37 protein-coding genes, 4 tRNA genes and 1 rRNA gene (1 of these 42 running past the window's edge) are annotated in these 57,671 nt (G+C 37.1%); 14 read left to right on the top strand and 28 right to left on the bottom strand.

Features of this window, described 5'->3' with window-relative positions; genetic code table 11:
• Positions 1–8,462, top strand: partial view of a T9SS type A sorting domain-containing protein gene (locus LVD51_RS14900; protein ID WP_236972191.1) — the 3' portion only. It extends 2,944 nt beyond the left edge of the window; only the last 8,462 of its 11,406 coding nucleotides appear in the window; its start codon lies beyond the left edge, outside the window; it ends in the stop codon at positions 8,460–8,462.
• A gap of 590 nt (positions 8,463–9,052) precedes the next feature.
• Positions 9,053–9,835, top strand: a complete 783-nt coding sequence (locus LVD51_RS14895) for a rhamnogalacturonan acetylesterase (RefSeq protein ID WP_236972190.1) — start codon at positions 9,053–9,055, stop codon at positions 9,833–9,835.
• A 106-nt stretch (positions 9,836–9,941) separates the two neighbouring features.
• Here LVD51_RS14895 and LVD51_RS14890 read toward each other — a convergent pair whose 3' ends face one another.
• Complete coding sequence (locus tag LVD51_RS14890) at positions 9,942–10,580, bottom strand: response regulator (protein ID WP_236972189.1); 639 nt, start codon at positions 10,578–10,580, stop codon at positions 9,942–9,944.
• Between the two features lie 1,621 nt (positions 10,581–12,201).
• Between LVD51_RS14890 and LVD51_RS14885 the strand changes: the two genes are divergently transcribed.
• On the top strand, positions 12,202–15,336 hold the full coding sequence (locus LVD51_RS14885; RefSeq protein WP_236972188.1) for a sensor histidine kinase: 3,135 nt from the start codon (positions 12,202–12,204) through the stop codon (positions 15,334–15,336).
• 108 nt (positions 15,337–15,444) lie between these two features.
• On the opposite strand, the gene LVD51_RS14880 is transcribed toward LVD51_RS14885, so the two are convergent.
• The 6 genes from LVD51_RS14880 to LVD51_RS14855 all read right to left on the bottom strand — a co-directional run bounded on the left by LVD51_RS14880 (position 15,445) and on the right by LVD51_RS14855 (position 21,069).
• Positions 15,445–16,359, bottom strand: coding sequence for a zinc metalloprotease (locus LVD51_RS14880; protein WP_236972187.1), 915 nt, complete (start codon positions 16,357–16,359; stop codon positions 15,445–15,447).
• A 77-nt stretch (positions 16,360–16,436) separates the two neighbouring features.
• The gene (locus LVD51_RS14875; RefSeq protein WP_236972186.1) at positions 16,437–16,919 is read right to left on the bottom strand and encodes a hypothetical protein; all 483 of its coding nucleotides are present in this window, start codon (positions 16,917–16,919) and stop codon (positions 16,437–16,439) included.
• Positions 16,916–18,193 (bottom strand): hypothetical protein, encoded by a 1,278-nt coding sequence (locus LVD51_RS14870; RefSeq protein WP_236972185.1) that lies wholly within the window; start codon positions 18,191–18,193, stop codon positions 16,916–16,918. The genes LVD51_RS14875 and LVD51_RS14870 overlap by 4 nt, the downstream gene beginning before the upstream one ends.
• A 439-nt stretch (positions 18,194–18,632) precedes the next feature.
• Positions 18,633–18,706 (bottom strand) — tRNA-Asn (locus tag LVD51_RS14865).
• Positions 18,707–18,791: 85 nt separating this feature from the next.
• Positions 18,792–19,349, bottom strand: a complete 558-nt coding sequence (locus LVD51_RS14860) for a gluconate 2-dehydrogenase subunit 3 family protein (RefSeq protein WP_236972184.1) — start codon at positions 19,347–19,349, stop codon at positions 18,792–18,794.
• A gap of 10 nt (positions 19,350–19,359) precedes the next feature.
• On the bottom strand, positions 19,360–21,069 hold the full coding sequence (locus LVD51_RS14855) for a GMC oxidoreductase (RefSeq protein WP_236972183.1): 1,710 nt from the start codon (positions 21,067–21,069) through the stop codon (positions 19,360–19,362).
• Positions 21,070–21,266: 197 nt separating this feature from the next.
• Between LVD51_RS14855 and LVD51_RS14850 the strand changes: the two genes are divergently transcribed.
• A complete protein-coding gene (locus LVD51_RS14850; protein ID WP_236972182.1) occupies positions 21,267–21,989 on the top strand; it encodes a head GIN domain-containing protein in 723 nt (240 codons plus the stop codon).
• On the opposite strand, the gene uvrC is transcribed toward LVD51_RS14850, so the two are convergent.
• Positions 21,986–23,800, bottom strand: a complete 1,815-nt coding sequence (uvrC, locus tag LVD51_RS14845) for an excinuclease ABC subunit UvrC (RefSeq protein ID WP_236972181.1) — start codon at positions 23,798–23,800, stop codon at positions 21,986–21,988. The genes LVD51_RS14850 and uvrC overlap by 4 nt on opposite strands.
• Positions 23,787–24,167, bottom strand: coding sequence for a methylglyoxal synthase (locus LVD51_RS14840; protein WP_236972180.1), 381 nt, complete (start codon positions 24,165–24,167; stop codon positions 23,787–23,789). Before LVD51_RS14840 ends, uvrC begins: the two co-directional genes overlap by 14 nt.
• A 194-nt stretch (positions 24,168–24,361) precedes the next feature.
• On the opposite strand from LVD51_RS14840, the gene LVD51_RS14835 reads away from it, so the two are divergent.
• Positions 24,362–25,567, top strand: coding sequence for a phosphoglycerate kinase (locus LVD51_RS14835; RefSeq protein ID WP_236972179.1), 1,206 nt, complete (start codon positions 24,362–24,364; stop codon positions 25,565–25,567).
• Positions 25,568–25,733: 166 nt separating this feature from the next.
• On the opposite strand, the gene porV is transcribed toward LVD51_RS14835, so the two are convergent.
• The 3 genes from porV to LVD51_RS14820 form a co-directional block, all read right to left on the bottom strand.
• Complete coding sequence (gene porV, locus LVD51_RS14830) at positions 25,734–26,930, bottom strand: type IX secretion system outer membrane channel protein PorV (protein WP_236972178.1); 1,197 nt, start codon at positions 26,928–26,930, stop codon at positions 25,734–25,736.
• 62 nt (positions 26,931–26,992) lie between these two features.
• The gene (gene porU, locus LVD51_RS14825) at positions 26,993–30,775 is read right to left on the bottom strand and encodes a type IX secretion system sortase PorU (RefSeq protein WP_236972177.1); all 3,783 of its coding nucleotides are present in this window, start codon (positions 30,773–30,775) and stop codon (positions 26,993–26,995) included.
• Positions 30,772–32,790, bottom strand: a complete 2,019-nt coding sequence (locus LVD51_RS14820; protein ID WP_236972176.1) for a YfhO family protein — start codon at positions 32,788–32,790, stop codon at positions 30,772–30,774. The genes porU and LVD51_RS14820 overlap by 4 nt, the downstream gene beginning before the upstream one ends.
• 344 nt (positions 32,791–33,134) lie before the next feature.
• Here LVD51_RS14820 and LVD51_RS14815 point away from each other — a divergent pair, with 344 nt between their 5' ends.
• Together LVD51_RS14815 and LVD51_RS14810 are read left to right on the top strand one after the other, a co-directional pair.
• A complete protein-coding gene (locus LVD51_RS14815; RefSeq protein WP_236972175.1) occupies positions 33,135–34,634 on the top strand; it encodes an SUMF1/EgtB/PvdO family nonheme iron enzyme in 1,500 nt (499 codons plus the stop codon).
• An 80-nt stretch (positions 34,635–34,714) separates the two neighbouring features.
• Entirely contained in the window at positions 34,715–36,025 is a 1,311-nt protein-coding gene (locus tag LVD51_RS14810) for a UDP-N-acetylmuramoyl-tripeptide--D-alanyl-D-alanine ligase (RefSeq protein WP_236972174.1), read from the top strand.
• On the opposite strand, the gene LVD51_RS14805 is transcribed toward LVD51_RS14810, so the two are convergent.
• Positions 36,014–36,712 (bottom strand): hypothetical protein, encoded by a 699-nt coding sequence (locus LVD51_RS14805; protein WP_236972173.1) that lies wholly within the window; start codon positions 36,710–36,712, stop codon positions 36,014–36,016. The genes LVD51_RS14810 and LVD51_RS14805 overlap by 12 nt on opposite strands.
• 426 nt (positions 36,713–37,138) lie before the next feature.
• Here LVD51_RS14805 and LVD51_RS14800 point away from each other — a divergent pair, with 426 nt between their 5' ends.
• A complete protein-coding gene (locus tag LVD51_RS14800; protein ID WP_236972172.1) occupies positions 37,139–38,917 on the top strand; it encodes an OmpA family protein in 1,779 nt (592 codons plus the stop codon).
• Between the two features lie 593 nt (positions 38,918–39,510).
• Here LVD51_RS14800 and LVD51_RS14795 read toward each other — a convergent pair.
• Positions 39,511–41,181, bottom strand: a complete 1,671-nt coding sequence (locus tag LVD51_RS14795; protein ID WP_394803178.1) for a sodium:solute symporter — start codon at positions 41,179–41,181, stop codon at positions 39,511–39,513.
• Between the two features lie 20 nt (positions 41,182–41,201).
• Positions 41,202–43,688 carry a PIG-L family deacetylase gene (locus tag LVD51_RS14790; RefSeq protein WP_236972170.1) on the bottom strand — a complete coding sequence of 829 codons (2,487 nt, stop codon included), beginning with the start codon at positions 43,686–43,688 and terminating at the stop codon, positions 41,202–41,204.
• Positions 43,689–43,922: 234 nt separating this feature from the next.
• On the opposite strand from LVD51_RS14790, the gene LVD51_RS14785 reads away from it, so the two are divergent.
• On the top strand, positions 43,923–45,221 hold the full coding sequence (locus LVD51_RS14785) for an aspartate kinase (RefSeq protein WP_236972169.1): 1,299 nt from the start codon (positions 43,923–43,925) through the stop codon (positions 45,219–45,221).
• A 37-nt stretch (positions 45,222–45,258) separates the two neighbouring features.
• On the opposite strand, the gene LVD51_RS14780 is transcribed toward LVD51_RS14785, so the two are convergent.
• Together LVD51_RS14780 and LVD51_RS14775 are read right to left on the bottom strand one after the other, a co-directional pair.
• Positions 45,259–45,669 carry a methionine-R-sulfoxide reductase gene (locus LVD51_RS14780; RefSeq protein ID WP_236972168.1) on the bottom strand — a complete coding sequence of 137 codons (411 nt, stop codon included), beginning with the start codon at positions 45,667–45,669 and terminating at the stop codon, positions 45,259–45,261.
• 4 nt (positions 45,670–45,673) lie between these two features.
• Positions 45,674–45,883: a putative signal transducing protein gene (locus tag LVD51_RS14775; protein WP_236972167.1), complete on the bottom strand. Its 210-nt coding sequence runs from the start codon at positions 45,881–45,883 to the stop codon at positions 45,674–45,676.
• 167 nt (positions 45,884–46,050) lie between these two features.
• On the opposite strand from LVD51_RS14775, the gene LVD51_RS14770 reads away from it, so the two are divergent.
• Positions 46,051–47,634: an FMN-binding glutamate synthase family protein gene (locus LVD51_RS14770; protein ID WP_236972166.1), complete on the top strand. Its 1,584-nt coding sequence runs from the start codon at positions 46,051–46,053 to the stop codon at positions 47,632–47,634.
• Positions 47,635–47,757: 123 nt separating this feature from the next.
• Here the strand turns inward: LVD51_RS14770 and LVD51_RS14765 are convergent, their stop codons facing one another.
• From LVD51_RS14765 to LVD51_RS14730, 8 genes are all read right to left on the bottom strand, one after another.
• Positions 47,758–48,087, bottom strand: a complete 330-nt coding sequence (locus tag LVD51_RS14765) for a YegP family protein (protein ID WP_236972165.1) — start codon at positions 48,085–48,087, stop codon at positions 47,758–47,760.
• Positions 48,088–48,099: 12 nt separating this feature from the next.
• Entirely contained in the window at positions 48,100–48,780 is a 681-nt protein-coding gene (gene cmk / locus LVD51_RS14760; protein WP_236972164.1) for a (d)CMP kinase, read from the bottom strand.
• An 85-nt stretch (positions 48,781–48,865) separates the two neighbouring features.
• Entirely contained in the window at positions 48,866–49,087 is a 222-nt protein-coding gene (locus tag LVD51_RS14755; RefSeq protein WP_236972163.1) for a DUF2795 domain-containing protein, read from the bottom strand.
• An 85-nt stretch (positions 49,088–49,172) separates the two neighbouring features.
• A complete protein-coding gene (gene queA, locus LVD51_RS14750; protein ID WP_236972162.1) occupies positions 49,173–50,237 on the bottom strand; it encodes a tRNA preQ1(34) S-adenosylmethionine ribosyltransferase-isomerase QueA in 1,065 nt (354 codons plus the stop codon).
• A gap of 95 nt (positions 50,238–50,332) precedes the next feature.
• Positions 50,333–50,677 carry a 50S ribosomal protein L20 gene (gene rplT, locus LVD51_RS14745; protein ID WP_236972161.1) on the bottom strand — a complete coding sequence of 115 codons (345 nt, stop codon included), beginning with the start codon at positions 50,675–50,677 and terminating at the stop codon, positions 50,333–50,335.
• Positions 50,678–50,758: 81 nt separating this feature from the next.
• Complete coding sequence (gene rpmI, locus LVD51_RS14740) at positions 50,759–50,956, bottom strand: 50S ribosomal protein L35 (RefSeq protein WP_236972160.1); 198 nt, start codon at positions 50,954–50,956, stop codon at positions 50,759–50,761.
• Between the two features lie 80 nt (positions 50,957–51,036).
• A complete protein-coding gene (gene infC, locus LVD51_RS14735; RefSeq protein WP_236972159.1) occupies positions 51,037–51,630 on the bottom strand; it encodes a translation initiation factor IF-3 in 594 nt (197 codons plus the stop codon).
• Between the two features lie 109 nt (positions 51,631–51,739).
• A complete protein-coding gene (locus tag LVD51_RS14730) occupies positions 51,740–54,265 on the bottom strand; it encodes an ATP-dependent Clp protease ATP-binding subunit (RefSeq protein WP_236972158.1) in 2,526 nt (841 codons plus the stop codon).
• 263 nt (positions 54,266–54,528) lie between these two features.
• Between LVD51_RS14730 and LVD51_RS14725 the strand changes: the two genes are divergently transcribed.
• The 4 genes from LVD51_RS14725 (at position 54,529) to rpsU (ending at position 56,281) form a co-directional block, all read left to right on the top strand.
• The gene (locus tag LVD51_RS14725) at positions 54,529–54,906 is read left to right on the top strand and encodes an STAS domain-containing protein (protein ID WP_236972157.1); all 378 of its coding nucleotides are present in this window, start codon (positions 54,529–54,531) and stop codon (positions 54,904–54,906) included.
• Positions 54,903–55,844, top strand: coding sequence for a ribonuclease Z (locus LVD51_RS14720; RefSeq protein WP_236972156.1), 942 nt, complete (start codon positions 54,903–54,905; stop codon positions 55,842–55,844). The genes LVD51_RS14725 and LVD51_RS14720 overlap by 4 nt, the downstream gene beginning before the upstream one ends.
• A 136-nt stretch (positions 55,845–55,980) precedes the next feature.
• Positions 55,981–56,053 (top strand) — tRNA-Lys (locus LVD51_RS14715).
• Between the two features lie 36 nt (positions 56,054–56,089).
• Positions 56,090–56,281, top strand: coding sequence for a 30S ribosomal protein S21 (rpsU, locus tag LVD51_RS14710; protein ID WP_236972155.1), 192 nt, complete (start codon positions 56,090–56,092; stop codon positions 56,279–56,281).
• Positions 56,282–57,215: 934 nt separating this feature from the next.
• On the opposite strand, the gene LVD51_RS14705 is transcribed toward rpsU, so the two are convergent.
• The 3 genes from LVD51_RS14705 to LVD51_RS14695 all read right to left on the bottom strand — a co-directional run.
• Positions 57,216–57,289: transfer RNA gene (locus LVD51_RS14705), tRNA-Ala, on the bottom strand.
• Positions 57,290–57,308: 19 nt separating this feature from the next.
• Positions 57,309–57,382: transfer RNA gene (locus tag LVD51_RS14700), tRNA-Ile, on the bottom strand.
• A 219-nt stretch (positions 57,383–57,601) separates the two neighbouring features.
• Positions 57,602–57,671: ribosomal RNA gene (locus LVD51_RS14695) — 16S ribosomal RNA — on the bottom strand; the annotation flags it as partial.

The following is a 57,671-nucleotide window of genomic DNA, read 5'->3' as shown; positions in this document are numbered from 1 at the left end:
ATTTTGTCGTAATGAAGGAAGATTTGGCAACCGATAATAATTCAGATCTAGGCAACATTGATTTTACTCAATCTCCTGTTATCGCTAAAGTAGTGAATGAACAGACTTGTTATACTCTTTCGGTCAGACCTAGAGGTGGAACCTTGGGTTACACTTGGTTAGAAATACCTAGTGTTGCCAATTTAGAAATTTTGTCAGTTTCAGAAAATGGAATGGAATTGCCTTTTGTTGACGGCATATATCAATTGGGCAGTCATACAGGTAATAATACTAGGAATTATGAAATATGTGTAAAAACTAACACATGTGATAATACAGAATTTGATGTGATTTTTGGATGGGACTGTTTGGGTTATCCATCTGGGCAAGATTATGAAGCGAGCTGTACTTATGAGCCTTTGACATTTGGCGTAGAGGTAGATGATTCGGAGGCGATGTTGGATTTAATAGAACAGCCCGGTTTGGATCCACAATCCAGTACTTATCCTAAGCTTTGTGATCAACTAATATATAGTCTAGTGGTTAACTCCTCCAGGGCGGGTTCGGTTTTTGATCCTCAATTAAATGTTACAATACCTGATGGATTTGAGATTGATTCATTTGAATTGTTTTATCCTAATGATGGTAGTTTTGCCAATCCATATGCCATTCCTGTAGGTGATTTAACCAACGTGGGCAATGTGTGGACGGTGAATTTGTTCGATCATCCAGAACTGGTACACGACAGTATCCCCGGTGTGGCTACCAATCAAGGGGCAGCTGGGCGACAAATGTATATAAGATTATACGGGCGAACCAATTGTGATTTTGAATCTGGCTCGGAATTGTTTTTTACTCTTAAAGGGAACCGTCCATGTGGTGATCCAGTAAAGGGTGATGGCTTTGTAGTAGCCAGTGATCGATTGAGAATCGATGGTTTGTATCCTTATGCTGCAGAACCGGAAATTACACTGAGGTCCGAAGGTAGTTTGTCCTGTAATATTGCCGAAGAATTACTCATAGAGTTTGTTGTAGAAGGAGGGGATTTTATCGAATTCGATTCGACGAGGATCTTTTTACCTGCAGAAGTGGCCTTGGCCGATTTTAATGTCAACTGCTATAGCCCTAATCCAGACAATTGTCCAACGATTGAAAGAGTAATCCCTGATCCCGATGTTCCTGGAGGAAGTATAGTATATTTAGGTTATCCCAATATTGCTGCTGGTGGAGATACGATTCGTTACAGTCTCAATATCTTAGCTCAAGGTATGGTAGAATGTGGACAAATTGTGACCGTAGGAGTCGAGGTTCAAAACATAGTAGTGGTAGATGGAATTGCCTGTGGTCAAGATGTTTGTGATCAGCCATTGACTGGGATTACAGGAGCAGAAACGGTAGAATTGGAAATTGTTAATCCAGATTTATCCTTTGCTTCATTTGAGGCCTTTTCTGTAGATGGGACACCTTATGTGTCACTCTATGGTTCCATACTGGTATCAGAGGGGGATTTACTGGCTACAGATGAATTTAATATAGATATATATTGTGCAGACAATATGATGGATTCCATGGGAATGCCTGTTCATACCATTCAGGTAACTGGACCAGCCATGGTAGGAGAAACTATAGATTTCGAAGCTTCATTTTTGAATAATTGTGATCTAAACAACGGTTTGGTGGCTATTGTGAGACCTGTCAACTTATGTATTTGTGCCAATGCCAAATTACACAGTGAAGTTGAAATCGAATATAGAACTTTTGATTTGGCTTTGAATAAAACTTTTCAGAATCAAGGGGGTATATCCTATGGAGATACAGTTTCCTTTGATATTACAATTTTCAATCAAGGTGATGTAGATGCCCTTACCTACGAAGTCGTTGATTCCATTCCTCCGGGATTGGCCTATGTAGCAGACAATGACGCAGAAGGCTGGGTGTTTGATGGAGTGGATAAAGCATATATGGTAATTGCGAATCCATTGTTGGAAAATACGGATACTACCATATCTATATTGTTGAAAGTTTTAAATGTCGATGGTGAAAATGCCTATGATAATTATGCTGAAATAAGTGACGATAGCAATGAATTTGAACTGGAGGATACGGATTCTCAGCCTGATTCTACGATTTCCAATGATTATGGAGCAATCCCAGATGGCAATACTGATGATGAGGTAGATGGCGATGGCAAAGATCCCAATACTCCAAATGGAGACGATGATGTCGCTTTTGACGAAGATGATCACGATGTGGCACGATTACACGTAGTGGATTTTGCATTGATTAAGGTTATCGACACATTGGCCAGTGATTATCCATGGCAGTTTGGCAGTTTAATAGCCTTTGATATTATTGTGGAAAATCAAGGAATTGTCACCAGTGATAGTATAAGAGTAAAAGATTATGTACCTGCTGGATTTGGTTTTAATCCTGGGTTACAACAAAATATAGACGAAGGATGGACGGCCGATACTACGGCGCTCTTGACCAAGTCGTTGGATTACGGAGATAAAGATACAGTAACTATATATTTGACTTTACAACCAGTAGACGATCCATCCATGACGAGTTGGATAAATTATGCCGAAATTGTCAATGCATATGATGTAAATCAAGTTGATATTGCCGGTGATGACTACGATAGTAGTCCTGGCAGTGATTCAGAAGAAGAGCGATTGGTTCACCCAGGTGAGGATGGCGACAACGATTTTGATAGTGAGGGTAGAGATGATGTAGGTAGTGAAGATGATCACGATCCTGCAGGTGTTATGTTTTTGGATTTGGCATTGTTTAAACAAGTAGATTCCACCGAAACGGTATTCCCAGTGAAATATGGCGATTTGATTAAATTTGAGATTAGCGTAATCAATCAAGATGGTGTGATGGTAGATAGTGTTCAAGTAAAAGACTATATTCCAGAAGGATATTCATTTGATTTCAGTATAGCAGAAAATCAAAATTACGGTTGGAAGTCAGATACCACAGCCGTTATTCAAGGTCCAATTAATGTAGGTGATACGATAACCACAGCCATTTATTTGACCCTATTGCCTAATACAGCACCTACTGATAGAACTTGGGTTAATTATGCAGAAATTGATGCTGCATGGTCTGAGGGAATGGATATTGCCGATATGGATATTGATAGTCAACCTGGATCCAATTCTGAAGAAGAAGGAGAAGTATATCCTGGTTTGCCTGGTGATGATGATACACAGAGTACTACTCCTGATGGAATAGGAAGTGAAGACGACCACGATCCCGCCATGGTGGAAGTGTTTGACCTAGCATTGAAGAAAACCACAGAAGAAGAGGTGGCTTACCCTGGACTAGAGGCATTGTTCAGTATAACCATATACAATCAAGGAGGCATTCCTGCTACCAACATAGAGATCACTGATTATGTGAGAACTGGCTATGAGTTTGATATGAGTCTGAATCAAGGTTGGTCTGGGTCAGGAACTATGATTACTTATACCATTGGTGATACATTGTATCCCAATGAATCTATCGTGGTGCCACTCGTATTGAGAGTTACTGAAGATTTGGATCCCGATCATTTGATCAATGTAGCTGAGATTAGCGGAGCTCAAGATACTTCTCTTATGGATAGAGAGGATATAGATGGTGTATTTGATCAAGATCCCGATAATGATAGAGGAGGAGAGTTGGATAGTCCTGCCGATGATTACGTAGATGGTGATGGTACAGGTAGTGTCGGTGATGGAAATCCACAGACCGATGAAGATAATGCCGATCCCGCTAAGATCTTACCTTGTCCTCCAGTGAATTGTCATGGTTCAATAGGTCTTGGGTTTGGAAATGAGTGTGAAATCCTTATCACTCCAGAAATGTTGTTAACTAACAATTTGCTGGCTAGCTTGAGACCGGATCTATATAAAGTAGAATTGTTCTATGGCAGTGGATTCTTAATTCCTAATAATATACTCCGACCAGAGCATGTAGGCTTTGAGATTACAGCGAAAATCACCTTCTTATTGCAAGCTTGTGGAGGGGGGAGTTGTGAAACCAAAATTAAATTAACCAAACCCAACAGTTGTTTGATTAGTAATACCTTGGATACTACAGTTTACTGTATTGATCCATTCTTGCAACTCGATCCTTGGAGTGCAGCCTATCCTAAGCCTGATGCGAGTAGACCTTGTAGTAGCGGAAAAGCCACATTAGAATTGGGACCTGACTGGATAGATAGTGATTTTGATTGTGATAATGATACAGCGGAAATTATCTATAGAGAATGGTTTGCAAGGACACCTGACGGTGAATTTTGTTCAGCTTATGACACCATAGTGGTTATGCGTTTACCTAAATTATTGGAAACTTCATTTGTCTCTCATGCCAAGGAAACTGTGTATTGTTCGGTTAATTCTGTGGTGTCAGATCAGAGTACGCAGAAGAGATTCGCTGCATGGAAACAGCCCATGGGTATACATGATTATGAGCTTCCCTACGCCAAGTTGAAAGGATTGGTGTATGAACTTCCACTGCAATTAATAGAAAGAAATTTAAATAGAGCCATTGCATTAAATTTAGAAAATGCCTATTTGGATTGTGAATTAATTCGCAAAGCTAATGGCAGTGTAGTGACCATTAGAGATGTAGTTTCTGGTATATATATGGCCGATCTGTTGAATTCTTCGAGTTCCAATAGAACCTTATATGGAGTCATACATTCCATCAAAGAACATATATTATTCCCTTCTCAAATCGGTGGATATGTATTCTATCCGTATATAGTGTTGGAATTGGGAGATCGGGTATTATCTGCAGAAGGTCAGTACGAAGTAGTGGAAAATGACTGGTTCTACAATGGCAATGGCAATCAGCCTTATTGGTTTGCCGCTGGGTGGCCAGATGTTTACAGCAGTTCTTCATTGACCCAATTCTGCGATGGGTTCAATACAGAATCATCTGATTGTATTTCTGTGGTATTGCCACGGTTAACTGAGGACGGATATGATATGACGGCCTGCGACACCCTATGCTTAAGTGAGGGAGTTCATTGCGGTATTTCAATTAAAAAAGAACAGAGTGAGTGGACTGGAAATTGTCCGCAAAGTTCTGAAGTGAATTATACCGTTACACAAACCTGTTGGGCTTCAAGTGAGGCGGCTGAATTGGCTATGGCCAATTGTGCTCAAGCAGACAGTGAAATTGTCAGTCAGTATGAGGAGAGTAAAGGACGATTGAGAATATATTTAAGTCAGTATACTGAATTACACGACACGATTGGGCCAATATTTAACTTTGAATATCCCATAGGACAACTTTTTGAATCATGTAGATCCAGCGAGTTGAGTGGTGAATATTGGTTGTTAGACGATATAGTAGATGCGATTGAGGCAGGTGTTCAATATGATTTGGCACGGGAAGCAGAATACTGTCAGGCTACCATATATAGCTCTGATGCAACCGATTGTGGCGCTAAAATATACTTTCCTGATGTAGAGATTATCGACAATTGTTCAGGGGTTTCTCAAGTCAAAGCTTCCGTTAATGTTGGTGGATCTATGAGAGCGGTGTCTATGGAATTGACGGCAACAGAAATAAAAGTGTTAGATAATGGAGATACTTGTAAGGTTTATACTTACTCTCATCTTCAAAATCCAATTTATTTGCCTTTTAATGGCTGTGATGGAGAAGCTTATGAAATATTCTACGAAGCTGCCGATCATTGTTGGAATTTAAGTACTTGGAGTAAGTTTGTCAAAATAAGAGATGTGTCTGCTCCTACCATTGTAATGGACGATGAGTTAGAAGTGGTATTGCAAAATAAGATTGCTTGGGTTTCAGCATCATCTATCGATGAGGGAAGTTGGGACAATTGCAATGTAGAGTTGACATTGGCAAGAAGATCGGACTGGTGGTCTGATAATAGCTTTGTCAAAGCATGTGCCGAGTTGAATGGTGGAAATCCATATTCAAATTGGGTAGAAATTTTGAATGATTTGGGTTTTGCCAACAACCAATTATTGGCGGCTAGCGCAGGGTTCGGTCAAGATGAAAATGAAGTAAATAACGATTACGATGTTACTGCTCTATTGTCTATCTTTAATAATGATAGCGAAGTGGCTGCTCACTACTTCAAAGAGATTGTATGGATGTGGGAAGATGGATTACAGTGTGGATCCAAGGTAGTACATGGTTGGTTATTTGATTTGGCGATTAAGATTGCCGAATCATGTGATGCAAGAGATGAACACCACAATAAATTAAATAAAGAAGATTTACAATATCTATTTGACTACCTATTTAGTCGACCAGGATATGGTAAAGAATTGTCGTACTTAGGAGGTGGATGGTCACAGAAGGTTCCTTATTTATGTACCGACGTATGTGAAGCCGTTGAAACAGAGTTTATGGCTATGGATGTTTGTTGTAATTGGGCCAAAGGATGGTTGGATGTTAATGTAAAGGACAATGGATCCAATCGAGTAGTTCAGTCATTGGAAGATGTTACGATATCTAGTGCCGCTTATAAATCATTGTATTTCGATGCTTTTCAGGCTGCAGCCGATGCGTCTAATGAAGAGGCATTAGGTGTTGTGGATTCAATTTTTGGTAGTTACATTATCGTCCAACAAGACAAGAATGGACTCTATTACAACTTAGATGGCTCGGCATTCTCTGATAATGATATTTATTTTAATTACAATAGTATTAATTGTAGTGAGACCACTAAGGATACTTTAGTAAGTGAAATAGGTCACGATGGTTTGTTGGATTGGAAGACTTTGACCACGACGAATATTTCTTTAGATACTATCGATGGGAAAGCGAGAAATGGACTTATTGTGGTCAACTGTAGTGCAGAGGTTAGACAAGATCTATGGATAGATGTAAACGAATGTGGACAAGGCCAGATAACGAGACGATTCTTTATAGTGAACGGTTGTGACGAAGGATCTGAAGAATTGGCCTTAGAGCAAGTTATCAATATTCAGTCTACTTGTGGAATAAGATTGAGTATGTTTAATCTCCCACAAGACGCTGGCAGTATGGACAATCCACTTTGCTTTGTAGATGATTTGACTACAGTGAATTTCCCTGACAGTTTGGGTGAATTAACCTTGAAGTCTGGTTTGGCGGAACAATTATTCAATTCCATTGCTATAGGCAAGCAAGTGAAATCTTTTGATATTGTGGGTCAGACAGATATTAAGAAGTTTGAAATAGAATGGAAGATCGCTGACTGGTGTGCACAGCCCAAAGTAGAATTAACCTATGTCCAAACCATAATTGCCCGTGTAGGGGATGCCTGTATCCCAGTAGATACTAGTCTGGCTATAGTGAGTGGACGGATTGCGACTCAATTGAATAGCGCGATATCCGATGTGCTTTTAACGGGTAAAGTTAATGGTGTAGATCAATTGTCAACGATTAATTCGAATAGCGGTAATTATCAATTTGAATTGAAATCAGGAGAGAATCTAGTATTAATTCCTCAAAAAAATACTGATTTTTCAGAAGGAATTACTACACAAGACCTTATATTTATCCAAGATTTTATAATGAATCCCGAGACATCTATTGATGATTATATAAAAATGGCTGCTGATGTTAATAATAATGGAGTGATTGAGGTCACCGATATGTTGGAATTGAGAAAACTTGTTTTAAATCCCAATGCGATTTTGAAGAACAATAGCAGTTGGCGGTTTATAAATCCACTTTCAGGTCTGGAATTATTTAAAGATCAACTTTCCTCTGGATCTTCAGTAGTGGATTTTGTAGGAATTAAAGTAGGTGATGTCGATTTATCTAGTGATCCGAAGTCAACCAGTCGAAGTAAAGACGGAGGATTGGAATTGGTATTGACAGATCAGACATTGCTTCCTGGAGATATATATACTATTGAAGTCACTTCTTCAAACTTTGAATCGATTAAAGGATTGCAATATACATTGCAATACGATGATGTCAATGTCGAAGTTTTGGATGTTCAACCCGGGAGATTGTCAATTGATGAATCAAATTATTATAACTATTTGCCAGGATTAATGACCTTTAGCTGGAATGCAGGTCAAGATGTGAATATTCCATCCAATCAGGTTTTATATTCATTGGTGATACAAGCCAAGAATCAAGTTGAGTTGAAAGATGTGATAGCCATAGGAGGATCGGTGACTGAGAAGGAAGCATATAATGGTACAGGACAAGTAAAAGATGTTAATCTGACTTTCCACCGAAATATGGGACAATATCAATTGTATCAGAATTTCCCTAATCCATTTGATGGCGAAACAGTCATTGGATTTGAATTGCCAACATCTTCCAAAGCAGTAATCAACGTTTATGATGTAACTGGAAAGTTGCTTAAAACTCAAGAAGGTGATTATGTTAAGGGATACAATGAAATGAGATTTAAAATGAATGATATCAATAGTTCTGGAATTTTATATTACCAGTTGATATCTGGAGAATACAGAGCGACAAAACAAATGATCAAGATAGATCAGTAAAGAAAAAAGGGGCCTTAAAAAGCCCCTTACAATTAAGTTTATATGTTTTTTTGGTAGACAGTGGGGATGATAATGTTCGTCCTCACTGTTGTTTTTAAAACATATGTTATAAAGTTACAAAAATATTTATCCAAAACAAGTGACTTACATTTGTTTGGAAGGGGGTACTTGAATTAAAGAAATTATTACAGGTTTATATTTTAAATAAATCTGTAATAATTAGTCATTTGTCAGAGATTGAAGAGATATTAAAATATAATGTTAAAGTTTCTCTTATTTTTTTTATTAAAGAAAATCGGACTGGATTGAGTTTAATTAATAGTAGTCTTTCGTATAAAAATAGTTGAAGTAGTTGCTAAAAAAGATCGATATACTTCTGTTATAAACTGGTGTTTTTTTATTGGATAGTTGAAAATTTTGAAATCAGAGTAAATGGCAAAAAAAAGTTTATTGTTTTATTCCCATTTTCTTTTATCAAAAATAACCTGCAATTATGAAGTTTTATCTGGATCTATGTTTGATTTAAAAATATAGGGTGTTTTAAGTTTTTTTATCGGTAAAATTTTACATTTATATAAAATTTGACTCATATGAAATTGGTAAATGAATTGGCGTTTGTATTATTACTTATATCTGTTGTCAGTTGTGGTAGTTCTAAAATTAACGTCTTCTCAATTGGGGATTCTACTATGGCCCAATATGATGTAGAGAAGTTATCTAAAAAATATGGTGGTGACAATTATCCACTTAGAGGTTGGGGGATGGCCTTGCCGTATTTTCTAAAGGATAATGTAAACTATGTCAATGGAGGGAAAAGTGGATATAGTTCAAAGAGTTATCGTTCTAGAGGAAGTTGGGATGAAATTAAAAGTCAAATTAAAAAGGGAGATTTCGTCATCATTCAGTTTGGACACAATGATCAAAAGATTAATGATGCCAAAAGATATACTGAAGCCAATACTGAATTTAAAGATAATTTACGCAATTATATTCATGAAGTACAAGCTCTCAAAGCTCATCCCATATTAGCCACTTCTATAGCTCGTAGAGTGTTTAACGAAGAAGGAGAATTGAAAGATAGTCATGGCGATTACGTTAAAGTGACTCGCCAGCTTGCCGATGAAGAAGGTATCCCATTGATCGATCTCAATCAACAAACCACTGATTATATAAATAAGATTGGTGTCGACCAGTCTACTTCAATGTTTTTACATTTAGATGAGAATGAATTTTCCGGTTTGCCAGATGGGCTTATTGACAATACTCATTTGTCTATTGAGGGAGCTGAATTGGTTGCGAAAATGGCAGTAATTGAAATAGTCGACTCTCCTTCCAAATTGAGATACTTTATCGATAAATCAAAGTTGAAGTAATGAATTCATTTGGTATTAATCGTCCTGAGGTGAATGATGAATGTTGTGACCCTAGAGAATAAATCTGATCATTGTTTAAATTGTTCTCCCAAGCCCATTTAGTAGGCTACTTTTCGGACAGACTGTTGACCTTGTGTATTAATTCAACTACGTTATTGACCCCTAACTTCTTATATATTCTATTTTTATAAGTACTTACGGTTGAAGACTGAAGATTTAAATTGTTTGAAATTTCCGATGTTGATAATCCCTGAATAATTAAGTTTACAATGTCAGTTTCCCGAGGAGATAATGCTTTTAGAGGATTGGTCACTATCTCCTTATTGGATTCATTCATGGAAGTAAGTAGATCTTGTTGGATATAATCACTTACATATATTTGGTTGTTTAGCACTTTTACAACTGCCTTTTTGAAATCACTTTCTGGAGAGGATTTTGAAACAAATCCATGAGCTCCATATCGCAGACATTGTTGTGCATAGACATTTTCATTTAGACTGGAAAATACAAGGATTTTAATATCTGGATAACGCATCTTGATGACTTCTATCATTTTTGCGTTATTGCCACCTGGTACATTTAGATCTAATATAATTAACCCAATCTTATGGTTGGACAGCTTGGCTATGGCTTCTGGATAAGTTGCAGCAAAAAATATTTCGTGACGAATGTTTAATTCATTAAACATAATTCGTATGCCTACTTGTAGTATGTGATGGTCTTCGACTACTAAAATTTCGGTCATAATAGATACTTCTTTAAATTTAATCTAACAATAAACTTACTGAATTCTTTCTAATCGTGTAGTATTATTTCTACATAATGTTAGTAAAGTTTCTACAATACAAAACGAAAAATCCAACTATTTTTGCATTGAATGGTGATTAGATGGTTTATTGCTTTATTTTTGTGATATTTACATTTTTATACTAACAAAAATAGATAATACACAGCTTAAAAATAAGATTTTAAAACTACATATTACTATAAATTTAAATAAAATTGGTAGTTGACCTTTGTTAACTATCTAGAACGATAAGTTTCTTATGGGATGGTGGAATCTTCAACGGAAGGTGTCCACCATCAATTTTTATCCCCTCTTTGTTATGGTTTTATCGTGATTGTCATTGATTTATATGTATTTATGTTATTTGATTAATTCATAATAATAGTGGGATTTTCCTCCTGAAAGTTCTTATTTGATGATAAGATTTCTATTTCCCGTTATATCAACTTTTTAATCGGAAACTGAAAAGTATTTGATGTTAAAAAAAAATGATTGAATTTACAAGATGTATCCGTTGGTAATGTCTTGAATAGTAGTGTTTTGTAGCATTGTTCTGTGATGCTTATAAAGATAAGACTCTACAAAGTAAGAAGCAGTGTAAGAAAAATAATTATAGACTTTATTATACATCTTCATCTAATCCTATTTTCCTATGAAATTTTCATATAATATTTATTGATTTTATTTTTACTAATCCTTATTGATTGTGTAAATGTGTTGAAATATAATGTATTTATTGAATTGGTGTTTATTGATGTAATATTGGTTTTGAGTTTACTGTTTTTGTGTAATTATCTGCGATGTAAGTGGGTATTGATAGATAGTGGTTTCTTTTTGTTGTGATTAATTTGAATTGTAATGTGATTTTTGTATTTCAATATATGTAGTTGATTATATTTTTAAAAATATCTTAAAATTATAATCTGTCGCTTACAGATAGTGTATATATAAAGAAAATTGTTGGTTGGTATTTTAGGAATAAATTATTTTTTTAATAGATAATTCAACTGGCTTTTCTACATGATAGTATGATAGTTTATGATAATGAAGATATTCCAATTTAAAATGAAATATAAATGTTGATTTTTTCTTAGGTTTTCACTGGAAATGTAATATTGAAATATTTTGGTTTTGCATCGACTCCAAATTCTCGATGCGTATAAAGATTTTAATTTCATAACCTGCCAAATCAGTGGTGATCTTTTATTATATAAATTGTGGTAGTCCAATGTTATGATCCCTGCGTTTTAATTTTTACACATGGACTGGAACTGATTTGTGAAATCCTTATTTTTTTATACATGGTCGAAAGTTATTTCTGCTTGGAAGTTAAATAGTGAATTAATTTTAACCCTGTATTTCATATTAAAGAGATGAAATGATTCAAAAGCCGAGGATAGCGATCTAATAGTGAAAGATTCATTTTTTAAAAATTGTATTAAAACCGTCTTTGTTATTTTATTAACTTTGGTAATTGTAATAATGTTTCTTTTCCTTAATAATCGAGGGTCATTATAACTTTTATTAATATTTTGTCTTGTTAGACTTATTTTTATGAAAAGATTGAAAAAAAAACTAAATGTGTAGAAATACATCAAGGATAGGGGGATTTTGGTGTATAAGTTCATTGTTTCACTGGCTTGTACCTGTCTTATTCCTTTTTGTAACTGCTGATGTTTATAGTCAATATAATAATTTTATACCAGAAGATGGATATACTCTTCAGCTATTTGATAGTGAATCAGGTCTGCCTCAGAATAGTGTAAAGGATATTATTCAAGATTCACTAGGATATTATTGGTTGCTTTCTGAAGCGGGGATAGTCCGATTTGATGGTCATCAATTTGTGGTTTACGATCAGGATAATTTGGGATTAAAAACCAATCGGTTTATAAAATTTATTGAGTATGAATCCACCGGAAATATTTATGCTGTTTCTGATCAATGGGACTATGTCAATATTTATACTCTAAAAGTCGAAGATTCGGATAATTATAAGAATGAAAAGTTAGAGTATTATTCAAACTTCGTCGACACGACATTGTATTCTGATTTTAGGCTGGCTTATGGAGCTCCTAGAGATATCGATATTGGATATGATGACGCTTTTTTTGCTGTTCGGGTTTCTGATAAGAGGTTTTATTTGTGTTACCAACACAAGGTTGAGTATTACGACAATGAGAAGTTGAGTTTTTCCATAGAAGTAAAAGATCTAAAGTACGAAGGAGTGTTTTTGTTAAACGAAAAACTGTACTATAGAGATGAGGAAAATAAATTTTGGGCCGTCGAAAAATCAGGTTTAAGACAAATATTTTTTGATCATCCCATATTGAGCAATTTGTCGAATACCGATGAATTAAAGGTTATATGGAGTATTCATCAAAAGTCGGTGTTAATTACTTTAGATAATCGATTGTATAAATTGTCTAGTCGAATTAAAAATCGCTTTGTGGCTCAGACTGTTATGGATATGGAGAAAAAGGGATTTACTGCCATATATTCTTTTTTTGAAAGTGCGGATCAGAACTTTATATTTTTAGGTAGTCTTACCAAAGGACTCTTGGTTTTAAGAAAAAAACAATTTAAGGTTGTTAGAGTGAAGAGCAATCGGCTCTTTGTGAATAGTTTTTATAGTTTAATTCCTTCCCGCCCCAATTCATTGTTAACACCCAAAGGTCAAGAGTTTACTTGGGAGACTGTTGATGATGTATTATATAGGGATATAGCAGATGTAAATTTTCGACATTATGTCATTCAGCGGGATGCTTATGGATATATTTGGACTTGTGTAAACAATATTTTGTACAAGTTAGACAGTAATTATAAGGAAGTAAAACACTGGGTGTTAAACAATCGAGTAAATCTCATCTCTTCTATATACAATGGACGAATCTGGATATCAGGAGAAGTAATTGGCATCTACTATATAGATGTATACGACGACAATGCTAAGCCTACCTTGTATGCCGATATTGATAGGGCTTCTGTTTTTGAGAAAATTGATGAGTCTACCATGTATGTCGGAAGTTTGAGTGGATTGTATAAAGTTAATTTAAATAATGCTAGTGTTGAAGAAGTAGTCGGTATGGAAGGCAAAAATATCCGGTCTTTGTATTATTCCGATAATCGGTACCTATGGGTATCAACCTATCAATCAGGGATATTTTTGGTGGATGGTGATGTAGTATATGATCTTCCCAATGATATTTCCAATAATTTATCCGCCTCCCATTGTATCTATGAAGATGAAAAGGGATTTTTTTGGATTACCACCAATAAAGGCATGTTCAAGATGTTGAAATCGGATTTGAAAGCTTATGCTAAGGGGGAAGTTGATCACGTATTTTATTATTATTTTGATAAAGACGATGGCTTTGCTACCAATGAATTTAATGGTGGCTGCTATCCATGTGTCAATAAGCTTGCCAATGGACAAGTTGTCTTTCCGTCATTGGATGGTTTGGTTAATTTTAATCCAGAATCGATAAATGAAGCTTTGCCCAATAATATCTTGAAAATCGATGCTGTAAGTATTGAGGGAGAAAGTCGACAGATAGCAGATACCTTAATACTGGGAAGCAATGAAAGTCAGATTGAATTGCAATTGAGTACAGCTTATTTAGGAAATACTGAAAATCTTCAGATTTATTATTCATTGGTAAAAAAAGGAGGTCAACCAGTATGGACTTTGTTCAATCCGCAAACTGGACTGGTCGCCAATGCTGTCGACGATGGGGAATATCGGTTGTATATTAAAAAAATGAATGGCTATGGTGTTGATAATTTTTTTCTAACCAAATTGATTTTAATTAAAGTCCCACATTTTTACAATACCATTTATTTTTACCTCCTATTGTCCTTTGGAATATTGATCTTTTTCTATACTTATCTTCAGTTTACCACCTTGCGCATTCAAAATCGAAATAGTAATCTTGAGTTAGAGGTTCAAAAAAGAACAAAGACATTACAGGTCGCATTGACGAAATTAAATCAATCCCAAAATGCTTTAAAAAATCAAATTCGCGTGCAGGAGTATCTTTTGGGTGCTATGAGTCACGATGTCGTTACTCCATTAAAGTATTTGATTATGATGACTCAAAAAATTCAAAACCCTATTTACAAGAAGGATGAGAATTTAATGGATGAAATTGCAGATGCTATGGAGAAATCCCTAATGCAGATCAATAAATTGATGAATGATTTGTTGGAATTTTCTAAAATAGACATTAAAAAGGAAGAGTTGCCTATCTTAAAATGCAATATTCCTGTGATCAATGATGAAATCTTAGAGGGATTTGCTATTGTAATCCAAGAAAAAGCGGTTCGTGTTAATCATGAAATTAAGACCATTGCCTCGGTTAGAAGTAATCCTCATTTGTTAAAAATAATTTTGACCAATGTTATTGATAATGCTATTAAGAATTCTATTGATAGTGAAATGAATATTCGATATGAGGAGGATGATATGCGAGTTTGGATAATGGTTGAAGACGAGGGGGATGGTGTGCCCGATGAAATTGTGGAATGGCTCAATACTCCTTCAGAAAAATTAATAGAATCCCAGCGGCGATCATTTAGTTCCTTTAGCGGTTTGGGATTGTTTATTGTGAAAGAATTGGCAGCATTAATAAACGTGAAAGTTTGGATTAAAAAAAGACCAAAGGGAACACAGTTTAATATCGAAATACCCAAAATAAAGACCATAAAGAAATAACTCATACCATTTGTTGAGTCCTAGCCTTACTTACTCACCATCCATATTTTTGTAATCTATCTTGAGAAATCATTGAAGTAAGGAATACATATGTGGGATTATCTGTGGTTAAATGGCCTTGCGTTGATAATAGTTTAGATGTCGATGCATCTGAGTATGCACTGAGTTTTTGTCGACCATATGGGACAAGATTTGATCTAGATTTTGAATTCTTCGTTGATCAGTGACTGCGATTAAGTTATCGTCATAAGGATAAGCTTTTTCCATCATTTTTTGATCCATTTCAGACAATTGGTTATTCTCAGGTGTGTAACAGGTTGAGTTTTCTTTTTTTATAAACATCCATGCTGGAAAGCTGTAATGCATGATTGATTTGGCATCATGAGCAGAATAAGTGAGGCCTCCGGACTGCAACTGTCTGAGATTGTGATCTACTTTGCTCTTTGGCCAATAATTCGGAGGACCGGCTAAATATTCGTAAACCAACTCCCAGTCGAAATCGCAAATCGTAGCAGGACTTTGATGTTCGTGATGAAAACCGAGAGCATGGCCAAATTCGTGCAATACTATGCCCTGCCAATTATGTGGTAGGCCAATATCAAAGTCATTTAAATTTAAGGTGATGTCGCCTGGACTGACAATGTTGACGTCGGTACTGTCTGTACCTACCAATGACCAATATCCACTGTATTCAAATCCAATCCGAATATGGCTCTCATCTCCAGGCTGCCAGAGTCGATAAGAATTATTAGCCTCGTTATAACCGAAGTCGAAACTAATATTGCCATATTGGGTCCATATAGAAGCAGTCTGAGCGATTTGATGATGTAGGGATGGATCGCCACCTTTAAAACTTACGGTAAGTTGACCAACTCGCCACAATTTGAGATCTTCAAAGACGAGTTCATGAATCTGGCCGTTGATAGAAGAGGGAATGTTCTTTCTCTGCATCCTTTCGCGTTGTTCTATTTTGGCCTGAATAATATCGGGGTAAGATTCGAGTATAAGTGGTATATTCTTCATGTGTTACCGTTTTTTATATTTATAGAGTTTAATTTTTTCAATGCGATTTAAAGGGTATTCTCGTTTTTGAAATTCAGTTAATTGCTGACCCCAAAATAGGATACCACAATGGCCATCAACATGCCAAAGAAGGTCGTAGCCATATGAGTGATATTGGGGAGGGTACTGTCCTGTAAAATTATCCAGACTAATATGGAAGCAATGCCGAAAACTATATAGGTAAGGGCATAATAAAAACCTAAGCGTTCTTTGGTAGGGTCTTCGAAATTCGAAGATATCATATTGCCTAACTGGGTGAGCTTAACCGTCTTTCTGTGATTGGAATCTACTGCAGTGGGTATGCCGAAGCCCGACGCCACGATGCCGCCTACCATGCCTGTGAGGCCATTGTTGAAATACATCAGTACTTCATTGATTTGGTTTAAGTAATCTTGAGGCAGTTCCTTTTTACCGTAACCAATACTGAAGGCCATATAGAATACATAGATAGAACAGAGTAAATATCCCAGTAAAGCGACATTGGCCAAGATGACAATAATGGTTTTTTGATTTTTTTTCATAGTTTTTTGATTTGAATGAGGTTGTAACTTATTCCTAAAAAGTACCCGGTTTTTCCTTTTTGAATAAGGGGAATTGAAGATTCATCCATCGACAAATAAGGCCCCTGACTGTCTTTTTTCACACTGGCAGAAAGTTGGTCCAATTGTGCAAAAGAAAAGCCTCCACTAATGACCAATTGCTTCTGACGCCCGAGGATAATGCTTCCTCCCAGCAAGTATTGCAGTCCTTCATCGAAAGCTGTGAGTGCAGTGCCTAGACAAATCCCAAATTTTAGTTTTGGGGCAATATGGTAGGAGAGGTGAGCCAATGCTCCAAAGGCAATATTGATATTTGGTACTGTTTCCTCCTTTATGTCTTGATTTAAGCTGTCTCTATCTTCAAGGTAGTAGTGGTTTTGATATAGGTTGCTGTGAAATAAACCAATGGAAAAGTCTAAATCGATATCTCCATAGGTGTATACATTTAAATTGTGATGACTTATGGTATCATTGATATAGCTATCGTATAGAGTGAGTGATATTTTGGATTCATCTTCTGTTGCCACATAGACAGGGCTGGTCAAGCCCTGTCTCAGCTGTTGCGATGCTTTGAGGTGATGGTAAATCGAAGTTATGGGCAGAGATTGAACATGGGCATTGATCGTCCGTATTTTTGCATATTTTTGTAGCAATATTTCAATTGGATCATCGGACGATTTCCATTTTGTAATTTGACTTTTTTCATGGGTTTCTGCAATTAATAGATATTCCTTTGCAGCTTGAAAATAATTGGGTATATCGTCAATAGAAGTGATAGGCATTTTTCTTAGATATGCTGTTATGGTTTCATCGGCCCATGTAGGATCACTTTTCCACTTAGTTTTTTGATATATTTTATGGTCGAGTTCCATGAGTTCGGCAAATTGATTGGCATAAATATCAATTGAGGTAGGATACAGACTCGTTTTATCTACAATAGTTAGGTGATCGGAAAAAACTTCACTGCTTGATTTGGGGAAGATAAATTTTAACTGACTAGGCGTGGAGGATAAGTATTGAAAATGTTCAATTTCACTTTTGAGTTCAAGGTAGCTGTTGTTGATATTGGGAATCGCTATGATATAAGCCTTATTTTTCTTAAAATATATTGTGTTGGAAGGGATGATTAATCTCTCATTTTTGATGTCAAAATTAAGGATAAATCGAGTCGTGTCTATTTTCGGGACTAAAGTTTTCTGACCGATAGCCGATAAAGATATAATAGTGGTCAGGATGAAGGTGATGCAATATTTCATGATAGTCATTTAAATATGATTTTAAATGGGGATATATGAATGTACTCAATGCAAAGTAGGCTTGCGACTCTTGGGATTTATGGTAGTATGATAGTTAGAATATACTATCGTCGTTCTAATATAATGAAAATAATGAATTTTATATCATTAAGTTTCAATTATTTATGATGAATGTATGTATAATTAGGTGTCTAGTGAAATAGTGTTAATATAAAATTGTAAAATAATTTGAGTGGATATGTGGATTACACCTTGATCCATTGAGAAGACAACGAAAATACAATGGTTTAAAAGAAAGCGACTGGATAATGAGATAGATGAATTATAAGTAATTCGTTTTATATCCTAGGTTTTGTAGACCGTATTGCTGCTGCGGCGAAAGGAAGGATATGGGGCAAAAAAAAAGAGTCGTGAAATGAATCACAACTCTTTTTGAAAGCGCCTCAGGTAGGGCTCGAACCTACGACCTACGGATTAACAGTCCGCCGCTCTAACCAGCTGAGCTACTGAGGCAACATTGCTGTCGGAAATCTATTTCCTTATTAGCGAATGCAAATTTACTATTTTACTTCAAATGTCCAAACATTTTTTTAAAAAATTATGTCGACCATGCATTTCCAACCTCTTTTACTGGGATATCTCCGATATAAACCCCTGGTACTGGGTCGTAATTGAGTACTTGCTCACCGATTATCTCCGAGGAAAAATAACCAGAAAAAGTCAATTCCTTTAATTCCATAAAAAAGGATTTACCGGATTCGTTTTTTGCCATCGCAACTAATTCATCCATTATGGTATTTTGGTCCTCTTCTGAAAGGTCGTAATAAGGTTTGCCAAAACTCTCTTGACTCATGGAATTTACCTTTTCCAATTGCGACTTAAAATTCATCTGTTTCTTTTCTTTCCAAAAGTTGCCGATGAGGTCATCAATAAATTCCGGTACTCCTACTTCTATAGCTCCAGGAGTGTCGGTTTTAGGTAGAATAGTCTCCGTTAAACTACTCAGGGTTTTGGATTCGTCCTCAGTAAAAAATTGGGGAACCCAGTTTAATTTTTTTTCCGCCTTACATCCTGCCATTAAGCCAGCTATTGTGCCAGCGGATAAGGCTGCCCCCATTATGACAGATGTTCTTTTGATTGCTGTTCTTCTATTCATGATTTTTGGCTTAAAGGTTTTGACGATTTAATTCTTTTACGGCATAGTCACAAGCTCTTGCAGTCAAGGCCATATAGGTAATCGATGGATTTTGACAACCACTAGATGTCATCGCTGCTCCATCTGTCACAAACACATTGGGTACGTCGTGTATTTGATTGTGCTTGTTGAGGATACTGGTCTTGGGGTCTCTACCCATTCTGGCAGTTCCCATTTCGTGTATTCCCAAACCAGGATATGACATCCTATCGTTGAGTTTAACATCCTTTAAACCTGCTCTTTCCAACATCTCTACCGCTTGCTCCCTCATATCTTTTCTCATATTGAGTTCGTTTTCTTTCCATTCGGCATCAAATCTCAACAATGGAATACCCCATTTATCTTTTTCGTTGGGATCTTGGTAAACTCTGTTTTCCTCATAGGGTAAACATTCTCCAAAGGCCATCATTCCATAAGTCCATGGTCCTCCTGGCTTAAAGAGATCTTCTTTGCCTTGTCGACCATAGGTCATTTCTTTTACATTGAGTTGCCATTCCGCACCTCTTCCACCTCCACCTTGGAATCCATAACCTCTTACAAAGTCTTTCATCTTCGATTTTTGGTCGATATTTCTAAATCTAGGAATATAGGTACCTCCGGGACGACGACCCTTGAAATAGAGATCTTCATATCCTTCTACCTTACCCGATGCACTGATCAAGAAGTGGTGATCCATAAGATTTTTGCCTAAATATCCGTTGGTATTTCCTAGACCTTCGGAAAAAGTCGAAGATGTAGAATTCATCAATATCTGGGTACTTCCCAAACAAGAAGCAGTTAAAAAGATAATCTTGGCATTGAACACATGTTCTTCCATAGTTTCGGTATCGATAACCCTTACACCAGAGGCTTTGCCACTGGCTGCATCATAGATGACTGAATGCACGATACTGTTGGGGCGTAATGTCATATTCCCTGTTCGGTCAGCATCGGGGATGGTGGCAGAAACAGAACTAAAGTATCCGCCAAAAGGACAGCCTCTAATACATCGATTTCGGTATTGACAGGCACCGCGTTCTTTGGCTTCGGATAAATTGGCTATCCTAGCATTGGTCATTATTCTGTCGTCGTACAATTCGGAAATTTTGCCAATAACATGCTTTTCAGCAACATTGAGTTCCATTGGCTTGATAAACGGTCCATCAGGAAAATGAGATAGGCCTTCTTTTTTGCCTGAGATTCCCACATAATTTTCGACATAGTCGTACCACGGTTTCAGGTCCTTGTATCTAATAGGCCAATCGATTCCAATTCCTTCTTTCAAATTGGCTTCAAAATCGAGATCGCTCAATCGATAACACTGTCGACCCCACATAATAGATCTTCCACCAACGTGATAGCCTCTCATCCAATCGAACCTTTTATCCTCTAAGTAGGGGTGTTCTGAATCCTTTACAAACCAGTGCTTCGATGCCTCCTTGATAGTGTATCCTGTCCTGCTTTGCTTCGGATAGTGTTCTTCAATAATCTCTGGCAATACTTTTCCTTTGTGATCCATATCCCAATCATCCAACATTGCTGTCGGGTATTCGCCGTGCTTAACCATTCTGCCCCTTTCCAAAACCAAGGTCTTTAGTCCCTTTTCCGTTAATTCTTTGGCGGCCCAACCTCCACTGATACCAGTTCCTACTACAATGGCATCAAATGTGTTGGATTCGTTATTTGAAAAATTCACATACATATCCTAAAATTTTAAATGATACGGGAATTTAGGGTTTTTTACTCAATTATGAATATTTATGTCAAACTGATTGTAATGATTTTAGTAGAACAAAATTATTGTAGATGTAAATTGTATTATTTCAAAATGATATTCTTTTAATGTTTCATTAACCATATACCGACCTAATTCATCGTCTTACCTTAAAGTTGAAGAGTATGAAATCATTAATGTATGTATGTCTAGTGGTTTGTTGTTTGGGTTTTTCATGTGATCACGATTACCGAGACGATATTTACAGGTGTGTAGAGCCCAGAGGAAGATTAGTGTCCACGGAATTTTTCTTGCCATATTTCTCCGAGATCACCTTGGAAGACAACATCAAAGTGGTACTTCGAGAAGGGCCTAGAACTGTGTGGGCGGAAGGCAGTGCCAACATCATAGATCAACTTGACCTCTTGGTCACGGGCAATCATTTAGTCATTCGGACGCGACAATGTATTCAATATGCAGAGGATTTGTTGCTCTTCATTACGGTACCCAATCTAAGAGCGTTAAATCTATACGGAAGTGGAATTATCTATTCTGAAAATACTTTAAGTAATCATTTTCTCGATATTGAATTATTGGGTTCTGGCAGTATAGATCTGGCTGTTGATGCTGTAAAGGTCGATCTGTCCATGAATGGTTCAGGCTTGGTTCGTCTAGAAGGTACATCTTCCAAACTCAATCTTTGGTCTAATGGAAGTGGACAGTTTCAGGGCTTTGGTTTGGGGGTAAATTCTGCCGATGTTGTTCAAAATGGTAGCGGAGACCTCTACATTAAGGTTTTCGATATATTAGATGTGGAAATTGTCGGTAGTGGAGTAGTGTTTTTTAGGGGATTCCCTTACATTATTTCATCGATCTTTGGGTCTGGCCTACTCATCGATAGTAATTAACCTTTGGTTTTTTGCCGCTTAAAATGCTTGAAGATATTTTTACCTAAGGCTGGCCCTACGATGGTTGATAATTCATCTTGGCTGGCGTTTTCGATGTTTTTTACGGATTTAAAGGAAGTCAGTAACTTTTGTGCCGTTTTATCACCTACACCCTTTATTTCGGTAAGTTCGGTTTTATGCACGCGCTTACTGCGCTGGTCGCGATGAAAAGTGATGGCAAATCGGTGGGCTTCATTTCTCGCTTTTTGAATAACTTTAAGCGACTCAGATTTTTTATCGATATAAATGGGGATGGAATCACCGGGGAAGAAAATCTCTTCCAGCCTTTTGGCTATTCCAATGACGGTTATTTTGTCCGCGATACCTAGTTTGTTTAAACTTTTCATAGCCGAACTCAATTGTCCCTTTCCACCATCGGTAATGATGAGATCAGGGAGAGATTGATTTTCTTCTAGGAGACGTTTATATCTTCGATATACGATTTCTTCCATAAAGGCAAAATCGTTTTGTCCCTCCACAGTTTTAATATGAAAATGACGATATTCGGATTTGGCAGGTTTTGCATTTCTAAATACCACACAGGAGGCCACGGAATTACTGCCCTGAAAATTCGAATTGTCAAAACATTCTATATGCTTGGGCAGTACATCCATCTTTAAGTCATTCTTCATGGTGTTCAATATGCGATGGCTGTGGTTTTTGGCTTGGGCTATCTTGTTGCGAGATTCAAAAAACTGCAGTTTGTTAAACTTTATATTTTTGACAGACAAATCGATCAATTTTTTCTTGTCGCCAATCTTAGGTACGGTTACCGTAATTCCCTCCGATACCCATTCTGGCAAATAATTGACCAATATTTCTGGAGCATTGGAATTGAAGCGTTCTCGCAAAGCGGGAATGACAAGATCCAAAATATCACTTTCTGTCATATCTATCTTGAGATTGACTTCTTCTGTGTGGGTATTGATAATGGCTCCATTGATGATCTTAATGAAATTGACAAAGGCATAGTCTTCATCGAGTTCTACCGCAAAGACATCGCAGTTTTTGATGCTGGGATTAACTACCGTGGATTTGGCTTGATAGTCGTCAAATGCGATTAATTTTTCTTTTAATTCTTGGGCTTTTTCAAATTTCATTTTGGCGGCCAATTCATGAATTTCTGCCATTAAATGGTCTTTTACCGGTTTAAATTGCCCTTTAAGGATGTGTTTGATTTGATTGATTTTTTCATTGTAATCTTTTTCGGATTCCTTGCCTACACAGGGGCCTAGACAGTTTTCAATGTGGTATTCAAGACAAACCTTGTATTTTTTTGCATCGACGTTTTCCTCGCTTAAGTTGAGATTACACGTGCGCAAAGGGAACAAATCTTTAATGAGTTTCAATAAGATTTTGGCTCTCCATTTTGAGGTGTAAGGCCCAAAATAGGTGGAACCATCATTGATGATTTCTCTGGTGAAATAGACCCTGGGGAAGCGCTCGTTTTTAATGCAGATATAGCCATAGGACTTGCCGTCTTTGAGCATGACATTGTACCTGGGCATGTGTTGTTTGATCCAAGTGCTTTCCAAAATTAGTGCATCGGCTTCAGATTGGACTACCGTCCAATTGATCTTTACCGCATTCTTGATCATTACCCGAGTCTTATTGCGCAGGTTGTACTCTGGAATAAAATAGGAGGAAAGTCTATTTTTAAGATTCTTCGCTTTCCCTATATAGATCGGTGTTCCCGCTTTGTCGACAAACATATATACCCCCGGCGTTCGTGGAAGGGTATTCGATATGTTGTTGAAATCATCCCTGTTCATGTAATTTCCCTTTCAAAGCCCGCAACATTAATTCAGCTCCAGCAGGGTTAGTAGCTAATGGAATATTGTGAACATCGCAGAGCCGCATCAACATTTGTACATCTGGTTCATGGGGGTGTTTGCCAAGTGGGTCTCTAAAGAAAAATACCATATCAATGCCTCCTGTCACCATTAGCGATGCTATTTGGGCATCACCGCCTAGTGGACCGGACAAAACGGTATTTACTGAAACTCCCATATCTCCGAGGTGGGAGCCAGTGGTTGCGGTAGCATATATTTCACTGTTTAAAAACAAATCTTTGTTTTTAAGAAAAAAACTGACCAATTCTGGTTTCTTACCGTCGTGCGCAATCAAAGCTATATTCATTTATAGGGTATTTTTATTCTTATTCGCAAATATACATAACCCAGATTAATAATAATGGTTTAGGACAAAGGTTTCAATGTTGGACCGATAGTTCTGTATTTTGATTTATTAAAAATTTAAAGAAGGTAGGAATCAATTGCCTAATAGGTTTTATATATTTACAATTTGTATTTGTTCACATTAAAAGTTAATTTATGATGAAGATCAATTATGGTGGAGAAAAGGTGTTGGTGAGAGTGGATTTTAATGTTCCGTTGAATGGAGCATATGAGATAACTGATGATACTCGAATTCGAGCGGCTTTGCCGACGATTCAACATTTACTCGATGCCGATGCGGCGGTTATTCTCATGTCTCACTTGGGCAGACCCTTGAAGAAAAAATTGGAAAATGGTGAGATTAATGTTGAAAAATTTACACTGAACCACATCGTTGAACATCTTTCATCGCTATTGGATCGTCAAGTGGCCTTTGCAAGTGATTTAATCGGTCCCGATGCCCGAGCCAAAGCGGAACAATTGAAAGGGGGACAAGTACTGCTCTTAGAGAATACCAGATTTGAGCCCGGTGAGGAAAAAGGTTCAGATGAATTGGCCAAAGAATTGAGTTCTCTAGCTTCTTACTATGTCAACGATGCCTTTGGGACAGCCCACAGAGCCCATGCTTCGACTGCAAAAGTAGCTCAGTTTTTTGATGCCGATAAAAAGTCTTTTGGATTGTTAATGGAAAAAGAGATTACCAATGCCAATAAAGTAAAAGAAAATCCGACCAGTCCATATACTGCCATCGTTGGTGGAGCCAAGGTCTCTGATAAAATATTATTGTTGGAAAATCTTTTGTCCAAATGTGACAATATCCTAATTGGTGGGGGTATGGCCTATACCTTCTTTAAGGCATTGGGGGGTGAAATCGGAAATTCACTAGTAGAGATAGACAAATTGGATTTGGCCAAAGAAATATTGGAAAAGGCAGAACAAAACAATACCAAGATCTACTTACCTGTAGACAGTACTATAGCCGACGCATTTTCTAATGATGCCAATATACAGCAGGCTAATAGTGATGCCATTCCAGCTGGATGGATGGGATTGGATATAGGAAGTGCAGCAATAGGAGAATTTAGTCAAGTTATTGAGTCTTCTAAGACGGTTATGTGGAATGGTCCAATGGGGGTTTTTGAAATGCCTAATTTTGCACAGGGAAGTATTGCTATCGCTCAAGCTATGGCCAAGGCGACAGAGTCGGGTGCATTTACCATGGTCGGTGGAGGGGACTCTGTTTCCGCTGTCAATCAAGCGGGATTGGCCGATAGTGTGAGCTTTGTGTCCACTGGAGGTGGTGCCATGTTGGAATTCTTGGAAGGCAAAGAACTGCCCGGCATCAAGGCTATTCAAGACTAAAGAAGCATCAACGAAGCTGTTCTTTATTTGTAAATGTATTTCATACCAAATTCTAGCCAAATAAAGATTCCATAAAATAAAAAAGGAGGATTAAGACTAGCTTAATCCTCCTTTTTTGATTTGTTTTTAATATCGCTTAAAAGCGATTATACGAATTACATTTATATTATCTATTTCCCAGAGCTCCAAAATCGAACAATAAAGAAAATCTAAGTGTTTTGTCTAGAGGTGAACTTGCTTGCAGTGTTTTCTGTGTTGATATTAAATACGAAAAGTTAATACCCACAATATTGTATTTTATCCCCATACCCATGGATAAATATTGTCGATTACCCTTGGTTGGTGATTCGTAGAAATATCCAGCACGTACGGCAAATTGATCGGCATACCAATATTCTGCACCTACAGAATAGGTAAGTTCTCTTAATTCTTCGTTGAATCCGTCAGGTGCATCTCCAAATGATTTAATCCACGATTCGAAAATAGGCAATTCACTATACTCTCTGGCTAGTGTGGAATCGATTTGAGGTGCGGTAACCATCAATTTTTTAATGTCTGAGGTCAATGTCAATTTATTAAAGTCATCAAAATTGACTTCATATGCAAGACCCAACCCTATACTGGCTGGAATGTAAAAACTCTTGTCCGGTACGTATGATATTCTAGAACCAAGATTTTGAAGAGATAGTCCTATATTTAGGTTTTGATCATAATATCCTTCAAATGGGACCTTGTATAAAAAGGAAATATCAGCTGCTCCTGCAATACCTGGCTGAATTTCTGTTCCATTGACAAATTGATCGGCGGCTAAATTGGAATAAAGGAATTTACCCCCAACACCTACACTAAAATTCTCACCTAATTTTCTGGCATATCCAATTTCCAATTCAAATTCATTGGGACTACCAAAACCTTGTGGGCTGCCATTTTCATCGGTATATTGAATTTCTCCTAGACTAAAATATCTAAATGAAGCGGTTACGGCTTGGAATTCATCCAACTTAGTATAGCCCGCGATATAGCCTAAAAAAACATCGTCAAGACCAATATTTTTAAGCCAAGGAGTATAGGTTAAAGAAAGACCTGCATCTTTTTCAGCAAAGGCCAATCTCGATATATTATATGCTATAGCATTAGCGTCACCTGAAATAGCAATTCCAGCATCTCCCATTGCACCACTTCGCGCATCTGGAGTAATTCCTAAGAAGGGTAGAGCAGTTGGAATGGCATTAGGACATGGGCTTCCATCGGGCAATGCCACTCTTCCAGTCTCTGGATTGAGTTGGCAATCTCCAGCTTGTGCTAGAAGACCTTGATAGAAGGCAAAAGATATAAATAAAATTAACGTTAATTCTTTTCTCATATTTAATAGATCTGTTGTGCTCAAAAAGAAACGCAAATATACACTTCTGTATTTTGAAAAGTTCAATTTAATATCAACATCTTTTGAAACTTGCTTATGAGGGTTGTTTTTTTATTGGAATTTTTGTCGATAATTTTTAATTTATAAAGGTATACTCCATTGGCTAATTTTTGTTGCCATTGGTCTTTTCCATCCCAAAATATATTCCGGATTAATTGATTGGCAGAGTTTCTTTGATCTATAATTCGGTGGACTTGCTTGCCCGAAACAGAAAATATATCGATGACAATATCGAGATCACTACCGATAAGGGGATTTTCAAATTGAAATTCTGTTCGATTAAAAAAGGGATTGGGATAGTTATAGAGATGTTGAATTTCTAAATTGTCTTTGTCTACAAAGAATTCAATAGTCTTTTCAGAAACATTGTTGTGACTATCCCAGCCTTTAATGGTAAGGTAGTGTTGGCCAGGTTCTAGACCGTCGATAGGAAATTCGACGCTTCCTTTTGAAAAAGAATTTAGCTCATATTCAAAATTATTGTTCAATATAACTGGATTGGTGGCATCTTTATCCAGATAGTAGATTAAATCGTGACCGATGCCATTGCCACTAACATTGATTCCACTTTCATCTTCTATATCGACGATCAACAATGGATTAACGCTGACTTCATCCCCTTCTTGGAATGACCGGTCTTCTAAATATATATCGATTTGAGGCCCATTGTGATCGTTTTCGATAGCATTGGAAGATGTGCCACCTATGTATATAGATTCGGAAATTCCCCAGCCGTCTTGACCCGATGGATCGGCTGCGTATAGACTCAATCTGCCTGGACCTATCTTGTAATCGATATCCTTGGGCACAATAAATTCAAAATCAAATTTACCGTTGACCACTGATGTACGGCCTTTATATAAGGTGTTTTGCCATTGTTCGAAATCTATGGAACTATTTTCATTTCCCTGCCCTAATGTCTTAAGTAGCTTTTTCTTGTCGTAGAGGGTTGGGTAGAGAATGCCATTGAAATTGGATAGGATTTGACCATTATTTTGATTGATTTGTCCTTGTATCCTTACTTTGTCAAGGGCGGCAATGGTTATAGAGTCAGAAGACAAAACGTCTATTTCATCGATTTGGTTGAGGACTACCGAATATCTTGGGATAGCCAGTCTGAGGGCAGGATCTCCTAAGAGGGTAAATTTTCTGGCATTGATATCGGTGGTGTCGGATCGATGGGCGTTTTTGGATAGACGCAGCCATTCTCCCAATTCCAGATCGCTGTCAATGTTTTCGTACAGACGATTGAATACCGAATTGCTCAATCTGTCATTGGAACTGGCGTATACCACTCTGGTCGTGGTAAATAGGGCAATGGCTCCTTTGTCTGCCAATGTCAAAGCGTATTCACCAGCAGTAACTTCCCGTGGATCGTCATATCCAGCAAAAGTACAAGTGGCCGTAACCAATAGGGGATACTTGAGATAATTGTCCCATTTTTCTATATCGGTCTTGGCGAGAATGGATTCATCTGACCATCCTTTAGACCCTCCATGACCTTGGTAATTAATGATTAATTGCCCCTCATAGGCATTGGTGTTGATAAGTTCATTGGTTTTTGGACTGCGTACTTCATTGGATCTCACTTCCTTGGGATTGGCATCGACATATGCCTTGTTTATCCCAAATCTATTTTCATTGGCTTCCATTTCATTGGTCAATCTTTCGGTATACCCCAAGAAAAGATTGTAATTGCCGTCATCAGACACAAACAGAATCTTATTTTTCCAAGGTCCATTGATCTTTGTATTGGTTGAATAATCGATTATTTTTTGAACTATATTGCTGGCATCTGCTTCCGTACGGACAGGAATCCTACCAATACTTATATCTAATGCTCCCTTTAAATCTTCTCCCTCATGATCATTCATCAAGGCATAATAATCATCGGAAGGGAAGGCTTTAATGGGATCCCATGAATTTTCGGATTCAAAGACGGGGATGAAGTTTTCATTGGGATAGCCTAAAATGGGCGAATTGTTTTTGTAATCGAAACTACCGTCACCCAACAGTAACACCCGAATATCAGTATTGTCCCTGTCGTACAACATTTTAATAAAGTCTCTTATCGCGGTTGGGTCTACTTTCCCAGAAGAAAATTCATTGTAGATTTCATTAATTTTGACTGTGGCTATGTTGAAATTGTTATTTGTCTTTCTAAAATTGGCCAAACGCAGAGCAGGAACTTCAAATTTTGGATGATAGATTACTAAATAGTCGACATCTTGGAGGCTGTGAAGGTCTTGATTGTTGATTTCAATAAAGGACTGAATAGGACTTGCCATTGCTTTGTCGAATACTATGTAGGCGCGGAATTCATCAGTAGTTGATGTGTTTTTGATATATAATTGACCATTGTCCAATCGATGTGGAACAGAATAGCATTGACTAGGATCACTGATATCCCAAACTTCCTCGCCATTGGTTTGATTCATCCTTACTTGAAAATCGTTGCCCGGTTCAAAAGATCCAAAATAAAGTGGAGTATTAGGAGAAGTCTCTAATATTTTTGAAAAACTCAATTGAATATAGTCCAGCCAACTACTGGCCGAACCATCGGTAGTACTGTATTTTAAGATGAGTTGAGGTTGATTGATGGCAAGTTTTTCTGAAAAATTTAAATGTCTAGAACTGATGCCGTAAATATCTCCTGTATTTACCGAAAAAAGATTGTTTTGCACTATCTGATTCCCCAATTGGAATTGGACGGTGCTCGATGAATTTGATCTGGCGGCAAAGCCCGCTTTGAAAACAACCTCCTGGCTTAGGTCAATAGGTTGATCTTGGATGAGATAGCTATAGCTTTTTTCGGTTGACCCCGTAAATTTTTCTGAATACCATATACGACCAGATCCCTGTAAATTGACTACATCTAAGAGGATATTGTATTTTTCTTCTTCATACCTTATGGCGTCCAATCCTGTGTTAATGGGATTAGAGCTAATGATATCTAGGTCAGGTGAAGTTGAAATTTGTCTGCCTGGAGCTACACCGTATCGCAGGTAGTAGTAATTGGTGTCGGCATATATATTGTGGGCTATCACTGTGGTTTTTTCTTCGTAGTTCCCTTGCTTAATATCCCTACCTAATCCGTAAAAATAAATGGTTTGACCAGGGCCAAATTCTTCGGAGTCTAAGTAATAGGGAATGGATTCCAAGTCATCTATGCGTTCATCTCCTACGGTTGAAGGCAGGATCGTAGGATGACCTGAAAATAATTCCAAGTTTTGTGGGGTAAGAGAATTTTGTTTCCACGAATCAGGTAAGTCTTCATATGAGATGCTATGTATCCCGGTTTCTACAATCGGCACCTTAAGTATTTGTCCTCGAGACAATATCGATTGTGTTTTAAAAGGACTGTTTCTCAATTTTATGCTTTGGTTGGCTTTAACTGTTCTAAGTTGAATTGCTCCATTTTCCAAAATGGTCACACCTTGGGAGGTATTCTTTTTAATAGGATATAAAAACAGCGTTGCATATTTTTGATTTCTTTCGATTTCAGTGTATGTACGCAATGTGTATTGGAGTTTTAGATCCTCTGGGGCGGTAAATTGTCTCAATGTTTTTTCTCCTCCTATATTTAGTGTTGCGACGATACTATCAGTCATAGCTATGGGAATCCTTCTGAATACGAGAGGCTTGTTGTGGGCATCATAAGATTCATTATTCAATATAATGGACTGGCCATCCTCGATATCCCAATCCAGATTCAATACAATTTCTTGTTGACCAAAGAGGCTAAGCGCAAATAGTAAATTCAAAAATATGTAAACAACCCTCATTCCTTAATTTCCGTTTTTATGTCATCCATCCTTAATTCATTTTTTTCATAATTCCATATGTAAAATGCCAAACTATCTACAGTACTACTGTCCATTGGGAGGTCAAAATGGCCCGAAATTGACGACCAATCTTCTCGCCCAAAAGTCTCTAGGTATTGAATTTGATGTTGATCTAGATTATCTTTTTTAACGACTAAAACCACAGCAAATTTTACATCAGTTGCAGTAAGAACATCGAATTGGTATATTAGTTTTTTCCCAGAATAATTTCTTTTAAATGGAATGGCTAAGGTAGCACTATATATTTGATCCTTATTTAGTCTCTCAGATCTAAATCCATTTTTGGATTTTTCAATATCCAAATGTCCTGTATTTAACTTCCAATTGGGATTTGGATATTCATAATTCATATTCCAAGATAAGGTATCTATGGCATCATTCTCCACGGTTATGGCATTGACTGATGATGGTTTGATGGGGTATAATGTGATGATGAGCAATATTGTCAGTAAAATATAATACAGTCCGTATTTCTTGAAAGAACGCAGACCTAAGTATAGTGATACTAGGAAAAGTAAGGCAATTGAAGTCAGGTAGAGATTTATTAATCCTCCAGGCCAGTAATTGAATTCAATATAATGTTGACCAGGTTTTATATTTATCTCCATTCGATTGTTAGTATCTACATGGATTTGACTTCGTTTTTTATCGATATTGACTTGCCAATGCGGAGAGTAGGGCTGATTGAAAATAATTTTTTGGGTTTTATGAGCCTCGGTCTCAAAGCTCAATTGCCGAAATGGGATAAACTGATTTATTTTGAAACTGTCTCCATGGAAACTTACATGGGGAAGGTTAGTAATAGGATCGGCAGAGTAGTATATTAAAGGAAAACTATTGTTGCTGACAGGGAATGACTTTGGCAGAAGTTGTTCTTCAATCTCCAATATTTGTATTGGTTGAAAAAATGGGATGTGGTCTTTTGTAGTTGTTGTATCTATAGTACATCCAAGGGCGTTATTTTGGTTTTTGACATCAGTGGTCAGATGTTGAGAAATAGATATATGGGAGTTTGTCAAGGTAGTTATGCCCCATATTAATATGATAATAGTGGTTATATAAATTTGTTGACGAAGGGATATTTTTTTATCGAAACTTATTTTATTTTTCTTGAAGAAAATAATTAGAAAGACGGAAAGAAATATCAAAATAGTGAAGAAGGTAGTGGTATCTAACCGATCTAATTCAGTTTTTAAAAGAGTTCTAACTATTTCTGACCAGTTGGCATTGGGAGATATGCTTTGATAATATATGAGGGACTCATATATCAACCATCCATAGAATAATGAGGCAAAAAGAAGAACGAATAGGGCTCTCTGGATAGATAGAGTTTGGTCTTCTTTGTAGATTTTATATAGGCAAAAGAGGAGTAGGATACACAGGATAATGGGATAGTAGGACAGAGTGACTGAGGCAATAAAGGTAATGCCTGCCAGTATCCATAGATGTAGAATATTCGAATGTTTCAGATATTGATATATGGTGTGAACCCATATAGGGAGGATAAGAAAACTGATAAATATATTGATATTTCCCGTGTTCAATACTGTCATCGAGAGGAGGGCATAGGCTATGATGATGGTCAACAGGGATGGTCTAGATAATTCTGATAATCGAAGTGATATATATATCCATATGGTAGATAGACCGGCTAAAGATGTTAAATAGATGACTAAAGTGGAAATAGAGAGTGAACTAGAAAGACGGGAGGCCCATAGAACTAATGGGTTCCATGACGAAGGATCGAGGAATAGTGGGAGGCCGTGATCTGACATGGGCAACCATAAAGGTAGGTTATATGGTGGCGATAGGATATGATTGAGGGAGGTAAAATTGGTAAAAGACCAAATCCCCAAAGCTGGGAAAGCACTGAGTGGTACTGCTATCCACCAAATGCAGAAGCCATAAAAAAAGAATGATAAAATTATAAGCAAGAAATTTTCAACAAATTTCATAGATGACATTAAATTTTCTACCCTATGTATCAAATATAGATTAATATGGTAATATTGAATGTATAATGGATTAGTTGTGGGAAATATATCATAAAAATTATCATTTTAATATAGGATTCAATAGGGATAATAAGTTATAAGGTTTACATATTATATCCTCGGTGATGAGGGGAAAAAACTGGTGTCGTTGAAGCACTTAGGCCATTTAAAATCCAAAAAGAAATATGTTTTATTATATTTGCAATTTATTTTCGGTTGCAAAATAAGAACTAAAATTTGCCGTTTAGTTTTTATGTTGAAATCGTCCGAGAAGTGGACAAAATTTAATTTATTAATTAGCAGAGATGAGTAGATATTCAATTGTAATAATGTTTTTGGCGTTGACTACTGCCTTGGTTTCTTGTAAAAAGCAAGATCGATCTTCAGCTACTGGTTGGGTATACAATAGTGAGGAATGGGGTGGCTTCCAGAAGCTGGACTATAAAGGACAGATTGCTGGACCCAATCTAGTATTGATCGAAGGGGGAACTTTTACCATGGGCAATCCACAGGAGGATGTTATGTTCCAGTGGGATGCTGTTCCTAGGAGAGTAACGGTATCATCGTTTTATATGGATGAGACCGAAGTGGCCAATATCGACTACCGAGAATTTGTATATTGGAATAGAAGGGTATTTGGCGAACAATATCCCGAAAGACTAAGAGAGATATTGCCCGATACTATGGTATGGCGGGAAGAGTTGGCATATAACGAACCTTATGTTGAGAACTACTTTAGACATCCGTCTTACGACGATTATCCAGTAGTGGGAGTGTCTTGGGATCAAGCCAATGAATTTTGTAAATGGCGTACCGACCGTGTCAATGAGATGTTATTGATCGAAAAAGGGGTTTTAAATCCCAATCCCGAGCAAAAAAATGCAGACAACTTTAATACCGAGGCTTATTTGGCAGGGAAATATGAAGGTTCTGTAAAGAAAAATTTAAAAGATTTGTCTACTGGAGGAGAGCGTTCGGTAAATTATAGCGATGGTATTATGTTACCTAGTTACCGATTGCCTACTGAAGCTGAGTGGGAATACGCCGCATACGGATTGCTTGGCAACTTGGAATCTGAGCAAAATGATTTGATATCCGATCGAAGAATTTATCCTTGGGATGGCAATAGTTTGAGATATAAATATAGAGGGAAAGAGCAAGGAGCTTTCTTGGCCAACTTTAAGGTGAGAAGTGGTAACTATATGGGGGTTTCTGGAAACCTTAATGACAAGGCTTCTATTCCAGGACCAGTAAGAGATTTTTATCCCAACGATTTTGGATTGTACAATATGGCGGGAAATGTCAATGAGTGGGTGGCTGATGTTTACAGACCTACCAATAGTTTGACATTGAGAGATGTTGACAATCAAGATTTAAATCCATTTAGAGGAAATGAATTTAAGACCAAAGTGAGAAACGAAGACGGTTCTCTAGTTGAAAAAGATGAATATGGTCGTTTACAAGAGCGATTGATGTCGGATGAGGAAGTTAAGCGAATTGAATCTTTGGATGTCGCCGATGCCCGTAATTATTTAGATGGTGATGAAGACTCAGGTGCTGAGTATGTATTTGGTGAAAATTCATTGATCTCAGACAGTACTAGAGTTATTAAAGGCGGTAGTTGGGCAGATAGACCGTATTGGTTGAGTCCAGGTGCGCGCAGATATATGGATCAATCAAAATCTAGTAGATCCCTTGGATTTAGATGTGCGATGACAAGAAATGGTCCTTCCGCAGGAAATGATGGAGCTGGAGGAAATCAATTTAAAAAAGCATCCAAAAAGAAAAGTAAAAGAAAATTTTAATTATTTAATTTTACATTAAATATTATTATAAGTCATAAGAAGCCTTCAATTTTATTGGAGGCTTTTTTATTTAGAGGAATATGGAAAATCAAAATTTACAAACTGTTTACAATGCCTTTTTAGCTTCAACTGGAGTAGGCATAGATAGTCGGAAGTTACAACCAGGAGAAATCTTTTTTGCATTGGAAGGACAGCACTTCAATGGCCATGATTTTATTCCACAGGCTATTGAAAAGGGAGTGAGTATGATCGTCTGCTCTTATTGGCATTACGATGTAGATTTTGATAGTTACTGTTTGGTTGACCATCCTTTGGAGATGATGCAAGAATTGGCCAAATGGCATGTCAAGCAATTTAAGTCTCCTGTATTGGCCATTACTGGTAGCAATGGCAAAACGACGAATAAAGAATTGATCGCCGGTTTATTGTCTTTGAAATACAAGGTACACAAGACTCCTGGTAATTTTAACAATCATATTGGTCTGCCCTTGACCATCTTGAATGCACCGAGAGATTGCAATTTTATGGTCTTGGAAATGGGAACGAACCACTTTAAAGAGATCGAATTTCTTTGCCACATCGGTCAGCCTCATTACGGTATGATTATTAATATTGGAAAATCTCATTTAGAGTTTTTAGGCTCGGAAGCCGGAGTACTCAAAGCCAAAGCTGAATTGGCCGATTATTTGTATGAACATAAAGGGATTTTATTTTGTAATAGAGATGAAACTTCTATAGCCCCCTTACTCAATCACCCGGTGGACAAGGTGGTATATGGAGCGGTGACGGACAAAGTAAAAATAGAATTAGTAGAAGAGAATCCCTACATTAATTTAAAAATAGAACATGATGGGCGAAGTTTTATTTTTCCGACTCGATTAATAGGTCACCACCATTTTAAAAACTTAGTTAATGCCATTCATCTAGCTTTGTATTTTGGTATTGAACTCGAAGAGATAAAAGAATTTCTGTCAGACTTTGAGCCCGGTGAAAATAGGTCTGCAATGGTAGAATGGAGGAATAATAAGGTGTATCTAGATGCCTACAATGCCAATCCTACCAGTATGTGGGCTTCCCTCACTGCTTTTGATTCGGCCTTCCCCAGTCCCAAGGCCTTTATTATCGGTGAGATGGGAGAATTGGGTTCGGTAGCTGCTGAGGAGCATCTGTCCCTAATGAAACGAATACTGGAGAAGGGGATTGATGACGTCGTTTTTATTGGTCCTCAATTTGTAGAACTCGAGAAAAATATTTCTTATTCAGGGTTTATATTTTTTAATTCCATAAACGATTTATTGTCATCTAAAGAAAGTTATCAACGTTTTGATGGTTACCATTTGTTTATTAAAGGGTCAAGGAGTTTAAAATTGGAACGCTTACTAGAAGGTTGATTTTAGGTTGTCATACATTTCGAGTAGGCGATATGGGATGTCTTCATTTGAGGTTTCGATATATTCCTGATGATTGGATAATATCCATTGATAGTCAGCATATTCTGAGGATAGTTCAAAAGGTATTTTGTGGAACCAAAGTCCAGTGTCTAAATCTTTAATATATTTTAAGTTATCCGAATAAAGAGAGGATTCGATATAATACTCTTGTTTGTTTTGAATCTGTTCTGGTCTAATTACAGGATTTTTGCTTCCTTCCAAATAGTACCAAGACATTTGAGCAATTAAATTGTGAGTGAGAAGGTCTTGGTCTTTGTCAATTTCTTCCAATCCATAGAATATGAAAAATTTATTTTTAGTACTGCGTCCAGCAAGGTAGGCCAGTTGATTGGCTTCTTCTGAAGAAATTCCACTTGGATTACTTCCTATCTGTCCTGGAGCATCGGAATATTTAAGAGCGTTGATATTAAAAAAAACAAACTGACTTTCTTCAATAGATATTTGTGATTGAATAATGTTTTGCTTTAAACTTCCTAATGGCAATGAATTTAAACTGCCAGATATGGTATTTCCATTTAAATGTTTTTGGTGACCTAATAAATTTGAGAATAACGTAATTTTCTTTGTCGTCTCAAAAAAATATGATACCTTTGAACTCCCCCTTAGATCACTACCAATGAAAGTCATAGCACATTTTTTGTGATTTGTTATGAGACCATTCGAAATCATGCGCAATGTATCTTGGAGTGTAGAAACATAAATTAATTTATTAAAGATTTGAACATCTTGACCAAAATAGGGAGTAAGTTCGAATTGATCTGCGTTAGAGTTACTGCACAGGTATGTATTTCTAGGGAAGTCACTTAATAAATTGAATTGACTCCCAAAAATGTTTAATTGATCATTTTTTGTTTGAAATAAGATTAAATTATGTGACTTTTTATCTGTTTCTGCGTAATTAGAGGTATAAGATTGAAATTCCGTGGTAAAAACCATATTATTTTAATTTAATATTAAGTGTTAACGTTTAGAAATAATACAAAATGATTAGATAATTTATATTCTATGGAATATCTTTGTAAAGAAAATAATTTTTGGATAAACTCGTGCCCTATGAATCGAATAATTTACTTCGCGATTACTATGCTTTTTTCGTCTTTTGGCCTTATGGCTCAAAATACCTCTGCTTCAGGAATGGGCAATATTGGTATTGAAGACAATAGAACTGTTGACCCTGAACAGAATGCGAAATGGAGATCAGGAGAATATCCCTATTCTTCAAAGCCATTTGATATGTGGGAAATTGGGGTTAGTCTAGGACATCCTTTTATTGTAGGGGATGTAGAAGCAGATTACTTTTCTGGTTTGGGATATGGTTTACATTTGCGCAAGGCATTAAACTATAACATATCGATCAAGGCTTCTTTTAGTCAATTGCATACGAAGGGATTGGATGCAAGAGCGAGTAGTATTTCAGTTATGGAAGTAGAAAAGACCATTCGTCAAAACAATTTGTCGAGTCGACTGGCTGGTGTAGAGAGTATTCACAGAAATTATAAAACAACAGTTACCACCGGTGCTATTGAGGTAGCATTAAACCTTGGGAATATCTTATTTCACAAACCATCGACCAATTGGAATTTTAATCTAACAGGGGGTATGGGTTTTGAAATTCCAAAAACTAAAGTTAATCTTTTTGACGGCAATGCCAATTACGATTGGGCATCGGTTTCTGAAGGGTTAAACTTGACTTCTAGAGACGATAGAAAAATAGCTCGGGAAAGGTTGGCAGACTTACTGGATGATTCATATGAAACTGAAGGTGGGGTTGAAAAAACCATAAGAGCCTTAGGTGATGAAAAAAGTGTTTATCCAATGTTTACTGCTTCGGTAGGAGTTACAAGAAAAATCAATGATCGATTTAATATAGGGTTGTCTCATCAAGCTATTTTCGCTGATAATGATTTGTTGGACGGATTTGAGTTTAGATCTGCTGCAGATAGATCTAATAATTTTGATTTGATTTATCATACGGCATTGAGTTTAAATGTAAATTTGGGATCATTCGAGAAAAGAACAGAACCACTTTATTGGTTGAATCCTTTCGCACCTATGTTGCACGATCTTGCTGAAGTGAAATCAAGACCTCAATTGGATCTTACCGACACTGATGGCGATGGAGTTATCGATATGTTAGATCAAGAGCCAGATACACCGCCCAATGCTCCAGTAGATGTAAGAGGAGTGGTTTTGGATAGTGATAAGGATGGTATTGCAGACTACATGGACAAAGAACCTTTTTCTACCCCTGGATTTGATGTAGATAGCGATGGGGTAGCTCAAATGCCAGACAACAATTACTTAACTGAAGATGAAATCAATTCTTTAGTGAATAATAAAATGGACAATATTAAGACGGAGTGGTTTTTACCCATGGTTAATTTTGATTTAAATAAATACTACGTGAAGCCAGAATTTTACGGTTCATTACATCATGTAGCAACGGTTATGAAAAACCATCCAAGTCTAGAGATTGTAGTTAAAGGTCATACCGACAACCGCGGAGATGTTCAATACAACGAGGTGTTGTCCTATAAGAGAGCAAGTGCTGTAATCGACTATTTAGTTGAGAGATACGACTTGCCAAGAGAAAGATTTATGATTCAATACGGAGGGGAAACTAATTCTCTTATCCCCGAATTGAAAGATGGTTATGATTTAGATAAGAAAGAAGAAATGCAGGCTTATTTAAATCGTAGAGTGGAGTTTTATGTTGCAACACCTGAGGATAAAGAAATGGAAAGACCGGAAGGTCCAGATGCTGGTGAAGGTACACCGGGATCTTCTAAATCAGGTTCTAAGTATAGCGGCAATAAAAATTCTGGATATTAATATAACTCAGGAAAATTATATACTCATAAAGCGTTTGGGATTTTGTCTCAAACGCTTTTTTTTATGCCTTTTTTGAGAGTTTAATTCCCTACTATTGGCGTATATACTACAAGAGAATAGACTGTTTTGTAATGTACTTTTATCTAGTATTAATCACTTCTAGGCTAAAGATGTTGGTTCCTTTCATGCAATTTTAGTTTTACTGCGATATGTGGTAAGAGATTGTCAATTTTAAATGCTTTTGGTATACATTCATTCCCTTATGCACCTCTCTTTGTATTCGTAATCATTTTGCAAATTGAAAGGTCAATGTTATTTTATTTTTAAATTGATGATTGTTTTAATTTATTTGTTTATTGTCAAGTTTGTAAATAATGACTTTTTTAAAACTTGGGCTGTGTATTCCTATAAACAACTTAATAATGGTAAGATGGTTTTTTCAAATGGGTATGGATTGCCAGTATCGTCCAGCAATGTCTTTTCAACTTGTCACAAATAATTAATTCTATTTCTAATTAAGAATTTTTGTTATTGTGTAAATACTTCTTCGATTTTTTTGCAAAAATGTATATGTTTATTTAGCCCATTTTAGTTTAGGCCTTCTTCATATTCGTGATCCATTGAATAATACTGGCCATAATAATAACCAAACCACATCCAATGACATTAAACCATAAGAATCCGATATCGGTGGTCATATAGAAATAAATAACCATTAATTCAGCAATTATTGCTGCAATAAATACAGCATTGGCGCGGATCCATTTAATGTAAAAAGCGATTAAGAATATCCCCAAGATGGTACCGTAAAATATAGACCCTATAATATTGACCAGTTGAATCAGATTCTCAAACAGAGTGCCCAAGGTGGCAAATAAAATAGCGATAATACCCCATAGAAAGGTGGTTGCTTTGCTGATGAATAAGTAATGTTCAGAACTGCGACTGGGATTAAATACTCTTTTGTAAATGTCCATAACTGTAGTCGTCGATAATGCATTTAATTCCGCTGCCGTAGATGACATAGCTGCCGAAAAAATAACGGCCAATAGAAGTCCTATAATGCCTTTAGGCAATTGTTGAATAATATATCGGATAAATACATAGTCCTTGTCATTGGTTTCTGTCAGAGGATCTGCTTGGGAAATTAAGGACTTGGCTTCCTCTCTAAGTTTAAGTTGATCGCGATTCAATGCCATGATTTGATCGCCGACTTCTGCGTTTTCTGAATTTACATAATCTAGAGAAAGTGCCGATTTTTCATCCTGAATCATCTGGTATTCATTTTCCAATTCTCGATATTGATCTGCATAGGGACTTTCTTTAACGATAACTTCCCCAGCTGGATTGAAAAATAAAGGAGCTGTGGTAAATTGGTAAAAAATAAATACCATAACCCCAGTCAAAAGTATGAAGTATTGCATGGGAATTTTAAACAGTGCATTGAAAATAAGACCGAGCTGCGATTGTCTGATCGACTGTCCACTGATATATCTTTGTACCTGGCTTTGATCGGTACCAAAATAGGAGAGGGCCAGAAACAGTCCTCCAGTGATACCACTCCATACCGTATATCGATTGTTCCAGTCAAAGTTGAAATCTAGAGCCTGTGTTTTGCCGTGTAGGTCGGCCAATGTCCACGCTCCGCTAAATCCCATATTATTGGGTAATCCATCCAATAGAATATAGAAGGTCGAAAACATACCCAACATAATGATAAGCATTTGGTATTTCTGCGTAACATTGACGGCTTTAGTCCCTCCACTTACGGTATAGATGATCACCAATACTCCGATGACAATACAGGTTATTTTTAAATTCCAGCCCATTATGGTGGACAAAATAATGGCCGGAGCATAAATAGTGATTCCCGCAGCTAAACCGCGCTGAATCAAAAATAGAAAGGAGGTAAGTACTCTCATTTTGAGATCAAACCTTCCTTCCAAAAATTCATAAGCCGTATATACTTTTAGTTTGTAATACAGCGGGACAAAGGTGATGCATAAAATAATCATGGCAATGGGAAGTCCAAAATAAAATTGGACAAAACCCAAACCATCGGCATAACCCTGACCTGGGGTGCTAAGGAAAGTGATGGCGCTGGCTTGAGTGGCCATAACTCCGAGTCCAATCGTCCACCAGGATGCTTCATTTCCACCTCTTAAATAACCATCTAGCGCTTTGTTCGATCTGCTTTTCCATACTCCAATGACGACAATAAATACCAATGTACCGATTAGGATACTCCAATCAATTAAAGAAATTTCACCCATGATAAAAGTTTTTAGTTGTTGGTTTGTAAGGACAATAGATTGATAAATAACTTGTAGGCACCTGTAACCCCGGCTGGCAATTCTCTAAACCAGCTCAATCCCGTATAGATGTAATTACCGTGACCATAGGGAGCGATAAGTATACCGCCCTCTAAAAACTCTTCTCCGGGATCTTGAAACGATACTATGGTTTTGTATTCTGCTGCCCATTGATTGGGGAAATAAAGCCCTCTTTCCTGTACCCAACCTTCAAAATCTTTGGAAGTGATTTGATTCGGGGTGTTTAATGCCGGATGATTGGTATTGATTAAGCGAACTGGAGAGTTTTCGTTGGTTACTCTGTCTCGTGATAGTTGGAGAGAATAGGGGGCAAAATCCTTGATTTTTAATCCTCTATTGGTATTGTACTGAACAATTAAATTGCCTCCATCTTGAGTATATTGGAGAAGATAAGGCATAATGCCCTCTATTTCATCAATGGTATTCAATGCTCTGATGCCCAAAACTATGGCATCGTAGGAATTTAGATCCATGTTTGAAATTTCTGTAATTATTAATTCATCGCATTGAATTCCAATGGCTCTAAGGAATTCTGGGATTTTATCTCCTGCTCCTTGGATGTAAGCAATTTTGTCGACTTCGTGTGTGATTTTTAATTTAACCAATGTAGAACTAGCCTTGGTTAAAATGGTTTGTTCTGGAATATGGTCGTATTGGATAGTGGTTAATTGTTGATCGTATATTTGACCATCTACACCCAAAATCTCAGCTGATATTTCATGACGGCCTTCTTCGATTAAAGGTTTTATTTCAAAACTGTATCTGGTTTTACCAGGCTGCAATAAATAATAACCAGGTTTGCTTTCAAATCCATTGCCCAAGTTCAATTTCAAAGTGTCGGCATTGACTTCCCCATTTTGCATTGAAAGATCTACATTGAGAATTTGGCTGCTTTCATCTTTAAAGAATAAAATGGGTTGATCTATCTTTAAGGTGTATTTCGGCACGATTTCTAGGGGTTTATAAACTTCTCCTCTTTCTGGTAATCCTGTCTTATATACCACATCCTTCTCTACGACGAAATCCACTGACATAATTTTTAAGTGAAATTTAGTTCGCAAGTATCTCGGGGTTTCCGGTTTCCCAATCAGGGTTTTATTCGCCACAGAATACATGCCAATCGTACTTTTGTCATTGAGCCAATAAGGACTTGTATAACCAGCATTAGAGGGAATAATAGTTTGGATCTTATGTAAAATTTTTTGATTGTTCTCCAGGTCTTCGTTGATTTCAACCTTGGTTCCTGTCGGAAGTATTTCTATCTCATCTATGGAAGCCTTAATATTAGATCGATTAATGACCTCCATATCCAATGTAGTGTTTTGACCGCGAACCAAGGTATGATCATTGGATCTGATTTCTAAAAATAACCCCATACAAGATTCGATAATATCTTGGCACTCGGTTATTTTTTGATTCTTGTAACTCGATTCTGGTAATTGTTGAATGGATTGATAGAGGGTCAATAGGGCGGGTACTGAAGCACTAGGGGATTTGAAATCATAATTTTCCAAAATAGATTGCCATTGGTCATTGATGGCTTTGCCGCCGGGAATTCTCTCCCAAGTGGTATTTATCCCATCAAATGCATCTGGATTTTTGGGACGGTCTCCTTTGATAAATTCTAGGTATTCCATAGAGCTACCTCTTTCACCGATGCGTCCAAATCCTTGACAGCGGTGTTGGCTTCGAGAGCGGGCTGAAATTTCGTTATTGGATTGTCCCATTAAGGGGTAGTATTCTCCAACATTGATACCTACTAAATTTTCTTTATTGGCTTGTTCAAATTTTTCTTGACTGCCATAAAACCACCATGAAGTATTGAAAAACAAACGACTGGGTTGCCAGACATCGACATATTTTAATTGTTCGGGAAATACTGAGGGATCACCTGCCATTTCAAAGGCTTCAAAACTCAACATTGCTGATCCAGTGTGATGACCATGAGTGGTTCCAGGTGTGCGGTGATCAAAGCGGTTGACAATAATATCTGGTTTTAGCATTCGAATGGTCCAAATAATGTCATACATGACAGAATCTTTATTCCACAATTCAAAAGTTTCGTCAGGACTTTTTGAATAACCAAAATCATTGGCTCTTGAAAATCTCTGAAATCCTCCATCTACACTCCTGGCGGCAAGGAGCTCTTGAGTTCTAATGACTCCCAATTGTTCTCTCAACTCGGGCCCTATTAAGTTTTGGCCTCCATCTCCTCTGGTCAATGACAGATAGGTGGTATGGTAATTTTTGGCATTGTTGAAATACGATATCAAGTTGGTGTTTTCGTCGTCTGGATGCGCTGCGATATAGAGTACTGAGCCGAGGTTACCAAGTTTTTCAAGTTTCGAATAGATTTCCGCGGCAGAAGCGACTTTATTTTGAGCAGATGAAACACTGACCAGAAAGGTCATTAGGATAAGGGGGATGATATACTTCATTCTATACAATTGATTCTTCGAATTAGGGGTATAAATTATTAAAAAGATAAGAGATTTTTCCTATGTGATTAAGCAATAACAAAACATTATTAATAAAACACAACAAAGGCTATTTTAGTATATATGGGTTATTTTTCTCAAATATCTTATATCTATAATAACATTTTTGGTTTTTAAAAACATAAATACGATAATATTTTATATTTGCAGCCAAATTAAGATGTAGTATATATAATGGAAAACTGTGTAGTTTATAAATTTGGTGGTGCTTCGGTAAAAAATGCTTCTGCCATTCAAAATGTCGGTCGTATAATATCCAATTGTCCTGATGGCAAATTGATCGTTGTGGTTTCTGCCATGGGTAAAACTACAAATGCATTGGAAGAAGTGGTTGCGACTGCATTTAAAAATCCTACTGAAGCCGTAGCTTCTCTTCAAACCATAAAAGCATCTCACTTGGAGATCGCTACAGAGTTGGATTTGAATATTGACTTGTCCAGTCTATTTGAAGAAGGAGAAAAAAATATACTCGCTATCCGAGATGAAGAATTAGAATACGACTTTATATACGATCAAATTGTAAGTTTGGGGGAATTGGCTTCTACCAAAATTGTCAATGCCTATTTGGCTCAATCTCTTTCCCTAGAAGTGGATTGGTTGGATGCTAGAAGAGTAGTCAAAACCGATAATACGTATCGAGAAGGGAGGATTAATTGGAATGAAACTTCTTGGTTGTTTCAAAAAACAGTTCAGCCTTTATTTAAAAGTTACAACGTATTGGTAACTCAGGGATTTATTGGTGCCGATGACAACAATCACACCGTAACTTTGGGGCGAGAAGGGTCGGATTATTCGGCTGCCATATTCTCATATTGTTTGGATGCTTCATATATGGCTATATGGAAGGATGTTCCAGGTATATTGACGGCTGATCCTCGATTGTTTGAGAATGTTTCCCTAATCGATAAATTGTCCTACTTGGAGGCTATTGAGATGACTTACTACGGAGCGAAGGTCATTCATCCCAAAACGATAAAACCTCTGCAAAACAAGAATATTCCCCTCTATGTCAAGTCATTTGAAAATCCTAGTTCGGCAGGTACTGTCATTGCCGGTGAATTGGATTTGAGGTATCCACCTGTAGTGGTGGTAGAGAAAGATCAGAGGTTGCTCTATATCAGGACTAAAGATCTATCATTTGTCGCTGAGCATCACTTAAGTCGATTATTTAATTTGTTTGCCAAGCACAGGATTAAGGTGAATCTTATGCGAAATACTGCTATTTCGTTTACCGTCTGTGTGACGGATAGACCGGATCGCATAGCCAATCTTCTGGCAGAAATAGATGGTGATTTCACTATAGAGGATGAAAAAAATCTCGAGTTAATCACTATTAGACACTACCAACAACCCGTAGTAGACGCTCTTAAAAAAGGTAAGATTGTACTTTTTGAAGAGCGCATACCCAAAACCGTCCAGTTGGTATTGAAATCTATGCCGCTATTGAAGCGAAAAGATGTGGAATACAATTAAATAATTACCGGCAAAATCCACTAAATACCTCAATGGCTTATCCTTTAATTAGTTTGGTAGGATCTAATTGATTTTCTTGATAATCTTCCTTAGCAATAAAGACTAAGGATAGGGAATTGACGCAATGTCTAAGATTTTTGGGCGTGAGAAATTCACCTTTGAATACATGTCCTAGGTGAGCCTGACAATTACTGCATACTATTTCTGTCCGTCTTCCATCGGCATCGGTGTGTCGATCGACAGCATTTTCAATCTCGTCATCAAAACTGGGCCATCCGCAGTGAGATTCAAACTTCTGAGCAGAGGTGTATAGAGGTTGATGACAGTTTTTACAGAGATACAAGCCTTCGGCCTTATTGTTTAACAATGCTCCTGTAAACGGTCTTTCTGTGCCTTTATCAAACAGAACCCTTTCTTCATCACGGTTTAAATTATTATTTATCTTCATCGAATTACTCATTGGTATCTTGAACAATTACTGCGTCTATCAATTCTTTGGCCTTGGTCAGATTGTTTTCTAAGACATAAACCTCAATATATCCAAAGGTGTTGTAGACACTATCTCGTTTATCCATCAGGACGTTTTCAATTTCGTGGTTGTCTAATTCATTTTTAATTATATTAGCCACGACTCTGTCTTCGGTTGAAAAAACTAATTTCATGATAATTCTTTTTTCTTGGTTTTTGAAGTGGTTTCGGACATTGTGCAAAAACACATTGCAATCATACAACAATAATATAAGCCGGAATGTTTACAATTGGTTTTATTTATGGGGTTTTGATCTAGGATGATAGTATTTTTATATGATATTTAAATAGAAACATTAATATGCGAAACGAATTTATATTTTTCTCTATTGTGTCGACAGCCATAGTATTTGGTATTCACTACTATGTTTGGCCGGGTTTTATCTGGTTTTATATCGTGTTGATTCCTATTGTATTATTGGGGTATTACGATATGTTACAATCCAAGCATGCTATCATGAGAAATTATCCCATTCTAGGTCGAGGTCGATATATATTCGAAGAATTAAGACCGAAGATATATCAATATTTTATCGAATCAGAAACCAATGGCATGCCAGTTCCTAGGATGTATCGATCTATTGTATATCAAAGGGCAAAGCAAGAAAGTGCCACCACTCCATTTGGAAGTCAGTTGGATTTTTACGAGGAAGGGTATGAATGGCTTAATCACAGTATTGGGGCATTAAACCCCGCCAGTCTCGATTCACATCCCAGGGTAGTGATAGGAGGGAAGTTTTGTAGCCAGCCTTATGAGGCCAGTGTATTCAATATCTCGGCCATGAGCTTTGGTTCTCTAAGTAAAAATGCCGTATTGGCTCTAAATGCTGGAGCTAAAATGGGAGGTTTTGCCCACAATACAGGAGAAGGAGGGATTAGCCCTTATCACAAGGATCCCGGTGGGGATTTGGTATATCAAGTCGGCACTGGGTATTTTGGTTGTAGAGATCACGAAGGAAGATTTGACCCTGATTTATTTCGAGTGACAGCTGGTATTGAATCGGTTAAGATGATAGAAATAAAGCTTTCTCAGGGGGCTAAACCTGGTCATGGGGGAATATTGCCTGCCAAGAAAAATACTGCCGAAATTGCGGCTATACGAAATGTCGTACAAGGTACTGAAGTGTTGTCACCACCCTATCACACCGCTTTTGATTCACCCATGGGATTGCTAGAATTCGTTCAACAGTTGCGACAGCTGTCTGGAGGTAAACCCATAGGTTTTAAACTTTGTGTCGGTAGGCCTGATGAATTTATTGCTATATGTAAGGCCATGGTCGAAAGAAAAGTCCTTCCGGATTTTATTACTGTAGATGGAGGTGAAGGGGGGACCGGTGCAGCTCCTTTGGAGTTTTCCAACAGTGTAGGTATGCCTTTTAAAGAGGGATTGGTATTTGTGGATGATATGTTGCGTGGATTTGGATTGAGGGATGAAATAAAAATAGTGACCAGCGGGAAGATATTTACTTCTTTTCATTTGTTTAGAGCCATGGCGCTCGGTGCCGATATTTGTTATAGTGCAAGGGGGATGATGCTGGCTCTAGGCTGTATTCAAGCCTTGGAGTGCAATACGAATCGATGCCCTACCGGAGTGGCCACACAAGATGCAGAGTTAGTAGCGGGGTTAAAAGTGGGAGATAAATCACATCGTATTGCTAATTTTCATAAAAACACCATTCACAATTTCGTGGAATTAATGGCAGCAGCGGGTAAACGCAACATTTTGGATATAGAACGAAAGGATGTATTCCGTCGCATAAGTCAATCGGAAGTTCGATCGTTTGAGGATTTATATCCCACCGTCAGCCACGGTAGTTTTGAACAAGGAGGTATTCCCCTTCAATGGAAGTCTGCTTTTAATCAGAGTTCACCCTATCAATTCTAAATTCATATGATATAAAAAGGGTCTGCTTATGGGCAGACCCTTTGTTTTGCGTTATTCATTCGACGCTTTTCGCTGGTAGGATGTCAACATGAATGTTGATCGAGTACATAAATTATATGATGTTTATTTTTCTACCTCTACAATAGGGGCATCCTTAGAGAGTCGAGCCACAGATTTAATGCCATTTTCCATTGATTGTTTAGAGGCATACATTTGGCTGGTTCCAATAATTTGTTTGTTTTTGGCTAAAAGATTGAAAAAGTCTTTACCATTTTTGGCTATTTTTTTGTCAAATTGAGCTTCATCTTGTCCATTTGCTCTTACGGACTCAATACCATTTTTACACGATGCTTTGGATGCGTATCCTTGGCTCTTGAGTACAGTTTGACCATTTTCAGCAGCTAATTTAAAATAGTGCTTTCCATCTTTACCTTCGAAAATTTCAAATTTCATAATATGATTTATTTAATGAATAATTCTACAATTACACAACGCCAAAACCATGGCTAATTGTTCCTTTCTACTGAGGTGGGAGTTGTCAAACAATATGGCATCTTCAGCCTGTTTGAGAGGCCCATCTTTTCGAGTTGAATCTATTTTATCCCTTTCGGCCAGATTAGTTTTTATAAAATCATAGTCGTAGGGTAGTTCTTTACTTTTGTTTTCTTCCATTCTACGCTGAATCCTGATTTCTTGATTAGCGGTAACAAAAAGTTTAACGACGGCTTTCGGGAAAACCACCGTACCTATATCTCTACCGTCCATTACTACATTGTTGGTCTTGCCATAGGCTTGTTGCAGTTTGACTAATTTTCTTCTTATCATGGGAATTGCAGCGACTTGGCTTACGATTTCATTGATTTCATTGAGTCTAATCTGAAGGGTTACATCCTCTTCATTCAACAATATAAGGGCTGAAGATGGATCTTCTTTATCGTGTTGAAATCTAATATTGACACTGTTCAATAGATCAGCTAATCGATCGTCATTGAGATCTATATTATTTTGAATGATATAATATGACATTGCGCGATACATGGCACCAGAGTCAATATATAAATATTTTAGTCTTTTAGCCAATTCCCTTGCAAGAGTACTTTTACCACAGGCTGCATAACCGTCTATACTAATTTGGTTGTAGAGCATTTAAATCTTACATTTTATAGCTTAAAAGTAATAAAAAAAGCCGTTTTGTAATCAAAACGGCTTTTAGAAATCATTATTATTATTTTTAATATTCATCCTCATTGAAAAGAAAATCATCTTTTCGAGGATAATCAGGCCATATATCTTCTATGGATTCATAAATTTCCCCTTCATCTTCCATTTCTTGTAAATTTTCAATTACTTCTAAGGGTGCGCCCGATCGGATAGCATAATCGATCAACTCATCTCTGGTTGCTGGCCATGGAGCATCTTCTAAGTGATAGGCTAATTCTAAGGTCCAATACATCTATTTATTTTTATCGTTGAATGAAATACTTTCAATTAAGTATATCAAAAATGTAACCAAATAGTTCCAAAAAGGAATAAAATAATTATAAAATTAGCATTGCATCACCGTAACTGAAAAATCGATACTCTTCTTTTACAGCTTCTTCATATGCTTCCATGATTAAATCATAACCTCCAAAAGCGGCTATCATTATCATAAGACTGGTCTTGGGCAGGTGAAGATTGGTGACCATTGCATTGGCAATATTAAAGTCATAAGGAGGATATACAAACAAGTTTGTCCAACCTTGGGCCGCTTTTAAGTATGAATCCGCAGATACAGCAGATTCAATTGCACGCATAGAAGTGGTACCGATGGCGCAAATCTTTCGTTTGTTTGATTTCGCTGAATTTACAGTTTTGGCAGCGGTTTCCGGTATGTAGAAATACTCAGCATCCATTTTATGCTTCGATAAGTCTTCTACATCGATATCTCTAAATGTACCCAAACCAATATGAAGGGTTACTTCTGCGGATTGAATGCCTTTGATATCGATTTGTTTCATCAATCGCTCACTGAAGTGCAATCCTGCAGTAGGTGCGGCTACAGCTCCTACTTCTTTGGCGAATACGGTTTGGTATCTTTCCATGTCGCTGGGCTCTACTTCTCGATTGATATATTTGGGAAGAGGAGTATTTCCTAAACTATATAAGATTTCTCTAAATTCTTCATCAGAGTCTTCAAAATAGAATCGAATGGTTCTACCTCTACTCGTTGTATTGTCCACAACTTCTGCAACCAATTTTTCGTTGCCTTGGTCGTCGTTAAAATACAATTTATTACCCACTCTAATCTTACGTGCTGGATCTACCAGTACATCCCAGAGTTTAGCTTCCTTGTTTAGTTCTCTTAAAAGGAAAACCTCAATCTTAGCCCCAGTTTTTTCTTTTCTACCATACATCCTAGCTGGGAATACCTTGGTGTTGTTGAAGATAAAACAATCATCTTCTTGAAAATAGTCCAATAAATCTTTAAATAATTTATGTTCTATTTTCCCAGTTTGTCGATTGACAACCATCAGTCTAGATTCGTCTCTCTCTGGCGCGGGATATTTGGCGATTAATTTTTTCGGTAGGTTGTAATTGAATTGTGATAATTTGGCTTTCATTTTAGTATGAATATTTAGTAGTACGTTTAAACTACAAAAGTGTCAAATCATAGATCATGATGTGACACCTTTGTATATGCTCTTTACAGAAAAGATTATTTTACTTTAGCAACGATGGCACTAAATGTTTCAGGCTCATTCATGGCCAAATCAGCCAAAACTTTTCTATTCAATTGAATGTCTTCTTTTTTAAGGGCGTGGATGAATTTGCTGTAGCTCATTCCTTCCAATCTGGTAGCTGCATTGATACGAGCTATCCAAAGTTTTCTAAAGTTACGCTTTTTGTTTCTTCTATCCCGATAAGCGTATTGCAATCCTTTTTCAACGGCATTCTTAGCTACTGTGTATACTTTCGAACGCGCACCAAAATAACCTTTGGCTTGACGTAATATCTTTTTTCTTCTTTTACGGGATGCTACTGAGTTTACTGACCTTGGCATTTTTTTCTCTATTTAACCGAATAAGGGGTAGTGGGTATTTAACCACCTCACTACTTAACCACTTTTCAGCGAATGATTAAATTATTTTAAACAAAGCATGTGCTTCACTCTCGATTCGTCTGCAGTGCTGACCACAGAAGATCCTCGCAAGTTTCTTTTTGCTTTTGTTGTTTTCTTTCTCATCAAGTGAGAAGTACGAGCTTGGAAACGTTTAACTTTTCCTGAACCCGTAACTTTAAATCTTTTTTTTGCACTAGAGTGCGTCTTTACCTTTGGCATGACTTCAATTTTAAATGTCTATTTCTAGGAAATGGAGTGCAAAAATATAAAAAAAAGATGGTTATTTTATATTTTTTTAGTTATTTTTTCTTTTTCTTAGGAGAGACGATGACAGTCATCCTTTTTCCTTCCAGCTTGGGTAGGTTTTCAGCGACACCAAATTCTTCCAATTCTTTTAAGAATCTCAATAACAATAATTCACCTCTATCTTTGAATACAATGCTTCGGCCACGGAAGTGAACATATGCCTTTACTTTGGCACCTTCTTCCAAAAATCCTCTCGCGTGTTTGAGTTTGAAATCGAAATCGTGATCGTCGGTATTCGGACTGAACCGAATCTCCTTAATTACCGTTTTGGCGGCTTTGTTTTTGATCTCTTTCTCTTTCTTCTTCTTATTGTATAAGAACTTGTTGTAATCGATAATTTTAACAACAGGGGGTTTGGCTTTTGGTGCAATTTCGACCAAATCTAATTCCAGCTCTCGTGCCCAGTCGCGTAAAATATGGGTCCGATATACTTCGGATTCTACTTGCTGTCCCACAATATTGCTTATTTCTTTAAGGTTGTCTCCGACTAACCTTACTTCAGGTACTTTAATATGCTCGTTGATTCGATGCTCTGCCGTAGTGGTCTTAGGTCTAATATTTCTTCCTGAATAATTTCTTTTTGCCAAATTAAATTAATTTAATGAATAAATGGAGGTCAAATGTAATCATCTTATTGATAATATGTATAATAAAAAGCTGTCTATTATGCAAATAGACAGCTTTTTTTATAAAATTTTAAGATTTTACATCAGTCTTGAGTTGGACAGACAGTGTTTCATTATCTTCTACCTTGTCGTCGTAGTCCATTTCAAATACTGCTCCTTCTTCGGGATTCTCGTTGAGAATAAACTCCGCTAATGGATCTTCTATGTACTTTTGAATAGCTCGCTGCAATGGTCTTGCTCCAAACTGTGGATCGAATCCCTTGTTGGCAACAAATTCCTTGGCTTTGCTGGTCAATTCAATAGAATATTTCATTTGGTTAAGTCGCTTGTACAAATCGTTGAGGGTGATGTCAATGATTTTAAAGATATGCTCTTTTTCTAGCGAATTAAAGATGACCAAATCGTCGATTCTATTCAAAAACTCCGGAGAGAAGGTTCGCTTAAGTGCGTTTTGAATAACACTCTTACTGTGATCCTTGCTGCTCTCTACTCTCGATTGAGTAGCAAATCCTACTCCCATACCAAAATCCTTCAATTGTCGCACCCCTATATTAGAGGTCATGATGATCAAAGTATTTTTGAAATCGATTTTGCGACCCAAGCCATCGGTTAATTGTCCATCATCCAATACCTGTAACAATATATTGTATACATCGGGATGAGCTTTCTCTATTTCGTCGAGCAAAATTACAGAATATGGTTTTCTGCGTACCTTTTCAGTCAATTGTCCACCTTCTTCATAACCTACATATCCTGGAGGCGCTCCAATAAGTCGACTGATACTAAATTTTTCCATGTATTCACTCATGTCGATCCGTATTAGGGAATCTTCAGTGTCAAACATGTATCTCGCCAATGCTTTGGCCAACTCCGTTTTTCCTACTCCCGTAGGACCTAGGAAAATAAATGTTCCTATTGGCTTAGAAGGATCTTTTAACCCCACTCTATTTCGTTGGATAGCCTTGGTTACTTTGGATATCGCATCGTCTTGACCGATAATCATTTTCTGCAAATCACCATTCATCCCTATCAACTTCTTGCTCTCGCTTTGGGCTACCTTGTGAAGGGGTATACTGGTCATCATAGACACTACTTCAGCAATGTCTTTTTCATTGACTGGGTATTTCTTGGTTTTAGACTCTTCTTCCCAGTTGTTTCTCGCATCTTCCAACTGTTTGATCATTTTGGATTCTTGATCTCTCAATTCGGCCGCATTCTCGTATTGTTGGTTTTTGACTGCTTGATTTTTTAGCTCCTTGATTTCTTCAATCTTAAGCTCCATCTCCTCAATGTGCTTGGGTACAAATATGTTTTTCAAATGTACTCTTGCACCGACTTCGTCCATTACGTCAATGGCTTTGTCCGGTAAAAAACGATCTGTGATATAGCGCTCACTTAAGTGAACACAGGCCTTAATGGCTTCTTCATCGTATTCTACATTGTGGAACTCTTCATATTTCGAAGCTATATTGTGCAAAATATGAATGGTTTCTTCTTCTGATGGTGGATCGATTAACACCTTTTGGAATCGGCGATCTAGGGCACCATCTTTTTCTATAAATTGACGGTATTCGTCCAGGGTAGAAGCCCCAATGCATTGCAATTCTCCTCTGGCCAAAGCCGGCTTGAAGATATTGGAAGCATCGAGAGAGCCGGTTGCACCACCAGCACCTACTATGGTGTGGATCTCATCAATGAAGAGGATTACATCTTTGTTTTTTTCCAATTCATTCATGATGGCCTTCATCCGCTCTTCGAATTGACCTCTGTATTTGGTACCTGCGACAAGGGCAGCCAGATCCAACATCACTATTCTCTTGTCAAAAAGTGTACGAGACACCTTCTTCTGTTGAATTCTCAATGCCAGTCCTTCGGCTATTGCCGTCTTACCAACTCCTGGTTCACCGATTAGTATCGGATTGTTTTTCTTTCGTCTACTCAATATTTGAGAGACTCGTTCTATTTCTTTTTCACGACCTATGATGGGATCGAGCTTATCTTCGTCAGCCAATTTGGTAATGTCACGTCCAAAATTGTCCAAAACTGGCGTAGTAGATTTTTGACTCGATCGCTTCTGAAACCCTCTGGCCGATCCGGATTCTTCTTCGAAAGAAGATTCATCTGATGCGGATTGAGAATAGATATCAATATCTACCTGATCTTCATTAATAAGATAATAAAGCTCGTTTTTATAAGTTTCATAGTCGATGTCAAATTGCTTCAATATTTTTGAAGCTTTGTTCTCATGGTGTTTCAATATAGAGAGAACTATTAACTCCGGAGAAATTTCTTGATTTTTGAATACCTTAGCTTCTAATACAGAAAACTTTAAGATCTTTTCTGCATGCTTGTCAAACGGAATATCGCCATCAGGCAATACTTTTGTTTGAGAATTGCTGCTGTATTTCTCAAGATAATCGGTTAGCTCTTCTAGATCTACATCGAGTGATTCGAAGACTTTTGTGGCCAGACTATCTTCGTCCCTGATGATCCCTAGCAATATGTGCTCAGTGCCCACAAACCCCTGACCGAGTTTTTTGGCTTCTTCTTTGCTCTTGCTAAGTATCTTTTTAACTTCTGGCGAAAATTTTTTCATATGCTGAAATATACGTTTATTCTAAGAAACAATAAAATTTTGTAATGGATTAAATACCTTATTATATTAACATTTTATTTTTTGTCTAGGTAAGTGTCCATTGTTTAATGTCTTTTTGCCTTAAAGAGTTATTACCAAATAAATCTACAATTTTTTCTGTGTAAAATATTGTGATTTTTATTTTCAAATGTTTTTATTTTGACGTGAGTTTTTGCAAAAAGTCATTACTTTACAGATATAGGATTATCAAAATTAATACCAATATGAAATTTAGCGTAAATAAGAGTGAATTATATACCGTTTTAAAACTCGAAGAGAAGTCTATTGATTCTTTGAATGCACCGCAATTAAAGTCTGAGCTTGTGTTCTTCCGCAATGAAGGGGTCGAAAATATCATTATTGACCTTGAAGAAGTGACTTATGTCGATTCGTCAGGGTTGAGTGCCATTTTGACCGGTTATAGACTTTGGCGGACGGCAGGCCTCTTTATATTGACAGGTACCCAGCATTCTGCAGTGCGCAGACTAATTGAAATTTCTAAATTGGATAAAATCTTGTTGTTGATCCCCACCTTGGATGAATCTATAGATTATGTAATGATGGAACAACTGGAAAAAGAATTCCTCTCAGAGGAAGAATGAGTTGGGGTATTCACATATTAGGAGCTAATTCAGCAGTACCTATTAGGCATCGGTATCCATCGGCTCAAATATTGGAATTGGGTTCCCAATCTGTATTGATTGATTGTGGAGAGGGCACACAGATTCGAATGTTGGAACAACAGGTGAAGCGATCCAAAATTTCGGTCATATGTATTAGCCATCTTCACGGTGATCATGTGTTTGGATTGCCTGGTTTACTGACTACTTACAATCTATACGGTAGACAGGAAGATCTCGTGTTAATCGGTCCCAAAGGTTTGAAGGATTTTGTCGATGTTGTTGTTCGGGCCACAGGTCATCAGTTTGTGTATCCATTGAATATTATCGAAATGGAACACGAAGGTAGTGCTGTAGTATACGAAGATCAAGGGTATTCGATTTCCGCTTTTCCCCTTCAACATAGAATTCCAACTTACGGCTATCGAATTGACGAGAAATCAACTCGTTTGTATTTGGATAAAGGGAAAGTAAAAAGTCGCGGATTGTCCCATGTTCAGATACAATCCATGATGAAGCATGGTTTTGTACACATTGATGGGGAGGATGTGCCTCTATCTTATTTTCAAAGAGATAGAGAGTTGCTCTCTTATGGTTATGTATCGGACACGAAGTATTTCGAATCGTGCGCGGATTTTGTCAAAGGAGTCGTCACTCTGTATCACGAATCGACATTTTTAAATGAGGACGAGGAACTGGCAGGGCAGAGGTATCATTCCACAGCTGGTCAAGCGGCTCAAATAGCCAGACTTGGTCAGTGCAAACATTTATTATTGGGCCATTACAGCAGTCGCTACGACAATTTGACTCCCTTCTATAATGAGGCCAGAGAGGTTTTTCAATCTGTATTCTTGGGGCTGTCTGGAAAGCGATTTACCATGTATAGCGATGGTCGGATGAAGGAGTTGTCCGAGGAGTAAATTCTTTATTAAAGTAGAATAATGTTCATTATCAATGAGTTATGTATTTTTATTGAATTTTTTTGTAAAAAAAGCGGCTCATATTTGGAATTTATATTTTAGATTGTATCTTTGCATTCGCTTTTAAGAAGTGGAGGATTCCGTAGCTCAGTTGGTAGAGCACTTGACTTTTAATCAAGGGGTCCTGGGTTCGACCCCCAGCGGAATCACAAAAATTTAATTAATTATAACAAAGAGGTAAAAGTATGCTAGTTATCGATGTAAAAGATGGCGATTCAATTGACAAAGCGCTTAAAAGATACAAAAGAAAGTATCAGCAAGTTGGTATTTTGAAGCAATTGAGAAAAAGAAAACACTTTACCAAGCCTTCTGTAGATAGAAGACATGAAGTGTTGAACGCCAAATACAAAGAAGAATATTTGAGAGATAATTCTTAATTTGTTATAATACTTTAAGATTAATGAAGGGCACTCTGTAGCAGAGCGGCCCTTTTTTTGTTTGTATATATTATGGAATATTTTTATGTGATGGTAATCCATATAATTCTCTTGACATCTCATCTATTCTTATCTTACTCGTTTCTCATCCTTTTTTGATAATATTATTACCGGTTGAATTTTGTGTTTGACCGTGTAAATCGACAGCAAACTTCATTTTTCTATCAAAATGAAAAATTGGTGTGAATTGAATGATAACATGAATGGTAATGCTTATGGATTTGTCACGCTTTTTGCCCAAATATTCATATTATATCTAGTATCATTGAATTAAAACAATGATTATCTGTCCAAGAAAGTCTATAGAGCAAAAAGTCCGCCAAATCAACATTGTTTATACTATACGGAATCTCGTCATGCCGCGGTGGGCATGACTTCTCTCGCCAGAGCCCGATTTACGGGCTCTGGTGCTTCGCACTTTGCTCGCTCACCCACTGCTATTAGACTACGTCCACTTCGACCAAGCTCAGTGGCCCGCTTTCAGGACTTATTTATAAAGATATCTGGGTATGACTGAGTATTCTATGATAGAACCTAATTAATTAAGCTGTTCATTTTACAAAAGGATTATCTCGATTGATTACGGCATAAAGACGTAGTTGCTTGGTCGCTTACGATAATCCAGATTCTTCTTACCGTCTTGTAAAGTCGTCATCTTTATTCATTCACTTCTTTTGAAGTAAATTTAAAGCCTTTTTACACCCCGATCAATACGTAGTTAATTGATGGCTTACTCTTCATTCACCTCTTTCGGAAGCCAATTTATAGTCTTTTTATACATTTATAATTGAAAAATAATCTAAAAACTACGATTGGGAATCGATGAGGTATGGACAAAAAAAAAGGTAATCAACAATTGATTACCTTTAAAAAGTGGAGGATATCGGAGTCGAACCGATGACCTCTAGAATGCAAATCTAGCGCTCTAGCCAGCTGAGCTAATCCCCCAACAAAAAAATCTTAAAAGTAGTCCCGGGCAGATTTGAACTGCCGACCTCTACATTATCAGTGTAGCGCTCTAACCAGCTGAGCTACGGGACTTTGAATAATGACATCATTCTGCCACCATAAAAAAAACAATGGTCATTTAACCATTGTATCATATAAAGAAGCTCAGTCTGTTACACACAAATAGGTTATAAAAAAGTGTCAATGGCCAAAGCCATCGAACAATCTTATAACATACATGCATAATAAAAGAAAAAAAGAAAAGGAAGAAGCTAGATTAGCTGAAAAAAATATTTTGAGTAATATACTCGAAAAAGAGGTATTCCAGCCGCACCTTCCGGTACGGCTACCTTGTTACGACTTAGCCCCAGTTACTAGTTTT

Source organism: Membranihabitans marinus (genome assembly GCF_021729155.1).
In the GTDB taxonomy this organism is placed as follows: Bacteria; Bacteroidota; Bacteroidia; order Chitinophagales; family Saprospiraceae; genus Membranihabitans; species Membranihabitans marinus.
Note: the sequence above shows the minus strand (reverse complement) of the source record. Positions and strands in the feature narration are given on the sequence as shown.

Coding starts and splice junctions, on each gene's coding strand:
- LVD51_RS14895 (WP_236972190.1), top strand. CDS start 9,053: ATGAAATTGGTAAATGAATTGGCGTTTGTATTATTACTTATATCTGTT.
- rpsU (WP_236972155.1), top strand. CDS start 56,090: ATGCTAGTTATCGATGTAAAAGATGGCGATTCAATTGACAAAGCGCTT.
- LVD51_RS14870 (WP_236972185.1), bottom strand. CDS start 18,193: ATGAAATATTGCATCACCTTCATCCTGACCACTATTATATCTTTATCG.
- LVD51_RS14765 (WP_236972165.1), bottom strand. CDS start 48,087: ATGAAATTTGAAATTTTCGAAGGTAAAGATGGAAAGCACTATTTTAAA.
- rplT (WP_236972161.1), bottom strand. CDS start 50,677: ATGCCAAGGTCAGTAAACTCAGTAGCATCCCGTAAAAGAAGAAAAAAG.
- LVD51_RS14755 (WP_236972163.1), bottom strand. CDS start 49,087: ATGTATTGGACCTTAGAATTAGCCTATCACTTAGAAGATGCTCCATGG.
- LVD51_RS14790 (WP_236972170.1), bottom strand. CDS start 43,688: ATGAAGTATATCATCCCCCTTATCCTAATGACCTTTCTGGTCAGTGTT.
- LVD51_RS14820 (WP_236972176.1), bottom strand. CDS start 32,790: ATGAAATTTGTTGAAAATTTCTTGCTTATAATTTTATCATTCTTTTTT.
- LVD51_RS14780 (WP_236972168.1), bottom strand. CDS start 45,669: ATGAAGATAAATAATAATTTAAACCGTGATGAAGAAAGGGTTCTGTTT.
- queA (WP_236972162.1), bottom strand. CDS start 50,237: ATGAAAGCCAAATTATCACAATTCAATTACAACCTACCGAAAAAATTA.
- LVD51_RS14775 (WP_236972167.1), bottom strand. CDS start 45,883: ATGAAATTAGTTTTTTCAACCGAAGACAGAGTCGTGGCTAATATAATT.
- LVD51_RS14800 (WP_236972172.1), top strand. CDS start 37,139: ATGAATCGAATAATTTACTTCGCGATTACTATGCTTTTTTCGTCTTTT.
- LVD51_RS14885 (WP_236972188.1), top strand. CDS start 12,202: ATGTGTAGAAATACATCAAGGATAGGGGGATTTTGGTGTATAAGTTCA.
- LVD51_RS14720 (WP_236972156.1), top strand. CDS start 54,903: ATGAGTTGGGGTATTCACATATTAGGAGCTAATTCAGCAGTACCTATT.
- LVD51_RS14855 (WP_236972183.1), bottom strand. CDS start 21,069: ATGTATGTGAATTTTTCAAATAACGAATCCAACACATTTGATGCCATT.
- LVD51_RS14810 (WP_236972174.1), top strand. CDS start 34,715: ATGGAAAATCAAAATTTACAAACTGTTTACAATGCCTTTTTAGCTTCA.
- LVD51_RS14875 (WP_236972186.1), bottom strand. CDS start 16,919: ATGAAAAAAAATCAAAAAACCATTATTGTCATCTTGGCCAATGTCGCT.
- rpmI (WP_236972160.1), bottom strand. CDS start 50,956: ATGCCAAAGGTAAAGACGCACTCTAGTGCAAAAAAAAGATTTAAAGTT.
- LVD51_RS14890 (WP_236972189.1), bottom strand. CDS start 10,580: ATGACCGAAATTTTAGTAGTCGAAGACCATCACATACTACAAGTAGGC.
- LVD51_RS14880 (WP_236972187.1), bottom strand. CDS start 16,359: ATGAAGAATATACCACTTATACTCGAATCTTACCCCGATATTATTCAG.
- porU (WP_236972177.1), bottom strand. CDS start 30,775: ATGAGGGTTGTTTACATATTTTTGAATTTACTATTTGCGCTTAGCCTC.
- LVD51_RS14770 (WP_236972166.1), top strand. CDS start 46,051: ATGCGAAACGAATTTATATTTTTCTCTATTGTGTCGACAGCCATAGTA.
- LVD51_RS14785 (WP_236972169.1), top strand. CDS start 43,923: ATGGAAAACTGTGTAGTTTATAAATTTGGTGGTGCTTCGGTAAAAAAT.
- LVD51_RS14860 (WP_236972184.1), bottom strand. CDS start 19,349: ATGAATAGAAGAACAGCAATCAAAAGAACATCTGTCATAATGGGGGCA.
- uvrC (WP_236972181.1), bottom strand. CDS start 23,800: ATGAACAGGGATGATTTCAACAACATATCGAATACCCTTCCACGAACG.
- LVD51_RS14840 (WP_236972180.1), bottom strand. CDS start 24,167: ATGAATATAGCTTTGATTGCGCACGACGGTAAGAAACCAGAATTGGTC.
- LVD51_RS14730 (WP_236972158.1), bottom strand. CDS start 54,265: ATGAAAAAATTTTCGCCAGAAGTTAAAAAGATACTTAGCAAGAGCAAA.
- porV (WP_236972178.1), bottom strand. CDS start 26,930: ATGAGAAAAGAATTAACGTTAATTTTATTTATATCTTTTGCCTTCTAT.
- LVD51_RS14815 (WP_236972175.1), top strand. CDS start 33,135: ATGAGTAGATATTCAATTGTAATAATGTTTTTGGCGTTGACTACTGCC.
- LVD51_RS14805 (WP_236972173.1), bottom strand. CDS start 36,712: ATGACTTTCATTGGTAGTGATCTAAGGGGGAGTTCAAAGGTATCATAT.
- cmk (WP_236972164.1), bottom strand. CDS start 48,780: ATGCTCTACAACCAAATTAGTATAGACGGTTATGCAGCCTGTGGTAAA.
- LVD51_RS14725 (WP_236972157.1), top strand. CDS start 54,529: ATGAAATTTAGCGTAAATAAGAGTGAATTATATACCGTTTTAAAACTC.
- LVD51_RS14850 (WP_236972182.1), top strand. CDS start 21,267: ATGAAATCATTAATGTATGTATGTCTAGTGGTTTGTTGTTTGGGTTTT.
- LVD51_RS14835 (WP_236972179.1), top strand. CDS start 24,362: ATGATGAAGATCAATTATGGTGGAGAAAAGGTGTTGGTGAGAGTGGAT.